Origin of the sequence: Microtetraspora sp. NBRC 13810 (assembly GCF_030268685.1) — a bacterium.
Taxonomy (GTDB): Bacteria; Actinomycetota; Actinomycetes; order Streptosporangiales; family Streptosporangiaceae; genus BSRQ01.
Window position 1 is genome coordinate 55932 of sequence record NZ_BSRQ01000027.1, and the last position, 57671, is coordinate 113602.

Annotated in this window: 46 protein-coding genes and 2 pseudogenes (2 of these 48 cut by a window edge); 18 read left to right on the forward strand and 30 right to left on the reverse strand. The window is 72.3% G+C overall.

Annotation, left to right across the window (positions count from 1 at the left end; all coding sequences use genetic code 11):
• Positions 1 to 285, reverse strand: the start of a protein-coding gene (locus tag QSK26_RS36840) for a GNAT family N-acetyltransferase (protein ID WP_285779979.1). It extends 801 nt beyond the left edge of the window; 285 of the gene's 1086 nt are visible here — the first part of the coding sequence; its start codon is at positions 283 to 285; the stop codon falls past the left edge of the window.
• Between the two features lie 289 nt (positions 286 to 574).
• Between QSK26_RS36840 and QSK26_RS36845 the strand changes: the two genes are divergently transcribed.
• Together QSK26_RS36845 and QSK26_RS36850 are read left to right on the forward strand one after the other, a co-directional pair.
• Entirely contained in the window at positions 575 to 1603 is a 1029-nt protein-coding gene (locus tag QSK26_RS36845) for a phosphotransferase family protein (RefSeq protein WP_285779980.1), read from the forward strand.
• 210 nt (positions 1604 to 1813) lie between these two features.
• Positions 1814 to 3145, forward strand: a complete 1332-nt coding sequence (locus QSK26_RS36850; RefSeq protein WP_285779981.1) for a GH39 family glycosyl hydrolase — start codon at positions 1814 to 1816, stop codon at positions 3143 to 3145.
• On the opposite strand, the gene QSK26_RS36855 is transcribed toward QSK26_RS36850, so the two are convergent.
• From QSK26_RS36855 to QSK26_RS36905, 11 genes are all read right to left on the reverse strand, one after another.
• Complete coding sequence (locus tag QSK26_RS36855; protein WP_285779982.1) at positions 3120 to 3599, reverse strand: SRPBCC family protein; 480 nt, start codon at positions 3597 to 3599, stop codon at positions 3120 to 3122. The genes QSK26_RS36850 and QSK26_RS36855 overlap by 26 nt on opposite strands.
• A gap of 52 nt (positions 3600 to 3651) precedes the next feature.
• Positions 3652 to 4389 (reverse strand): GNAT family N-acetyltransferase, encoded by a 738-nt coding sequence (locus QSK26_RS36860; protein WP_285779983.1) that lies wholly within the window; start codon positions 4387 to 4389, stop codon positions 3652 to 3654.
• A 136-nt stretch (positions 4390 to 4525) separates the two neighbouring features.
• Positions 4526 to 7183 carry a hypothetical protein gene (locus QSK26_RS36865; RefSeq protein WP_285779984.1) on the reverse strand — a complete coding sequence of 886 codons (2658 nt, stop codon included), beginning with the start codon at positions 7181 to 7183 and terminating at the stop codon, positions 4526 to 4528.
• A 4-nt stretch (positions 7184 to 7187) separates the two neighbouring features.
• Positions 7188 to 8567: a lipopolysaccharide biosynthesis protein gene (locus QSK26_RS36870; RefSeq protein ID WP_285779985.1), complete on the reverse strand. Its 1380-nt coding sequence runs from the start codon at positions 8565 to 8567 to the stop codon at positions 7188 to 7190.
• A 55-nt stretch (positions 8568 to 8622) separates the two neighbouring features.
• Complete coding sequence (locus QSK26_RS36875) at positions 8623 to 9426, reverse strand: polysaccharide deacetylase family protein (RefSeq protein WP_285779986.1); 804 nt, start codon at positions 9424 to 9426, stop codon at positions 8623 to 8625.
• Positions 9423 to 10364 carry a glycosyltransferase family 2 protein gene (locus QSK26_RS36880; protein ID WP_285779987.1) on the reverse strand — a complete coding sequence of 314 codons (942 nt, stop codon included), beginning with the start codon at positions 10362 to 10364 and terminating at the stop codon, positions 9423 to 9425. Before QSK26_RS36880 ends, QSK26_RS36875 begins: the two co-directional genes overlap by 4 nt.
• Before the next feature lie 36 nt (positions 10365 to 10400).
• Complete coding sequence (locus QSK26_RS36885) at positions 10401 to 11234, reverse strand: glycosyltransferase family 2 protein (RefSeq protein ID WP_285779988.1); 834 nt, start codon at positions 11232 to 11234, stop codon at positions 10401 to 10403.
• A 142-nt stretch (positions 11235 to 11376) separates the two neighbouring features.
• Positions 11377 to 12492: a GNAT family N-acetyltransferase gene (locus tag QSK26_RS36890; protein ID WP_285779989.1), complete on the reverse strand. Its 1116-nt coding sequence runs from the start codon at positions 12490 to 12492 to the stop codon at positions 11377 to 11379.
• Between the two features lie 640 nt (positions 12493 to 13132).
• Positions 13133 to 15718: a sigma-70 family RNA polymerase sigma factor gene (locus QSK26_RS36895; RefSeq protein ID WP_285779990.1), complete on the reverse strand. Its 2586-nt coding sequence runs from the start codon at positions 15716 to 15718 to the stop codon at positions 13133 to 13135.
• Positions 15719 to 16752: 1034 nt separating this feature from the next.
• Entirely contained in the window at positions 16753 to 18537 is a 1785-nt protein-coding gene (locus QSK26_RS36900) for a substrate-binding and VWA domain-containing protein (protein ID WP_285779991.1), read from the reverse strand.
• Positions 18538 to 19184: 647 nt separating this feature from the next.
• Entirely contained in the window at positions 19185 to 19817 is a 633-nt protein-coding gene (locus tag QSK26_RS36905; RefSeq protein ID WP_285779992.1) for a cation efflux transmembrane domain-containing protein, read from the reverse strand.
• Between the two features lie 201 nt (positions 19818 to 20018).
• Between QSK26_RS36905 and QSK26_RS36910 the strand changes: the two genes are divergently transcribed.
• Complete coding sequence (locus QSK26_RS36910) at positions 20019 to 20831, forward strand: TrmH family RNA methyltransferase (protein ID WP_285779993.1); 813 nt, start codon at positions 20019 to 20021, stop codon at positions 20829 to 20831.
• Between the two features lie 3 nt (positions 20832 to 20834).
• Here QSK26_RS36910 and QSK26_RS36915 read toward each other — a convergent pair whose 3' ends face one another.
• From QSK26_RS36915 to QSK26_RS36935, 6 genes and pseudogenes are all read right to left on the reverse strand, one after another.
• Complete coding sequence (locus QSK26_RS36915) at positions 20835 to 21839, reverse strand: NADP-dependent oxidoreductase (RefSeq protein ID WP_285779994.1); 1005 nt, start codon at positions 21837 to 21839, stop codon at positions 20835 to 20837.
• 141 nt (positions 21840 to 21980) lie between these two features.
• A complete protein-coding gene (locus tag QSK26_RS36920; protein WP_285779995.1) occupies positions 21981 to 24221 on the reverse strand; it encodes a terpene synthase family protein in 2241 nt (746 codons plus the stop codon).
• 373 nt (positions 24222 to 24594) lie between these two features.
• The gene (locus QSK26_RS36925) at positions 24595 to 24804 is read right to left on the reverse strand and encodes a DUF2306 domain-containing protein (RefSeq protein ID WP_285780040.1); all 210 of its coding nucleotides are present in this window, start codon (positions 24802 to 24804) and stop codon (positions 24595 to 24597) included.
• Positions 24805 to 24832: 28 nt separating this feature from the next.
• Positions 24833 to 25012 (reverse strand): annotated as a pseudogene (locus QSK26_RS42015) (DUF2306 domain-containing protein); the annotation flags it as partial.
• 236 nt (positions 25013 to 25248) lie between these two features.
• Positions 25249 to 26124, reverse strand: a complete 876-nt coding sequence (locus tag QSK26_RS36930; protein ID WP_285779996.1) for a D-alanyl-D-alanine carboxypeptidase family protein — start codon at positions 26122 to 26124, stop codon at positions 25249 to 25251.
• 173 nt (positions 26125 to 26297) lie between these two features.
• Complete coding sequence (locus tag QSK26_RS36935; protein WP_285779997.1) at positions 26298 to 26831, reverse strand: DedA family protein; 534 nt, start codon at positions 26829 to 26831, stop codon at positions 26298 to 26300.
• A gap of 164 nt (positions 26832 to 26995) precedes the next feature.
• Between QSK26_RS36935 and QSK26_RS36940 the strand changes: the two genes are divergently transcribed.
• The gene (locus QSK26_RS36940; protein WP_285779998.1) at positions 26996 to 27502 is read left to right on the forward strand and encodes a hypothetical protein; all 507 of its coding nucleotides are present in this window, start codon (positions 26996 to 26998) and stop codon (positions 27500 to 27502) included.
• On the opposite strand, the gene QSK26_RS36945 is transcribed toward QSK26_RS36940, so the two are convergent.
• The 3 genes from QSK26_RS36945 to QSK26_RS36955 all read right to left on the reverse strand — a co-directional run bounded on the left by QSK26_RS36945 (position 27499) and on the right by QSK26_RS36955 (position 32978).
• The gene (locus tag QSK26_RS36945; RefSeq protein ID WP_285779999.1) at positions 27499 to 30918 is read right to left on the reverse strand and encodes an ATP-binding protein; all 3420 of its coding nucleotides are present in this window, start codon (positions 30916 to 30918) and stop codon (positions 27499 to 27501) included. The two genes, QSK26_RS36940 and QSK26_RS36945, sit on opposite strands and share 4 nt — an antisense overlap.
• A gap of 63 nt (positions 30919 to 30981) precedes the next feature.
• Positions 30982 to 32058, reverse strand: coding sequence for a lysylphosphatidylglycerol synthase transmembrane domain-containing protein (locus QSK26_RS36950; RefSeq protein ID WP_285780000.1), 1077 nt, complete (start codon positions 32056 to 32058; stop codon positions 30982 to 30984).
• Between the two features lie 77 nt (positions 32059 to 32135).
• On the reverse strand, positions 32136 to 32978 hold the full coding sequence (locus tag QSK26_RS36955; RefSeq protein ID WP_285780001.1) for a PIG-L deacetylase family protein: 843 nt from the start codon (positions 32976 to 32978) through the stop codon (positions 32136 to 32138).
• A 74-nt stretch (positions 32979 to 33052) separates the two neighbouring features.
• Here QSK26_RS36955 and QSK26_RS36960 point away from each other — a divergent pair, with 74 nt between their 5' ends.
• Complete coding sequence (locus QSK26_RS36960) at positions 33053 to 34192, forward strand: glycosyltransferase family 4 protein (protein WP_285780002.1); 1140 nt, start codon at positions 33053 to 33055, stop codon at positions 34190 to 34192.
• On the opposite strand, the gene QSK26_RS36965 is transcribed toward QSK26_RS36960, so the two are convergent.
• Entirely contained in the window at positions 34168 to 35709 is a 1542-nt protein-coding gene (locus tag QSK26_RS36965) for a DUF2079 domain-containing protein (protein ID WP_285780003.1), read from the reverse strand. The two genes, QSK26_RS36960 and QSK26_RS36965, sit on opposite strands and share 25 nt — an antisense overlap.
• 548 nt (positions 35710 to 36257) lie before the next feature.
• A complete protein-coding gene (locus tag QSK26_RS36970) occupies positions 36258 to 36728 on the reverse strand; it encodes a DUF8711 family protein (protein WP_285780004.1) in 471 nt (156 codons plus the stop codon).
• Positions 36729 to 36923: 195 nt separating this feature from the next.
• On the opposite strand from QSK26_RS36970, the gene QSK26_RS36975 reads away from it, so the two are divergent.
• Complete coding sequence (locus QSK26_RS36975) at positions 36924 to 38264, forward strand: APC family permease (RefSeq protein WP_285780005.1); 1341 nt, start codon at positions 36924 to 36926, stop codon at positions 38262 to 38264.
• Between the two features lie 79 nt (positions 38265 to 38343).
• Positions 38344 to 40746 (forward strand): GH1 family beta-glucosidase, encoded by a 2403-nt coding sequence (locus QSK26_RS42020; RefSeq protein WP_352244470.1) that lies wholly within the window; start codon positions 38344 to 38346, stop codon positions 40744 to 40746.
• Between the two features lie 284 nt (positions 40747 to 41030).
• Here the strand turns inward: QSK26_RS42020 and QSK26_RS36990 are convergent, their stop codons facing one another.
• On the reverse strand, positions 41031 to 41324 hold the full coding sequence (locus QSK26_RS36990; protein ID WP_285780006.1) for a hypothetical protein: 294 nt from the start codon (positions 41322 to 41324) through the stop codon (positions 41031 to 41033).
• Positions 41325 to 41567: 243 nt separating this feature from the next.
• Here QSK26_RS36990 and QSK26_RS36995 point away from each other — a divergent pair, with 243 nt between their 5' ends.
• The 9 genes and pseudogenes from QSK26_RS36995 to QSK26_RS42025 all read left to right on the forward strand — a co-directional run.
• Positions 41568 to 43100: an NsdA family TPR-like regulatory protein gene (locus QSK26_RS36995; RefSeq protein WP_285780007.1), complete on the forward strand. Its 1533-nt coding sequence runs from the start codon at positions 41568 to 41570 to the stop codon at positions 43098 to 43100.
• On the forward strand, positions 43097 to 43993 hold the full coding sequence (locus QSK26_RS37000; protein ID WP_285780008.1) for an aminoglycoside phosphotransferase family protein: 897 nt from the start codon (positions 43097 to 43099) through the stop codon (positions 43991 to 43993). The genes QSK26_RS36995 and QSK26_RS37000 overlap by 4 nt, the downstream gene beginning before the upstream one ends.
• 33 nt (positions 43994 to 44026) lie before the next feature.
• Complete coding sequence (locus QSK26_RS37005) at positions 44027 to 44794, forward strand: IclR family transcriptional regulator (RefSeq protein ID WP_285780009.1); 768 nt, start codon at positions 44027 to 44029, stop codon at positions 44792 to 44794.
• 120 nt (positions 44795 to 44914) lie between these two features.
• On the forward strand, positions 44915 to 46072 hold the full coding sequence (locus tag QSK26_RS37010) for a 4-hydroxybenzoate 3-monooxygenase (RefSeq protein ID WP_285780010.1): 1158 nt from the start codon (positions 44915 to 44917) through the stop codon (positions 46070 to 46072).
• Entirely contained in the window at positions 46069 to 46818 is a 750-nt protein-coding gene (locus QSK26_RS37015) for a CoA transferase subunit A (protein ID WP_285780011.1), read from the forward strand. Before QSK26_RS37010 ends, QSK26_RS37015 begins: the two co-directional genes overlap by 4 nt.
• Complete coding sequence (locus tag QSK26_RS37020) at positions 46802 to 47437, forward strand: 3-oxoacid CoA-transferase subunit B (RefSeq protein ID WP_285780012.1); 636 nt, start codon at positions 46802 to 46804, stop codon at positions 47435 to 47437. Before QSK26_RS37015 ends, QSK26_RS37020 begins: the two co-directional genes overlap by 17 nt.
• Entirely contained in the window at positions 47427 to 48095 is a 669-nt protein-coding gene (gene pcaH, locus QSK26_RS37025; RefSeq protein WP_285780013.1) for a protocatechuate 3,4-dioxygenase subunit beta, read from the forward strand. The genes QSK26_RS37020 and pcaH overlap by 11 nt, the downstream gene beginning before the upstream one ends.
• Positions 48095 to 48544, forward strand: a complete 450-nt coding sequence (locus tag QSK26_RS37030) for a peptidase associated/transthyretin-like domain-containing protein (protein WP_285780014.1) — start codon at positions 48095 to 48097, stop codon at positions 48542 to 48544. The genes pcaH and QSK26_RS37030 overlap by 1 nt, the downstream gene beginning before the upstream one ends.
• Positions 48545 to 48813: 269 nt before the next feature.
• A pseudogene (locus QSK26_RS42025) lies at positions 48814 to 49266 on the forward strand (DUF998 domain-containing protein); the annotation flags it as partial.
• Between the two features lie 84 nt (positions 49267 to 49350).
• Here QSK26_RS42025 and QSK26_RS37040 read toward each other — a convergent pair.
• Entirely contained in the window at positions 49351 to 50280 is a 930-nt protein-coding gene (locus QSK26_RS37040) for a nucleoside hydrolase (RefSeq protein ID WP_285780016.1), read from the reverse strand.
• Positions 50281 to 50382: 102 nt separating this feature from the next.
• Here QSK26_RS37040 and QSK26_RS37045 point away from each other — a divergent pair, with 102 nt between their 5' ends.
• On the forward strand, positions 50383 to 51357 hold the full coding sequence (locus QSK26_RS37045) for a phosphotriesterase family protein (protein WP_285780017.1): 975 nt from the start codon (positions 50383 to 50385) through the stop codon (positions 51355 to 51357).
• 60 nt (positions 51358 to 51417) lie between these two features.
• On the opposite strand, the gene QSK26_RS37050 is transcribed toward QSK26_RS37045, so the two are convergent.
• On the reverse strand, positions 51418 to 52077 hold the full coding sequence (locus QSK26_RS37050; RefSeq protein WP_285780018.1) for an alpha/beta hydrolase: 660 nt from the start codon (positions 52075 to 52077) through the stop codon (positions 51418 to 51420).
• Between the two features lie 348 nt (positions 52078 to 52425).
• On the opposite strand from QSK26_RS37050, the gene QSK26_RS37055 reads away from it, so the two are divergent.
• Positions 52426 to 52806: a hypothetical protein gene (locus tag QSK26_RS37055; RefSeq protein WP_285780019.1), complete on the forward strand. Its 381-nt coding sequence runs from the start codon at positions 52426 to 52428 to the stop codon at positions 52804 to 52806.
• A 101-nt stretch (positions 52807 to 52907) separates the two neighbouring features.
• On the opposite strand, the gene QSK26_RS37060 is transcribed toward QSK26_RS37055, so the two are convergent.
• The 4 genes from QSK26_RS37060 to QSK26_RS37075 all read right to left on the reverse strand — a co-directional run.
• Positions 52908 to 53720, reverse strand: coding sequence for an SWIM zinc finger family protein (locus QSK26_RS37060; protein ID WP_285780020.1), 813 nt, complete (start codon positions 53718 to 53720; stop codon positions 52908 to 52910).
• Entirely contained in the window at positions 53720 to 56725 is a 3006-nt protein-coding gene (locus QSK26_RS37065) for a DEAD/DEAH box helicase (protein WP_285780021.1), read from the reverse strand. The genes QSK26_RS37060 and QSK26_RS37065 overlap by 1 nt, the downstream gene beginning before the upstream one ends.
• Before the next feature lie 75 nt (positions 56726 to 56800).
• Positions 56801 to 57403 (reverse strand): GTP-binding protein, encoded by a 603-nt coding sequence (locus QSK26_RS37070; protein ID WP_285780022.1) that lies wholly within the window; start codon positions 57401 to 57403, stop codon positions 56801 to 56803.
• On the reverse strand, positions 57384 to 57671 hold the 3' portion of the coding sequence (locus QSK26_RS37075) for a DUF742 domain-containing protein (protein WP_285780023.1). Its footprint extends 120 nt past the window's final position; only the last 288 of its 408 coding nucleotides appear in the window; the start codon falls outside the window, past its right edge; it ends in the stop codon at positions 57384 to 57386. The genes QSK26_RS37070 and QSK26_RS37075 overlap by 20 nt, the downstream gene beginning before the upstream one ends.

Here is a 57671-nt window from a genome sequence, read left to right on the forward strand (position 1 = left end):
AAGCTCGATGTCCTTGGCGTGGACGAGCCCCTGGGCGTCGGTGAGGCCGGCGGCCACCGGCTTGCCGATGCCCAGCGGGTGCCGCTCGAACGGGAAGAATCCCACCACGTCCGGCCCGTCGCTCAGCACCGCCACGCGCACCTGCGGGCGGAGCTCCCCCACCACCATCGTGAACTCGGGTGACAGGAACGGATTGTCGAATGCGGGATCGGCATCCTGGAGGGCCCGCCACCGGGACACCTCCTGCACCCCGAGGTCGCGGGGAGGAACGACTGAAATGCGCATTGGCTCCTACTGGGGTGTGCAGTGTCCCCAAGGTCCGGCGTAAGGTGAGTGGGACCCGATCGTTAGGGACCATCGTCAATCATGACCAGTCTGATGTAACGCTGGAGTAAGGCGAACAGTTCATCGCCTCCTCCCGGTTGTGCGAAAAGCCAGCAATACCCGTGCATCGACCGCTCACACGACGATGTACTGAGGGGACGCGCGGTGTGGCCTGCTCGTTTACCTGTGTGACGGAAACCTCGCCCTCCGGGTGGCGGCCGTGACCCGAATCACGTTCTAATAAGGCTTTATGAACACGCCTGGGATCGACTGGCCACGGCTGGTCCGCTGGATGTCCGCGCACGTTCCGGACGCGGGAGAGCCCACCGGGATCTCCGTGATCTCCGGGGGCCGGTCCAACCTGACCTACCTGGTCCAGGCCGAGGCGCGCCGGGTGGTCCTGCGCCGGCCGCCGCTCGGCCACGTGCTGCCCACCGCGCACGACATGAGCAGGGAGTTCCGGGTGATCTCGGCCCTCGCGGCCACCCCGGTGCCGGTGCCGGAGCCGCTGGCCTTCTGCTCCGACGAAGACGTGATCGGCGCGCCCTTCTACCTCATGGGGCACGTGGCGGGCGACGCGATCCGCACCGCGGAGGAGCTCACCGGGCTCGGCGTCGGCGCGGACGGGGCCAGGCGGCTGTCCGAACGGCTGGCCGAGATCCTCGCCGCCGTCCACGCGGTCGACTACGAGGAGGCCGGGCTCGGCGACTTCGGCCGGCCCGAGGGGTACATGGCCCGCCAGCTCAGGCGCTGGAACCAGCAGTGGGAGCGGTCGAAGACCAGGGAACTGCCCGAGTACGACCGGTTGGTCACCCGGCTCGGCGAGCGGCTGCCCGGCCGGTCGGGGGCGACCCTGGTGCACGGCGACTACCGGCTGGACAACACGCTCGTCGGTCTCGGGCCGGACGGCGGCGCGGAGATCAGGGCCGTGGTGGACTGGGAGATGTCCACGCTCGGTGACCCCCTGGCCGACCTGGGCCTCACCCTGACCTACTGGCACGACGCCGACGACGCCGTCCCGGTCGCGGGCAGCGCGACGACCGTCCCCGGGTTCCTCGGCCCGCGCGAGTTCGCCGCCCACTACGCCAAGACGGCCGGGACCGACCTCGGTGACCTGGACTTCTACCTGGCGTTCGGCCGGTTCAAGCTCGCGGTCATCCTGGAGGGCATCCACGCCCGCTACCAGCAGGGCAAGACCGTCGGGGAGGGGTTCGGCACGGTGGGCGCCGGCGTCCCGCACCTCGTCGCCAGGGCGCACCGGATCCTGGACGGTGCCTGAGAGTCACCGCGGGTTTCAAGCACGATGCAAGTCTCACTCGGTACGGTAACCGGGTAAGACTGACCCGCCATGTGTGGAAAAGTCGGCACTTGGCGAGCGAGCCATGGGCCGGGTCGCCATGTCGGCAAGCGCTTGATTCGAAAATGGGTGAGCGGACCGGTGATTCCTAACGGACGCCATGCGCGTCGACTTTCGACCTGGCCGGTCGCCGTGGGAGCGGGCGTCCTGGCCTGCGCGCTCGTCGTCGGCATCCTCGCCTACGCTGCGCGCACCGACGAGAAGAGGGGACGCGGCCAGGCGATGACGATGGCGCCCAGCGAACCCGCCCCCAGCCTGCGCCAGCCGCCGGCCGTCGACGACTGGCCGCGCTGGGGGATGACCCACACGCAGTTCAGCGTGGACAACGAGCCCGAGGATCTGCGGGAACCCGCCACGCATCTCCTGGAACGGGTGCCGCTGATCCAGAACCAGCACATCATGGGCTGGGGCGCGGGCAACCCCGAACCGGCCCCCGGCAAGAACGACTTCCGCGACCTCGACCGGCGGGTCAAGCTCATGGCCCGCTCGAACGCGCTCCCGGTGCTGACCCTGTGCTGCGCCCCCGACTGGATGAAGGGCGGCGCCGAGGGCCGCACCGTCTGGGAGCAGATCGAGGTCGCTCCCGAACGCGACCACTTCGACGACTACGCCCGGCTCGCCGCCACCGTGGCCAAGCGGTATCCCACGGTCAAGCACTTCATGGTGTGGAACGAGTTCAAGGGCTTCTGGAGCAACGGCCGCAACGCCTGGGACGCCGAGGCGTACACCGAGCTGTACAACAAGGTCTACGACGCCCTCAAGGCCGTGGACGAGGACATCAAGGTCGGCGGGCCGTACGTGCCGATCGACACCGACGTGTCCGAGACCAACAAGTCGGAGCTGTCCGGCGCCTGGGGCAACGTGGACCAGCGCTCCCTGGACGCCATCGAGTACTGGCTCCAGCACAAGAAGGGCGCCGACTTCGTGATCATCGACGGCTCCTCCGCGACCAACGACCGGGGCATCGTGCCGGACGAGTTCACGGCGCTCGGCAAGTTCGGCGCGGTGACCAACTGGCTCCGCAGGGAGAGCGGCGACCTGCCGGTCTGGTGGGCCGAGTGGTACGTCGAGAGCGAGGGCTCGGGCTGGACCGAGGAACGGCGTACGGCGGTGCAGACCGCGGCCATGATGGAGTTCGCGCTCAGCGGCGTCACCACGGCGCTCTACTGGAGCCCGCAGCCGAAGAACTCCGAGGGGTCGCAGGACTGCCCCGGCTGCCTGTGGAGCCCCGTCGACGGCGATGAGATGCCGATGGCGGGCGTCCTGAGCGGCTTCAGCAAATGGTTCCCCGCGCACGTCGCCCTGACCCCGGTGGACAGCTCGGACGCCCGGGTCCGCGTGCTGGCCCAGGAACGGCAGATGGTCATGGTGAACACCACCGGCGCCGCCCTGACCGTCACGGTGGACGGGCAGTCCTTCACCCTCCAGCCCTACGAGGTCAGGTGGAGCGACCGGGGCGCCTGACCCCGGACCGGCCGCGGAGCAGCCCGGACACGGCGCGGCCGAACAGGAACCGGCCGGTCGGCGCGGTCAGACCGGCCAGCCTCCTGGGCAGCCCGCGCACCTCGATCTCCTCGACCCACAGGACCTGGGAGGCGGCCCCCGGACCGGGATGCGGGCGGACCTCGATCTCGGCCCAGCCGGTGAGGAGGGAGCCCCGTTTCTCCAGCCGGCACCGGCCGGCCGGGTCGGCGGCGTCGGGCGGGTCCCAGCGGACGACCTCCATGGGGTCGTCGAAGGCGAGCGGCCCGACGCCGGTGCGGGCCACGAACGACGTGCCCACGTGCGTCGGAGGCGTCGTCGTGACGATGACCGTGGTCAGCGGGACGTGCCTGGCGTGGCTCGGCCAGTCGGTCACCCGCCGCCACGCCTCGTCCACCGGCAACGGTGAAACGCGCTCGATCCGGAAGAGGGCCACCAGGAGAGCGTAGGCGAGCGGGCCGCCGTTTCCGCCGACCCCGGACCCGCCGTCAGACGTGTCGCATCCACACGTTCGGCTCCGCGTACTCGCCGGTGTCGGCCTCCCGGTCGATGAGCACCGGCGCGAGGGCCCCCGGCACCACGTAGGCGCCGGAGTCGGGGAAGGCCATGTCCGTCCACTGCTCCCACTCGGCGACGGTGCCGCGTACCACCATGGAGCGCTCGGCCGGGCACAGGATCCGCGCCCCCATCCGGTGGTGGATGCGCAGCCAAGGGTCCAGCGGGGTGCCGTCGGAACGGGTCCACCCGGCGAAGCGCGCCATCTCGGTCAGCGGATAGCGGGCCTTCAACGTGGGCCGCACCGGGGCGATCACCCGGGTCAGGCCCTCGGTCAGGGCCCGGTCGCGCAGCCGGTCGAGCAGCTCGGCGGCCAGCCCCCGGCCTTGCAGCCCCTCCCGGACCTGCGCCGCCATCAGCACGAACGTGTCGGGACGGGTGCCCCGCTCGTGCTGCTCGACCGACCGGACCAGGGCGTCGGTGTACCCGGCGGGCAGTCCGGCGACCGTGCCGTCCCAGGTCAGCGGCACCCCCCAGCCGCCGGCCGCGATGTGGTCGTTCTCGTCCAGGAGGAGCAGGTTGAACGCGGAGAAGAAGTCACCGGCCCGGTCCATATACTGCTTGACGGTGGCCTCGTGGAAGATGAACTCCGGCCAGCCCACGGAGAAGACCTCCTCCACCTGGCGGCCGAGATCGGGCCGGGACGCACTGACCACCGTCGTCAATTCCATGATCGAATCCTAGGGCCGTCCGGAGACCACCGAGGCGAAACGGTTCGCCACCGCCTGCCGGACCGGGAGAGACCGGCTCGTCGGCCGCCGGGCGTACGGCCCGTCGATAGGTGAGTGTGCCTATCCGGCCGCTCCGCTAGAGGAACCCGATGACCAGGAACCGCTCCACGATGACCGCCACCGCGACCACGAACATGAGCAGGCCGAGGACGAGCACCCGCCGCCGTGCCCGCCGGGCCTGGTCCACGCCGTTCTGCCGCATGATCTCGTAGCCGAGCAGCGCGATCCAGGTGGCCGCCAGCGCCGCGATGCCCACCGGGGTCCACGGCGTACCCGGGTCGCCGGGCAGCCGGTAGTTGCCGCCGGTCTTCGCGACCGGCCCCTTCGGGTAGTTCCGCAGCGAGTAGAGCGCGGCGTCGTCGTTGGAGAAGACCCGTTTGATCTCCTTGTTCGCGTCCAGCGCCGCGCGGAAGCGCTCGCCCCATCCGGCCGGGAAGCCGTGGTTGAGCTCCAGATAGTGCGCCTGGGCCACGCTCGCGATGAGATAGGTGCCCGGGCCGTCCAGCCTCAGCCTGGTCAGGATGTCGGCGAGGTTCGCCGGGTCCGGGTGCACGAGGACCTCGTTGTAGTCCACCTTCTCGATGTCCTGCTCACGCCACGGGATGGTCGGGGTGATCTCCTCGCCGGCGATCGGCACCAGGTAGAGCAGCCGGGCGTTCGGCTTGGCGTGGTCGTACACGTAGTGCATCGCCGCGACCTCGCCCTCGGTGACCTGCTCGAACTTCTCGTTGCCGTAGCGGGCCACCAGGAAGGCCATGGACAGCGTCAGCGCGGTGACCGCGGCCAGCGCGAGCGACACCTTCCGCGTGAGCTGGGGGTTGAACCGGATGTTCCGCCGCCGGATCGGCACGGTCTCCTCACCGGTGTCCGCGCTGCCCGCCGGGAGGTTCGGGAAGAACGCGTACGCCGCCAGGATGCACGCCCCGGGCAGGGCGAACATGTAGATCCGCAGCCCGATCTCGCCGCCGTAGCTCTGCAGCCCGAGCGCCAGCGTCGGGATGCACAGCAGGATGAGCGCCGCCCGGTCGGCCACCCCGCGCCGGAGCCGGCGCAGCAGCCCGACCGCGGCCAGCGCCAGGATCACCGCGCAGATGCCCAGCCGCACCTGGAGCACCATCGCGTGCGACGGGTCGGTGCCCGAGAGCCGGTCGCCGGTGTTCTCCTGCAGGTTGTCGAAGATCCGCCCGATGCCGCCGAAGATGTGGTCGAGGTTCCCCGACCAGTACGGCGTCGCCTGGTAGCTGATCCACGCCAGCACGATCAGGCCCAGGAAGAACGGCAGCGCCAGCGACAACGAGGTACGGCGGAGCAGGATGAGACCGGTCAGCGCGCCGAGCATCATGAACGGTGTGATCTGGTGGGCCGCGGTGGCCGCCGCGAACAGGGCGATCAGCAGGACCAGCATGATCACCCGGTCGCCGCGGCGCGCGGGGGCGTACGAGAGCTCGCCGGGGACGAGCCCGTCGAGCCGGGCCAGCGTCCTGCGGATCAGGCCCCTGTCCGGGATCGGCGCGGTGCGCGGCTCGACCCGGCCGAACCAGCGCAGCACGATCGCGACGAACGCGATGTAGAGCGCGAAGGTGAAGCCCTGCGGGGAGAAGTAGTCCTGGCCGATCCACTGCACCAGGATGAACAGCAGCGCCGCGAACCACCGCGCCCTCGTGGTGGCCACCACCAGGCGCAGCACCAGCACGAACGGCACCAGGTAGAGCAGGTTGGACAGCAGCGGCGTCCACTGCAGCACCGGCGCCATGTCGTGCAGGCCCGCCGCCCGGGTCAGGAAGGCGAACAGCGCGAAGAACCCCGGCCAGGAGAACCGGGCGTCCAGACCGGGCAGCGCCTCGCCGCTGCGGGCGATGTACTCCACGAACCCGGCGTGCACCCACGCCGTGTGGAACCGCGGCTCGGGCTCCACCAGCGCCGCGGCGCCGTGCAGCGCGAAGGTGATCGCGGCGAGCTGGAAGAGCAGCAGGCCCTTGCGGTCGGTGTTCTGCGCGATCGTGATGAAGAACGCGCCGATCAGCAGCAGGATCGCCGCGAACGCCGCACCGGGGAGGACGGAGATCAGGCCGAGCCCGTCGATCTGGGTGAGGTCCACCCCGCGCAGCGGCCCCGGCGACACCCGCATCGCCAGCACGTACATGACCAGACCCTCAAGGGTCAGCACCGGCGGCGCCCACAACGGCGCACTCGCCGCCAGCGCCGCCACCCGCCCCCGCAGCCCACCCGGCTCCGGCTGGGCGGCCACCGCCCGCACGGCGGGGCGCTCGGGCGCGGTCGTGGGGGTGCCGGAGGCAGGGGGTTTCGGCGGGGTGGCGGGGCGTGCGGGCGGAGGGCCGGTCAGGACGATCTTGGGGAAGACGGCGGTCGAGGTGACGTCTTCCTCTTCGTCGAACTCAGCCTTGGACTCGCCCTCGGACTCAGCCTTCGGCTTGCCCTCGGACTCAGGCTTCGGCCCGGCCTTGGTCTCGGCCCTGGTCTCAGCCTTGGATTCGGCCTCGGCCTCCGACTCGGCCGCGGGCTCGGGCTCGGCCTCCGACGCGGGCTCGGACTCGTCCTCGGCCTCAGCCGCGGATGCAGGGCCGGATCCGGACCCCGGTTCTGGCTCCGGTTCGGACTCCGGTTCTGGCTCCGGCGCGGGCTTCGTGGGGGGCTTCGCCTCGGCCTCCGGGGGCACAGGGTGGCTCGCCTCGGTCTCCTCGACATCCGGGCTGTCGGTCGTCCCCGTGGTCATGTCCTTACCTGTCCGTTGCCTCACGCTGAACATCATGGGGCTTCCGGTGAGCGCCCGCGACGCCGCGCGACGGTGTTGCGCCGAAATCAAGGATCTTGCGCAGACCGCTGAAGATCAGGGCGGCGACCAGTAGCTCGCTGAACAGTAGCCCGTATCCCACCGCGACGACCCCGAAGAACGGGAACATCGCGACCGAACTGCCGAGCACGCACGCCGCCAGGCCGATCTGGACGAGCGCCAGCCTGCGCGCCTGGCTGCCGGAACGCAGCGCGCTCAGGTAGATCTCGATCAGCACCCGGGGCAGTACGGCCAGCGCCATCAGGCGCAGCAGCAGGGTGCCCTCGTCGGCGAAACCGGCGCCGAAGATGCTCAGGATGAACGGCGCCAGGATCACCGTGAGGGCGACCACCGGTGCGATGATCATAAACGCTCGGCGCAGCGCGTTACGCGCGTTGGCGGCGAGCCGGGACCGGTCGAAGGAGCCTTCCACGGTCAGCGAGGTGGCCATGTTCATCGCGAGCAGCTCGATCATCGAGCCCAGCGTGTGCGCCATCGCGAAATAGCCGAACGTCGCCTCGTCCACCTGTGACGCCACGAGTACCGGCACCAGGTAGACGATCGCCAGGATCGACAGGGTGCCCGGGTAGTCGCCGGCCAGGAACCTGCCGATCTCCCTGGTCCGCGGCGGCGGCAGCGTGACGGGGCTCTCCCGGGTGTGCCGGGGGATGAGGAAACCGAAGATCAGGATGTTGACCGGGATGAGCGCGATGGCCGTTGGCACGATCCACGAGACGAAGATCCCGTCCTCCGGCAGCGCGCCGGCCAGCGCGATCAGCATGACCATCTTGACCAGGCCGAAGCAGATGCTGTTGACCGGTACCCAGGTGGCCTTGCGCAGCCCGGCGAGCGTCACGTCCTGCAACGTGAAGACCGACCAGACCAGTACCGAGGCCAGGAAGAACAGGCCGGGGCCGAGTCCGCCGAGCCCCGAGTAGGTCTCGCCCCACAACGGCAGCGTCAGCAGGAAGCCGAGCGCCGCCGTCATCCCGGTCGCGCCGGCGACGAGGTAGGCCCGCCGTACGATGCTCCCGGTGCGCCGCCCGCCGATCGGGATGAACCTCGCCAGCGCCCCGACGAAGCCGAGGGCGGTCAGCGAGGCGAACAGCCGCATGGCCGTGATCAGCGCCTGGCCCCGGCCGAAGTCCTCCGGCGTGTAGAGGCGGGCGGCGAGCAGCCAGTAACCCATGCCGAGCACGGCGGTGATGCCGGTGTTGGCCATCAGCGCGTAGCCGTTGCGGAACAGCGGGTTGCGCAGGTCGCGCATCACCTTCTTGCCCAGTCCCGACAGCCTGCCTTCGGGCAGCCCGGTGACCCCGGCGCTCATCGCTGTGACTCCCCCTTCGCCCGCCGCGCCGGTCTCCCTCTGGCGCGGCGGCGTCCTAGACATGTCCGCGCACCCGGCGCAGGCCGTACCTCGTTCTGCGGACCACGGCGAAGCCCTTGGTCAGCAGGCGTTCCTTGAGATAGATCAGGGGGATGGCGCGGTCGTGCACCGCGCGGCCGAAGGTGCTCAGCGTGGTGCCCTTGGCGATGGTGAGCCTCGGGATCGTGAACACGTCGTCGCGGCCGGAGGCGACATCGTTGGCGACCGCGCAGGCCGCCGTGTAACCGGCCCGCGCCACCTCCCGGCGCACCCGCGCGCTGGAATAGCCGTACGGGTAGGCCATGGTGGGCACGGGTAAGCCCAGCCGGTCTTCGATGAGGGCCTTGTTGCGGCGCAGCTCTTCACGCAGGTCGGCGTCGGAGAGCTGGTCGAGCTGGGGGTGGCTGTGGCTGTGGCCGCCGAGTTCGACGCCGCAGGAGGCGGCCTCGGCGGCCTGCGACCAGGTCAGCATGGTGTCGAGCGGGCGGCCCGCGGCGTCCTGCCCGGCGTCGGCGAGCCAGCCGGTGGTCAGGAAGACGGTGGCGGGCGCGCCCGCCTTCTCCAGCAGCGGAAGCGCTTCCGTGTGGAAGTCGGCGTAGCCGTCGTCGAAGGTCAGCACGACCGGCCGGGCGGGCAGGTCGCGCCCGTCGTCCTCGTGCAGCGCGGTGACCAGCGCGCCGAACGTGATCGGGGTGAACCCGTGGTCGCGCAGGTAGCCGAGCTGGTCGGCGAAGTCGGACGGGCGCACCGCGAGGGGCCGCGTCTCGTCGTTGGGCCGCTCGCTCACCGAGTGGTACATCAGGATCGGCACCCGGGTCATGACTTCCCCAGCTTCAGTCGCGCGGTGCCGACCACGTAGCCCCAGGTGGTCCAGGCGAGCCCGACCACGATGGCGCCCGCGCGGCCCAGGCCGGACCCGTCCCCCCTGAGGGCCTCGCCGACGCCGCGCAGCGCGCCGAGCGGCAGCGCCTTCAGCGCGTGCGCCCGCTCGCTGGCGAGCCCGTCACCGGCCCCCACGCTGGCGGTCACCAGCGCCTTGGACAGCCCTTCCGCGTAGCACCTGCTGCGGAAGTAGGCGAAGGTCGAGCGGGCGGCGGGCACCTTGTGGCCGATCTCCGCGCCGGGCTCGAAGAGCATGACCGATCCCGGTCTGGACTGCGCCAGCCGGATGCAGAACTCCGTCTCCTCACACCCCAGCGGCCGGCTCTTCTTGCCCTGCACGCTGCGGCCGATGCCGGTGCGGAACCCGCCGACGTCACCGATCACCCCGCGCAGGAAGGCGGCGTTGCCCCCCATCACGTTGCGGATCGGCGCCCGCCGTACCGGCATGCCCCGGTAGGAGCAGCCGACGGTCCAGTCGAACTCGTACGGGAACCACCGCGGCCGGCGGCCGGACGCCCACAACGGGTGCGTCCGCCCGCCGACGCCGACCACCGCCGGATCCTGGAAGCCCTCCTCCAGTGCCTCCAGCCAACCGGGGTCGGCGACGGCGTCGTCGTCGAGGTACGCCACGATGTCACCGGTCGCCGTGGCGGCGCCGGTGTTCTTGCCACCGGAGAGTCCCTTTTCGTGGGAGTTCTCCACCACGATCGCGTGCGGGTACTCCCGCTTCAGCCGCAGGTGCAGGTCCGGGTTGTAGTCGACGACGAGAATGAGCTCATGCGCCGGCCGCCGCTGGCGGTCGACCGACTCGACCGCCGCCCGGATGTCGTCCCAGCGCTCTTCGGTGTAGACGCAGATGACAACGCTGCACTTCATGCCTGCTCGCTAACGGTTCGTCGCTGAAGGTGGGGGTTACGCCACGCCCCGGTCAGCGGCGCGGGTCTCGGAGGGCTCCTCAAGCTGCTGCTCCGGGTGGCGCCGCCACTCGCGCAGGATGGTCTTCAGCACGCGGATGCCGTCGCGCACGACGTGCAGGTTGCTCTCGCCGTGGATCCGGCAGCGCTCGTGGCTGGGCACCTCCTGGATGCGCAGACCGGCCCTGGCCGCCCGGATGTTCATCAGCGTCTCGACCTCGAAGCCCGCGCAGTCGAGGTCCAGCGCGTTCAGGTGCCGGGCCCAGAACGCGTTGTAGCCGTAGCACAGGTCGGTGTACCGGGTGCCGTAGATGGTGTTCACCAGCGAGGTGAGGACCTTGTTGCCGAAACGGCGGTTGAAGGTCAGGTCGTCGCTGCCGCCGCCGGCGGCGTAGCGCGAGCCCTTGACGAAGTCGGCCCCGGTGACCAGGGCGCCGACGAACTGGATGATCTCGCGGCCGTCGGTCGAGCCGTCGGCGTCGATCATGACGATGATGTCGCCGGTGCAGGCGGCGAAGCCCGCCGAGAGGGCGTCGCCCTTGCCCTTGCCGGTCTGGGTCACGATGCGCACGTTCGGCCGCAGCCGGCGGGCGACCTCGACGGTGTCGTCCGTGGAGTTGCCGTCCACCAGGACGATCTCGTCGATCCACTGGGGGAGGGTGGCGAAGACGTGGGGGAGGTTCTCCGCCTCGTTCATGGCGGGGACCACCACGCTGACGCTGGGGGAGATGGCCACGTGGGGGGTGAGAGGGGTGAACCGCTCCAACGGCGGCATGGACCTCAGGGCGGCCACCTGAGGCTTGCCGTTGTGCGTGCTGATCTCGGGACTCATGTGAGGACTGTCCTTCCGGGCGATCGGTCGTCGGCGCTGACTGCCAGACGGACCCGGCTCGCGGAGGCGGCGGCCACGGGAGATGGCGGATCCGCGAGGGGTGCTGAGGGTCCTGGCGGTGGTGAGGGTGAGGACTGGGTGGCTATCGCGCTCCCGTAGGTTCGGTTGGCGGGTCCGACTGGACGGAGGTGCGCACCCGGCCGAAGCCTTTGAGCACGCGGTCCGCCATCCGGTAGAGCGTCGGCCGGTCCGTGACGATGGTCTTGGCCTTGTTGACCGGGGTCCTGCCGACCCAGTGGACGGCCGCCGCGGCGGAGGGCCGGGCGATCCTCCCCTCGGCGACGTACAGGTCACCGGTCCGCAACCAGGCTTTGTACTCCCTGTCGCCCTTGCCCATGTCGATCTGGACGAGACCGGCGTTGGCGGCGTGCTCCGCCATGAGCAGGTGGTGCACGATGCCGGGCGAGTAACGGGCGAAGTCGGTGTCGTAGGCGGGGAACCAGCCGACGAGGGTGGTCGCGGTACGCAGGCCGAAGTGGCCCGCGACCGGGACGTCACCCGCGTAGAGCATGGTCAGGACGCCGGAGAAGTCTTCGGAGGCGACGGCGTGGCAGGCGTCCAGCAGGTCGACGATCCACGGCTGGGCGAAGCGGTCCACCCGGCCGGTCCTGCGGTACTGGTCGGACTTCCAGCCCATCAGCGTGCGCAGCGCGGACGCGTCGGGCGACGCCCAGTCGAACCGGACCTCGCCCTGCTCCCGCCCGAGCTTGCGCTCCTTGTAGCGGACGGTCTTGAGGTTCTTCGGGGAGTTGGCCCTGACCTGCTCGATGTAGGAGAGGAAGCCCGCCTTGAGGTCCATGATCGGCGCGGGGCGGACATCCGTCTCGAACGGCGCGAAGGTCGGCTGGCCGGCGACCAGGTGGTCGAAGTCGAAGACACTGAGCCGGCACGCGCGCAGCAGCACGCGGGCGTCGAGCTTCAGCTCGGGGTCGGAGATCAGCCCGTGGCACGTCGTGAGGAAGCCCCCGAGCGGCTTGCCGATCCCGAAGCTGTGGTGCTCGAAGGGGAAGAACCCGACGATCTTCCCTCCGTCCTCGATCACCGCGACCCGGACGTAGTCGCGCAGCCGGCTCATGGCCAGCGCGAACTCCGCCGACAGGAAAGGGTTGTCCAGGGAGCGACATGACTTCTGCAGCTCACGCCAGCGAACGACCTCGGCCTCGCCGAGCTCCCATGGGCGAACAACCGTGATGTTCACCTTGCCCCTGCCCCCTGTTCGGACCGTGCGTCCCCGCTCCCCCGGTACAAAACGCGCAGCACGGTGAGAAACCCCCCGAGCACGGCAATCGTCGCAACGCCCGCCCTGGGGGACCATGCGCCAAAAAGCAGCATGGCTTCGGCCAGGAGAACATTTATAACGAGACTTGCCGCCGCGCCCACTGATAGGGCGGCAAGTGGGTCACGATCACGCAACAGTCCCACGACTGCGGCACCCGGAACCACCAAAAGGAACATAGGGGTTAAAACCAGGCGCAGCGGAGTGTCGATGTCGGCGAGGGCGATGACCGCTCCCGCGACACACGCGAGCGTCATTGCCCACGTGAGTACCCTCCGGTTCGTACGCATTGTGGCTCCTGGCTGGGTGAAGGCGCGTTGATCGCCCGGTATTCATGGGACCAATCACGCCGCATTGCCGTCAATGGCGACGCCTTGCGCCAGGACATGGTTTACCGGATCGCAAAGCCCGGCCGTGGTGTTATCCCTCACATAGCGGGAAACGATCTTACACTATGTGCCTTTGGTCACACGGTACAGGGCATGCAAATCGGATAAACCGCCACAAACTTCGCGTAGAGCCATATAGCTCTTTGTTGTGTGGAATGGGGGGTTTTCCCAGGTCAGGCGGTTGTGTCGGGTTCGTTGGACGGGGAGCCGCCCGTCCCGGGCGGGGTGCCCGCCGGGCCGGGCTCGTGGGAGGTCGGCGGGTCCGCCGGAGGCTCGGACTGGTCGTCCGGGTCGAAGCCCTGACCGCTCCAGGAGATCGCGCAGCGCGGGCCGCCGCCCGCCGAGCTGAACGCGACCGCGCCACTGCCCGCCTCGCCCGGATCCGGGACGGTGACCCATATCCTGGCCGTCGCCCCCGCCTTGATCCGCCCCTGTCGTGGCTGCAGGCTCAGCCCGCCGGTCGTCGACGCCGTCCACGACAGGGTCCTGCCGTGCGCGGTCAGCGTGATCTGCCCGGCGCCCGCGTCGCCCAGGGCTCCCGGGCAGGACGCGGCCAGCCGTACCACGGGCGCGGTCGCCGACGGCCTCCGGGGGGCCGGGCGCGACCCGGTCGGCCTGGCCGGCGCGCGGGGAGCCGCCACCGGAGTGCGGGGCGGGGCCGACGTGGCGGAGCCCGGTGTGCGGATGGCGGACGGCTCCTCCTGCGGGGCGTCCTCGCCGGGGGTCTCCTCCTCGGCGACGCCCTCGGGGATCACTTCCTCGTCCGGGGTCGGGGTGGGCTTCTCAAGGAAGACCTCCGGCGCCGCCTGCGCGTTGTCCGCCCTGCCCGGCTGGCCGCCGTTCAGCAGGACCACCGCCCCGGTCGCGGCGAGCAGCCCCACAGCCGCCATCACCACCGGCGCCATCCGCCGCGACCGCCGCCGCCCCCTCCTGTCCCCACCCCTCCGACTCCGCCGAGCCGTTTCCCCGTCATCCCGCCCGGCCGTTTCGCCTTCATCCCAGCCAACTCGCCCGGCCGCTTCCCCGTCGTCCCAGCCATCCCGCCCGGCCGTTCCCCTTTCATCCCAGCCGTTTCGCCCGGTGCGTCCAGCCGTTTCCCGTTCATCCCAGCCAACTCGCCCGGCTGTCTGCCCCTCGTTCCAGGCACCTCGGCCCGCTCCTTCCCGCGGCCCGCGCCCCGCGTCCCCCCACGCGGACACCTCCACAGGGCCGTCGTCCTGTGCCGCGTGATCCGTCGCGTCACGCCACACCGCGGTCTGCCCCACACCCCCGTCCCGGCCTCCGGTCTGGAGCACTTCCGCCTCGCCCCACACCGCCTCCGCGCCGGAGTCCCCGTGCCGATGCGCCGCCGCGTCGTCCCACGCCGCCACCTCCGGGGTGTCCGCGTGACCCCATGCCGTTCCCTCCCGGCTCTCCGCGACCTCCCACCCGGCGTGCGTTCCACGCTCGGGCGTACCGGTGCCACCCCATGACGTCTCCGCGACGCCGCTCTCCGCGGCCTCCCATCCGGCGTGCGTTCCACGCCCCGGCGTACCCGTGCCGCCCCATGACGTCTCCTCGACGCCGTAGGTCCCGTGGCCGGGCGTATCCGTGTCGTCCCATGGCGGGCCGGGGTCGGGATCGAGGGCGGGATGGGGGTCGGGGTGGGGGGCGGGGGCCGGGGTGGCGCGGCGGGGGGCGGGGTCGGCGGCGCGGCGGCTCCGGCGGGCGGATCGCATGCCGCGCTTCTGCCGCCTGCCCTTCGCGCGCGGGAAGCCCTCCTTGTCCATGTGGCCGGCGAGCTCCGCGAGCAGGGCACGGGTGTCCTCGCGCTCCGGGGCGGCGCAGGCGTCGATCGTACGGCGGCGCATCGACAGCGGCGGGAACTCCATCGGCACCAGGTCCAGCAGCCGCTCGGCCGTGACCCGCCGGTGCTTGCCCTCCGTGCACACCTCACAGCCGCTGATGTGCCCGGCCAGCCGCCGCCGCAGCATCGGCGTGAGCGGCCCCTCCCACGAGTCGACCATCGCCGACAGGTCGGGGCAGTGCGCCCGGCCCGTCCTCGCCAGCAGTACGGCGGCGCCCGCGTTCTCCAACTGGTCGCGTACCCGCTTGAGCCGCGCCACCGCCTGCCGCGAACTGATGCCTAGAACGGCGCCCACCTCCGCGAAGGCCAGCTCGTGCCGCAACGACAGCTCCAGGACCTCCCGTTCGTCCTGGTTCAGCTCGGCGAGGACGTCCCCCACCATTCCCACCAGCTCGGGATCACCGCCATCCTCCGTCGCCGGCTCGGCCGCCCAGGCCCCCACCGGAGCCCCCAGCACATCCCCCTGCCACCCGGCCACCCACCTGTCACCCTGCTGCCCGGCACCCCGCCGGTCCTCCGGCACGGCCCCATGCCGTCCCACACTCGGCGTGTCGTCCTCCCATTCGGGAGCTTGTACGGCGTCGTGCCGGGCCCGGCGCCCGCCGTCGTGCCGGGTCGCGCCCCGCGCGCCGTCACGTCCCCCGGCCGAACACTGGAACCGGGTCAATGCGTAGAGCCACGGACGCAGCCGGCCGGTGTCGGCGAGCCGGTGCACGCTGCCGTGCGCCCCGACGAGGGCGTCGTGTACGGCCTCGGCCGCCGTCTCCCGTTCCCGGAGCAGCGAGCAGGCGTAGTCGTAAAGTCGTTCGGCATAGGAGTCGTAGAGGCTCGCGGACGCGTGTACGTCCGCTCGTAGCAGCGCCTCGACCAGCTCATGGTCGTCGACGCGGCCGGCGGTCGGCCATTCGGGCACAGATCTTCCTCCCCGCAGGACGGGCACGTTCGCGGGAGCGGCATCACCTGCCCGCGCCAGGCCCCACACGCGTATGACGCGACCTGTCCGGCAAAGGTTGACTTATCGGGAAAGCTCTCTTGCCTCCCATAACCACTGGGCATGACCTGCGCAAACAGTGATCTCAGAGATCATTGTGACGCAAGAAACTCCTGCGCCTGATGCACACTTCTGACAGGCGCATGTGCCCCTTTTGGATCTTGGTCGCGGCACCGGCAGCCGCTGCCGCACCGGCACCACGCACCGCACGTCGCGCACCGCGCACCTTCGCACCGCGTACCGCCGTACCGCGTGCCATCGCGCACCTTCGTACCGCGCGCCGCCGTACCGCGCACTGCGCACCATCGCACCGCGCGTTGCCGCGCTGGGCGCCGTCTGGAGCGCCGGGTGCCGCCGTACCTCCTGCCGCCGCGGCGGCGCTTCGGGGGGCGGTGGAGGTGGGGTCACTGGAGGGTCGGTGTGGAAGTCGGCGGTGAGTGGGTGTCGGGCGGCGTCTTAATCTTTGTCTGCCTGTCGACGGCTGTCGTACCGTGCACCGCGCACAGCGCCGTGCGCCGTCGTACGGTGGCCGCCGCGTTGAGTGTCGTGTTGTGCTGTCACGTCGTGCGCCGTCGTACGGTGGCCGCCGCGTTGAGTGTCGTGTTGTGCTGTCACGTCGTGCGCCGTCGTACGGTGGCCGCCGCGTTGAGTGTCGTGTTGTGCTGTCACGTCGTGCGCCGTCGTACGGCGACCGCGCGTTGGGCGTCGTGTTGTGCTGTCCGTCGTGCACTGTCGTGTGGTGGCTGCCGTGTTGGGCGTCGCCTGCCGCTGTCCGTCGTGCTGCCTGTGAGTTGTGTCGGTTTTTTCCGGGGCGCCGCGGCGGTGGTGGGAGGTGCGGTGGTGGGCGGCGTTGTGGGCGGCGCTCAGGGGTGCGGTGGGGGGACGGCGGTGGGGGTTGTCTTGGCTGGGGGTGGCCCGCCGGGTGACGGGTGTTGCGGGCGGGCCGAGGAATGGGGTCAGCCGTCGCAGTGGGGGGCGCAGAGGCGGCGTTTCATGCCTTCCAGGAAGAACTTGCGGACTTCCAGGACGTCCTTGGCGATGAAGAGTTCGCCGCCGGTGGCCTTGGCGAGGGCTTCCATGCTGCGCTTGCCCTTGGGGGCGTCGGGGCCGAAGGCGATGATGAGGATGCTGACCGGCTTGGCGGGGTCGTACTGCGTCTTGAGGCGGCGCAGGATCTCGCTGTTGGAGATGCCGCCGTCGGGGTCGTCGTTCCCGGCGCCGTCGGTGAGGACGAGGATGGTGTTGATCTTGTCGGGCTGGTATTCCTCGCTCATCCGCTCGTAGGCGGCGGCGAGTGTGTCGTTGAGGCCGGTGTCGCCGGTGGGCTTGGCCTTGATGGTGGCCAGCCGGTTGGTGAGGAGGTCCTTGCGCAGGGTGCCGTCGACGTTCTCGGTGATGGGGCCGACCGGGACCATCTCCCGGTAGTCCACGCCGCGCCCGTCGAGATGCGTGGAGAACTCCCAGGCGCCGATCTCGCTGTCGGCGGGGAAGAGCCGGAAGCCTTCAAGCGCGATCTTGGAGATGGCCTGCATGCGGCTCATGCCGGCGCCGGGCACCGGGAGGGCCATGGTGCCGGAGACGTCGAACAGGGCGAGCAGCCGGGTGCCCAGGTTGAGCCGCGACCACGACTGGGCCATCGACGCGACGGCCTCGGCGCCGGGCACGGGGAGCGCCCGCGGGGCGGCGGCGGAGAAGCCGCCGTCGGTGTTGAGGACGTCGCCGCCCTTGCCGTCCGGGGTCCGGAACCCCTGCGCCCGGATGGCCGACTGGGCCGTCTCCCCGGACAGCTCCTTGACGAACGCCTGGGCGGCCTCGCTCACCGCGGGGTCCTTCGTGGTGACCACCACGGGGTAGTCCAGGCTGATCGTGCCCTCGGCGGGGTACAGCGGTACGGCGGGACCGCCGGACTTGCCCGCGTTGAACGACCACACGGCCTGCTCGGAGGCGACCCCGATCGGCGCCCGCCCCGACTTCACGGCCAGGCTGGACAGCAGGGCCTCGGGCGTGCGGGCGACCGACTGGGAGAGCTGCTTGAGCGCCCCGACGAGCTGGTCCTCCTGGCCCTGCGCGCTGAGCACGCCGGAGGCGGCGAGCATCGCGCCGAGCCCGGCGGCGTTCTGCACCGGGTCGAGCGCGAGGACGCGCACCTTCTTGGCCAGGCCGTCCGGGTCGGCGACGTTCGCGGCGGACACCAGGCTGCTCCAGCTCACCTTGCCGAGCGACGCCTGGAGGTCGGGCGCGACCGCGCTGGAGGTGACCAGCACGATGGGCGACCGGGCGGCCGACGCGCTCGCCGCCGGGAGTTCGGCCCCCTTCGACTTCAGCTCGCCGAGCCAGAGGCTGGAGTCGGGCACCCACACGTCGGTCGTCTCCACGGCGGACGTGGAGGTGGCGGAGCCGAGCGCGGCGGCCATGGTGGCCGACGGCCGCTGCTTCACCGTCACCGTCACGCACCGCCCGTCAACCGTGCGGCCGGCCTTGTTGTAGTCGTCGGCGATCGTGGACAGCACCGGCTGGATGTCGGGTGACGCGGTCACCCGCACCGCCAGTTCCTCACCCGTGCAGCCGTGGTCGCGGTTGACGATCACAAAGGCCGCGACGCCCAGCAGCACGGCCAGCGCCACCGCTCCGGCGAGCGGGGCGAGCACCGTGCCGCGCCCCGCGCGCCTGCGGCGCGTACGCGGCGGAGGGTACTGGCCATAGCCGTCCTCGGGTTCGTCTGTCCGGTGGCGTCCGCCCACGTTGTCCTCTTTGATGCTCGGTCCGGTGACGCGGGGTTGGTCACCCTATCGGGAGACAGGCCGCAATGTTTACGGAACGATACAGGGGTTACTTCTGCGACAAAACATACCTTATGGTGCAGCGATTACTCGCTGCGAGTGCAGGGTCATGCCTCAGGTACCGATATTTCGCGATACATCTTGACAGTCCGCATCGGCCGGATAGGGTGTTGAAACAACGCGATATGTCGCGTAACGGGGACGAGGTTGTCGAGGGGCATGACCATGCCGGCGGTCATCGATGTTGAGACGGCGCCCGCCACGGCGGAGCCACCGGTGTTGTCCAGACGGGTCACGGGGCGGGACCTGGCGCTGATCGATCTGGCGGGCCTCGCCCGGTGCGAGGCGGAGATCAGGGCGGTGCTGAGGGAGTCCGGCAGCGTGCACGAGGTGGCGGTGGCCCGTCGTGCGTACCGGGTGCTGATCACGCCCGGCTCGGGCGGAGGGCTGGTGCGCGCCCTGTCGGCGCGCGGGCTGCCCGTCGCCCTGCTCACCCTGGCCGCCGGCCACCCGTACGGCGGGCGGGCGCGCCCCGGCCTGGAACCCCGGCGACCGGGCCCGCCACCTCAGCCGCCGGGTTCGCCACCTCGGTGGCCGGGTGCGGAGTCTCAGTGGCAGCAGGTGTGTCCGTGCCAGGCGCGCACGCCTTCGCGGGCCGCCACGGCCGCCAGCGCGAGCGCGACCAGCGGGTCCGTCCACCACCAGCCGAGCGCGTTGAGTCCGAGGCCGAGCAGCACGGCCCCGGCGACCGCCGCGCACAGCAGGTTCTGGGTGCCCTCGCCCGAGGTGGACGGGGAGCCCAGCCGGGCGCCGAGCCGGCGTTTCGCCAGGCCGAGCGCCGGCATGCTGATCAAGCTGATCGTCGTCACCACCATGCCGAGGACGGTGGGGTCGGCCCGGTGGCCGGCGTCCAGCTCGTGCCCCACGTGCAGCACGAGATAGGGCGCCAGCAGCCAGAAGCTCACCGCCACCGCCCGCGACGCCGTACGCTCCGCGTGCGCGGAGAACGTGCGCGCACCGGTGAACCGCCACACCACGATCAGGCTGGCCAGCGCCTCCACCAGGGACGACAGTCCCCAGCCGATCAGCGCCACCGAGTCGGCCTCCAGCCCGGCGACGAGCGCGAGCCCGCTTTCGGCGCCGAGCCAGCCGAGGGTGAGCACCGAGAGACGCCTTGCCCGGCGCGCGTCGCGCAACCAGTCGGCCACCGGCACGAACGCCGTCTCCGGCGCGGCCGGCACGGTGTGACACCTGCCTGCTGACGCGGCCGGGCGCGGTTGAACACGCTGGTCAGGCACCTTGACCTCCGCCCCCCGCCCCGGCCGTCGACAGCGCTATGTACCTTACCCAGCACCTAGCGTTACTTCCGCCCTTATCGCGCAAAGCTCGGGCAACTCCTCAGCCATTCCCTCACCCGGCCGCCGACATGGGATTATGCGGAGATGCCCAACCTTGTGGAGGTCACCGACGCCGCCGATCCCCGACTCGCCGACTACACCCGGTTGCGAGACGTGGAGCTGCGCAAAAGCCTGGAGGCGGAGCGGGGGCTGTTCATCGCCGAGGGGGAGAAGGTGATCCGCCGCGCGATCGGCGTCGGGCACCCGGTCCGCTCCGTGCTGACCACGGCCAAGTGGCTCGATGCCCTCGGCGACCTGCTCGACGGGGTCACCGTCTACGTCGTGACCGACGAGGTGATGCAGGGGGTGGCGGGCTTCCAGGTGCACAGGGGCGCCCTCGCCTCGCTGGAACGGCTGCCCCTCCCGGCCGTCCCCGGCCTGCTGGCCGCCGGCGCCCGCCGGCGCGTCCTCGTCCTGGAGGATCTGGTCGACCACGGCAACGTGGGCGCGATCTTCCGCTGCGCCGCCGCGCTCGGCGTGGACGCGGTCATCCTGTCCCCGCGCTGCGCCGACCCGCTCTACCGGCGGTCGGTCAAGGTCTCGATGGGCGCGGTCTTCGCGGTCCCCTACGCCCGGATGACCGACTGGCACGACGGGCTCGCCGACCTGCGCGCCGCCGGCTACCAGACCCTCGCCCTCACCCCGGCCCAGTCGGCCGTCCCGATGGACAAGGTCGCCCTGCGCGACCGTGCCGCCCTGCTGCTCGGCTCCGAGGGCGACGGCCTGTCCTCCCGCTGGCTGCACGAGGCCGACGAGCAGGTGTGCATCCCCATGAGCGGCACGGCGATGGACCTCGGCGTCGACTCCCTCAACGTCGTGGCCGCCGCCGCCATCGCCTGCCACACCCTCCTGCGCTGACCCTCAGGTGAGGCGGACGATCATTTTTCCGGTGTTCCGGCCGTTGAGCATGCCGATGAAGGCGGAGACGGCGTTGTCGAGGCCGTCCACGGAGGTCTCCGTGACCTTGATCTCGCCGGAGCGCACCCAGGCGCCGACCTCGCGGGCGAACTCCGGGCGGAGGTTCTCGTGGTCGCTGACCAGGAAACCGGTGAGCGACAGCCGCCGGCCGACCGCCAGGCCGAGGTTGGTCACGCCGTACGGCCGGCCGGTCGCGTTGTAGCCGGAGATCGAGCCGCACAGCGCGATCCTGCCGTGCACGTTCATCGTGGCGATGGCCGCCTCCAGGTGCTCGCCGCCCACGTTGTCGAAGTAGACGTCGATGCCCTCGGGGGCCGCGGCCTTCAGCAGCTCCGCGATCGGGCCGTCGTGGTAGTCGAAGGCGGCGTCGAAGCCGAGCGTCTCGGTCACGAACCGGACCTTCTCCGCCGATCCCGCGCTGCCGATCACCCGCTTGGCGCCGCGCAGCCGGGCGAGCTGCCCCACGATGCCGCCGACGGCGCCCGCCGCGCCGGACACGAAGACCGTGTCGCCCGGCTGGAGCCGCGCGATGTGGAAGAGCCCCGCGTAGGCGGTCAGACCGGGCATGCCGAGCGCGCCGAGATAGTACGACGCCGGCACGCCGGCCACCGGCTCCACCTGCCGCACCTCGCCGACGCGGAGCAGCGCGTGCTCCCGCCAGCCGGCGTCGTGCAGCACCAGCGTGCCGGCCGGTAGCCCGTCGCCGGCCAGCACCTCGCCGACCGCGCCGCCGCGCGCCGGCTCGCCGACCTGCCACGGCGGAGCGTAGGACGGCCGATCGTTCATCCGGCCCCGCATGTACGGATCGACGGACATGACCAGGTTGCGCACCAGGACCTCGCCCGGCCCGGGGTCGGGCAGCTCCGTGGTGACCATGCGGAAGTCGGACTCGGTGGGCTCGCCGTGCGGCCGGGCGGCCAAGTGGATCTCACGGGTGCGGGTCGGCATGCTGATCACCTTCCTGACCAGGCATGACCGGATGACCCAGGGACGGGACCGCCCGGGCGATGCCTCCTGCGTCCGAATCTATCGGCAGGCGCGACCGGCGGCCCTCCGAGATCCCCCGGAGGGCGCGCCGGCCGTACGCGGTCAGCGGTGCTGCGTCCTGGTCGCCGGCACCGCGAGCCGGGCGGCGGAGGTGCCGAGACCGGCGGGCCGGAGGAACACGGTCGGCGGCGCGGCCACCCCGCTGACCCGGTGGAGCTCCGCCTCGGTGTACCGCGCGCACTTGCGGTGCCACTCCAGGATGCCGGCCATCCACTCCTTGAGGCTGTCGGCGTGGCGGGTGAGGATGGCGCGGGTCTCCTCGTCCAGCTCGCACTCCTCGAACATCGCCGGCATGTCCCGGGTGGCGATGTGCTCGAACTGCCGCATCCGGGCCTCCATCAGCCGGGCCACGACGTCTCTGGCCTGCCAGCGGTCCACGCCCAGGAACTTCTCCACCACCAGGACGATGTTGTGCAGCTCGCCCTCGAACTCGATCTCCTTCTGGTAGGAGAACAGGTCGTTGGTGAAGGTGGCGTAGTCCTGGGCGGCGGTGTCCAGCTCGTGCATGACCCGGTGCTGGTAGACCTCCGGCGGGACCAGGTCGGCGTGCGCGAGCCTGGCCAGGCTCTTCGTCATGTCGGAGCCGAAGGTCCTGCGGCGCATCTCGACGTAGTCGATCGGGTCGGGGATGCGCTGCTGCGCCTCGTTGGCCAGCTCCCACACCCAGGCGGAGGTCATGTCCTCCACCGCCGTGCGGAACTCCCGCCGGTAGGGCTCGGGCATCGGGCCGGCGGTGCGCCGCCACAGGTCGGCCAGCCCCCGCTCCAGGGGGTTGGCGGGCGGCGGGGTGGCGCCGGCGTCGAGCGGCATGAACAGGGAGAGCCGCTCGTTGCAGAGCTTGGCCGCCGCCAGGTTGCGGGTCCTGCCGAACACCAGCGGGAAATAGTCGTCGCCGTAGGTGCCCCAGCACAGCCAGTCGGAGGAGAGGTCGAGCTGCTCGGGGCCGGCGTCGGGATGGATGAGCGCCGCGCAGTAGGGGAAGTCGAATCCGGTGAAACGACGCTCGTCCCACACCCCTCCGGCCTCCACCCCGGGCACCGAGTCGAACATGCCCATCTCGCGCGCCCAGCCGACCGCGTGCCGCCGCGAGGCGTCCAGATGCGGGCTGATCCGCTTGATCGGGAAGGGCATGTAGAGGTCGGGCACCGCCAGGTGGCCCACCGGCCGGTGCGGCGTGTGGGAGTGCTGTGCGAGCCTGCGCCGCAGGCCCAGCCGGCCGGGGGTGATCGCCGAGACGCCGAGACCGGTCGGCCCGCCCAGTACGAAGGCGGAGTCGGTGACGAGGCCGTCGTTCATGTACCGGCTCGACCTGGCGTGCCACTCGTGGCCGCCCGCCTGCCAGTCCTGCAGGCCCTTGGCGTAGGCGGCGACCGCCAGCTGCTCCGCCGGGGTCGCGCCGCCCTCGGCCAGCATCGCGGGCACCTCGGTGAGCGCGGTGTTCTCGAACTGCTGCAACCGGGACGTCAGCAGGTCGTTGACGAGCTCGGCGGCCTCCTGGGTCGGGCAGTCGAGGAACCGCTCGAAGACCAGCACGGCGTTGGAGTTTTCGCCCTCCTGGCGCACCTCGCGCTCGTAGGAGAACAGGTCGTTGCGCAGGTGCACCGCGTCGGAGAAGGTGTCCGCGAGGACCCGCATCGGCCTGGCGTGCGCGAACCGGTCGGGGATCTCCGCGGCCGAGGCGTACTCCACGAGGTTGGCCGACCAGGGGGCGCCGCCGACCCGCCGCCGCATCTGCATGTATTCGATCGGGTTGGCGATCCTGCCGAGGTCGATGTTGTCCAGCTCCCACATCGACTCGACCATCAGGTTGTGGGTGCTGGTGATGAAGCGCCGCCGCCAGTCGTCCGACATCGCCGGCACGGTGCGCTCCCACAGGTCCTTCAAACCGGCCTCCGCGGCGTTCTGCGGCTCGGGGGGCGTCTCGCCGTCGAGGGTCATGAACCGCTCCAGGCGGTCGATGTACGCCTTTGCCCCGGTCAGATCGCGGGAATGCTTGAACAGCTCCAGGAACTGGTCGTCGAAGAAGAAGACCCACACGTACCAGTCGGTGATCAGATCCAGGGTGGGGCCGTCGCAGTCGGGATGGGTGTAGGCGCACATCAGCGCGTAGTCCATCCGGGCCAGCTCGGCGTCGTCCCAGATCAGGCCGCCGCCGGGCCGGGGCGCGTCGAGCATGCCCATCCGCCTGGCCCAGGCCGCGCTGTGCTCGCGGGTGGGCTCCAGATGGGGATTGAGCCTGGCGGGATAAGGCGTGTAAAAGTCGGGCAGTGTGAACGGCTGCATGCCGAAAAGATTACCCGTAGCCGCCCTTCAGTAAAGCATTCTCCAAGAGTGCGATAATCCCGTCCGAGATAAATGGATTTAACCGTCGGGAATTATATTTCGCATTAAATCGTGGGATGGGTGGATTCGTCGGACATGGGGTATCTCGTCGCTTCGTTCGCGAACACCTCGACCCCGTCGAGCAGCCTCTCCAGCCCGAACGCGAAGTCGGCGTTCACCCGCAGATCCGGCTCCTCGCCGCCCTCCGTGCCGCCCTCCGCGTCGGGGCCGGTCTCGGGATCGCCGGGGTGTGGAGCGGGGGCGCGGTGGGGGCGTTCGGCGAAGACGCCCGCTCGGACGACCTCGGCCAGGGCGGGGAAGCGGTCCGGCTTGATCAGCTCGGTGAGCAGCCGGCTGTCTGGGCGGCGGCCTCCAGCGACGGGCCGAGGGTGAGGACGACGATCATGCCCCAGATCCGGTTGGTGATGATGGAGAAGGTCAGGGCGAAGCTGCGCAGCATCCAGCGCCGGTGCTCGGCGAACCGCCGCCGCCTGGCCATCCGGTAGCCCGCCGCGGTGCTGCCGAGCCACAGCAGCGCCAGCATCACGTTTGCTCACCGCGATGATCGGTCCGAACGGCGTGAGCGCCCCGATGACCAGCCCGCTCAGCCCGGCGGGAAGCACGCCCGCGACGACGTAGACCCGGCCGGTGTACCGGTGGACGACGGGGTACCGCTGCCGGAACCACGGCCACACCTGCATGAAACACGTGATCATCGCGATGGCGGCGAAGACGACGTGCAGTCCAGCCACAGCTCGACGGCCAGCAGCGGCACCGTCCAGCCAGCCAGCCGCCGAGGCCTGCGATGGTCCAGGTCACCAGCTCGGGGTTGCCGGCGCGGCGACGCGGCCAGGCGGCGCGCCCGCGCCCGGGTGCGCGCGACGCCCCCCACCCCGGACACCCCCACGCGTCCGGCTTCGGGGACGGCCGCAGGGATGGCCGCAGGGATGGCCGCGGGGACGGCCGCGGCGGGCGGGTGACGACCGGGTCAGGGCGCGGTGGCGTCGGTCCACTCCAGCAGCCGCTCGGCGGTCTCGAAGCGCCGGTCGGCCTGGGTGTCGCCGAGGATGACGCCGATCAGCAGGTGCTCCTCCCGCTCGGCCGCATAGAGCAGGCAGTAGCCGGCGGCCCGGGTGTAACCGGTCTTGACGCCGATCGCCCCCGGGGCCGCGCCCAGCAGTTTGTTGGTGTTGTGCCAGGTGTGCGCGTGATGGACGGCTGTCCGCGGCACCGCGTGCCGCCCGGTGGTGGAGATCTGCCGCAGGGTCGGGTCGCCGAGGGCCGCGAACGCCAGCCGTACCTGGTCCTTGGCGGTGGAGTAGCCGCCGCTCGGCACGGACAGGCCGTCCGGGTTGGTGTAGCGGGTGTTCGCCAGGCCCAGGGAGCGGGCGGCGGTGTTCATCTTGGCGACGAAGCGGGTGGTGCCCGGCCCGTACCGGCGGGCCAGGGCGTGCGCGGCGTCGGCGCCCGAGGGGAGCATCAGGGCGTAGAGCAGGTCCCTGGTGGTCAGCCGCTCCCCGGCGCGCAGCGCGGCGTGCGTCGCGCCGTTCGCGGCGGCGTGCCGTACGTCTCCGGTCGTCACGGTGACGGTATCGCCGAGGTCGCCGGCCTCGGCGAGCACGACGTAGGCGGTCATGACCTTGGTGAGGCTGGCCACCGGCAGCCTGCGGGTGGCGCTCTTGGCGTGGTGCACGGTGCCCGTCGTCGCGTCGATCAGGTAGGCGGCCCGGCCGGGCACGGCGGGCGGGGCGCTCGCCGCCGGCTCCCTGACGGGCGCGGCGGCCGGTGCGGACGCGGCCTGGGCGGGCGAGGCGACGGCGACGGCGAGTACGGCGGCGCACCAAAGAGAGCCTTTGATCAGCATGGGAGCCATCGTGACACGGCCCCCGCCGCGGACCTCGGCATTTGCCGGCCGCGGCCGGGCAGCGTGGCGCGCGCGGAACCGGCCGGGGCAGGTGCCCTCACACGGGGGCGTAGGTGTCGGCCGGGGCCGGTGCCCTCACACGGGGGCGTAGGTGTCGGCCGGGGCCGGTGCCCTCAGACGGAGGCGTAGGTGTCGGAGGGCGCCTTCGCGCGCTCGCGGCGGCGCCGGCGGCGGATCACGGCGAAGGCGATCAGCGCGGCGACCGCGACGGCGACCGCGACCGCGGTGAGCGGGGAGGCGGCGGCCAGGCCCAGCCAGCCCCAGACGACCGCGTAGAGCCCGAGCATCGTCACCGGCACCCAGGTCGCGCAGCCGAGTGCGCTGGCCACCACGTACCACGGGTAGGACACCTTCAGCACCCCGGCCACCCACGGCAGGGTGTGCCGCAGCACGGGCACCCAGAAGCAGCCGTAGACGGCGAGCGCCCCCCACCTGCGCACGACGCCCTCCACCCTGAGGATGCGCTCGCGGCCGATCCGCCGGCCGGCGCGCGAGGCGTAGAGCCCGGCGCCCAGGCGGCGGCCCACCCAGTAGTAGACCTGGAAGGCGCCGAAGAGCAGGATCGCCCCTCCGGCGATGACGAGCCACAGGGGCAGGCCGAAGGGAGAGTCCGGCGCGCCGGCGAGGTCCAGCGTCTGGAGCCGCATGTCCGAACATCACCTGCTGTCATAGCGTTCATGCCCTGTGGGGCGATATTAGGCAAGCCTAACTTGCGACACGCGTCCCCGCGCCACGGACCTGCAAGCAGCCGTCAAGTCGAGGTCAAGCCGCCCGGCGTACACCTGAGGGTGAACGAGCAGGGGAGTGGGCGATGAGCAGGCGGAACGGCGTGGTCCCCGTGGTGGCGAGCGGTACGGCGACCGCGGTCAAACTGCTGGTGGCCACGCTGGCCTTCGCCGGCGCCTACGTGGGAGTCGGGGCGGCGAACGGCGGCGCGCCCGCGACCGGCGCCGGGACGCGGACGGTCACGCTGTCCGCGCGGGCCGTGCCGGTCACCACCGCCCTCGTCCCGCGGGCCGGCGTCGTCACCGTGAGCCAGCGCTCCCTCGCCCCCTGCGAGAAGCGGCTGAGGGCGCGCGGCGTCGTCCGCAACCCCGCCCCCGACCAGGTCGTCCTGTACGGCTGGCGGCTGCAACGCTGGAGCCACGTCAAGAAGACCTGGCGGACCTACCTGTCCTCCTCCTCCGGGTTCACCGGCCCGGCGATGACCACCGAGTGGCGGCCCGACGTGGTGGGCAACCCCGGCTGGTACCGCGTGGAGCTGACCGTGCGGGGCGGCAAGCCGGTGCGCAGCGAACGGTTCCGGATAAGTTGCTAGGACGGCAGGCCCATCGCCCGCCTGGCCGCCTCCACCCAGCGCGGCACGCCCACCCGCTCGGCGACGGCCAGCGCCTTCTCATAGTGCGCCTTCGAGGCGTCCGGCTGGCCGAGCCTGATGGCCAGGTCGCCGAGCGTCAGCGCGACCGGCCACAGGGCGACGACCCCGGTGCCCGCCCCGGCGATCCGGTCGGAGAACGGCGTCAGGGTGTCGTAGGACTCCTGCATCCGCATCCGGTCCTCCAGCAGCATCCCGGTCAGGGCCCGCCAGGTCATCGCCAGCTCGTAGAGGAAGTCCGGCCGGACGGGCGTGCGCACGGCGGCCACCGCCCGCGCGTCGCGCTCGTGCCCGGCCGAGGCCAGGGCCAGCGCGTAGGCGTCGAGCGTCCACTTGGCGCCGCGCTGGTGCGCCTCCGACAGCGGCTCGACCATCTCCGCGGCCCGGCCGTCCACCAGGTGCAGGCAGAACGACGTGATCAGCGGCAGGTCCTGGCGGCCTTCGAGCATGCCGGCCCTGGCGGTCAGCCGGGCGGCGTCACGGTAGGCCCGCTCGGCGCCCGCGTAGTCGCCGGCGATCATCCGCCGCTGTCCCGCGTACCACGCGCCGACGGCGGCCGGCGCGGGCAGGTCGTACTGCCTGGCCAGCCGTACGGCCACCTCCACCTCGGCGTCGGCGGCGGCGAAGTCGCCCCTGGCCGCCGCGCACTCCATCAGCACGAGGTGCGCGAGCACCTGCACGGCCACCTGCCCGGACGCCTCGCCGACGTCGAGCAGCTCCCGCCCGATCGCCTCCCGCTCACCGACCGCCGGGATCCCGTACGACTGGCGCAGCCGCCCGCTGAGCGCCACGGCGAGCAGGGTCGGGTCGCCGCTGAGCCGGGCCAGCTCCTCGGCTTCGAGCGACGCCTGCTGGCCCCGGCCGCGCCCGGTGTCCGAGCCCTCCAGTTCCAGCGCGAGCGTGGCCAGCAGGCTCGCCCGCAGCGCCTGCTCCTCGGCGGGCAGCTCGATGAGCGCCCGCTCGGTGACGTCCACGATCTCCCAGGCGGTCCGGGTGAAGTCGCGGGCCAGGCCCTTGTGCGGCACGGCGAGCGAGGCGGCCACCCGGGCGGTCAGCTCCATGTCGCCCAGCGGCAGGGCGGCGTCCATCGCCGCGCGCCGCTGCTTGCGGGCGGCGGCCATGTCGCCGCACAGCCCGAGGGCGGTGATCAGCCGCAGCATCAGCTGCAACCGCTCGCGGGTCTGCTCCTGGGCCGACAGCCGCCCCTGGGCCGAGGCGGACCGGTCGAAGGCGGCGATGGCCCGCTCCCACAGCGCCGCCGCCTCGCGGTGGGCGAACCGGCGCTCGGCCTGCTCGGCGGCGAGCCCGGCGTAGTGCACGGCCTTGGCGGCGGTCTCCGCGGTGCCCGCCGCGTCGTAATGGTGGGCGAGCGCGGCCACGTCCGACGGGTTGCGCCGCTCGATCGCCGCGGCGACGGCGGCGTGCAGCCTGGCCCGGCGCAGCCGCGAGGCGTCGGAGTAGAGCGTGTCCCTGACCAGGTCGTGGTCGAAGCGGAGCCGTCCGGGCCCCGGCTCGGTGACCAGCCCGGCGAGCAGCGCCGCCTCCACCGCCTCCACCACGGCGTCCTCGTCCCCCGCGACGTCGACCAGCACGTCCACGTCCACGTCGCGGCCGATCACGGCGGCCTGCAGGAGGATCTGCTGGGCGGGGCCGGGCAGCCTGGCGATGCGGCGGCGCAGCACGTCGCGCACCCCGGACGGCACGCCGGAGAGCACCTCGGCGGCGGACGCGCGGTCCGCGGCGGCCTCGGCGTCGATCAGGCGCACGGTCTCCCGGACGAAGAACGGGTTGCCGCCGGTGCGTTCGACGATGGCGTTGACCGCCTCCTCGTCCACCTCACGCACACACGTGACCCGGACCAGCTCGGCCACCGCCTCGGGCTCCAGCCCGGACAGTCCCACCCGGACCGGGCCGAACCGCGCCAGCGCCGCCAGCACGTCGGCCTGCTCGTCGCCCAGCTCGCTGTCCCGCGCGGTGACCACGAGCAGCACCCGGCTGGTCGCCAGCAGGCTGGGCAGTGCCCGCAGCAGGGCGAGGGTCTGCCCGTCGGCCCAGTGCAGGTCCTCCAGCGTCAGCAGGACCGGGGTCTCCTTGGCCACCGCCGAGAGGTAGCCGCCGACCGCGCGGTGCAGCCGGAAGCCGCCGGAGGCGAGATCGTCGTCGGGGTCCGGCGCGGTGTCGTCGAGCAGCGGCGCGAGCAGCTGGCCGTACTCGCCGGGGCCGGCGACCGACACCAGCGTGCGCAGGATCTCCACCCAGGCCCACCCGGGCGGGGTGGCGCTGCTGTCCGGGCAGGCGCCCGCCGCGGTGGTCCAGCCCTCCCCGGCGAGCCGGCGGAACAGCCGGCGCACCAGCGTCGTCTTGCCCGCCCCCGCGTCGCCGCTCACCAGCGCGACCGCGAACCTGCCGGTACGGCCGGCCGCCGTGAGCAGCCGGTCCAGCTCGGCGTCCCTGCCGATGAACGGCTCCTCCTCCAGCGGCGGCGGCGCGGCCGGGTGGCGACCGCCCGAGCCGGTCGGCCGCGGCGGCCAGGTGTCGGCCATCGGCGCCGGCCGGGCCTGCCGCTGGGGCGCGCCGGTCAGCTCCAGCCCGGGAGCCTGGGCCAGGATGTCGGACTCCAGCTTGCGCAGCGCGGGGCCGGGATCGATGCCCAGCTCGTCGGCGAGGATCGTGCGGGCGCGGCGCAGCGCGGCGAGCGCGTCGCCCTGCCGCCCGGCGCGGTAGAGGCCGAGGGCCAGCAGCCGCCAGCCCTCCTCGCGCAGCGGGTGCTCCGAGGTCAGCGCCTCCAGGTCGGGCACCGTCTCCCCGGGCAGCCCCAGCCGCAGGCCGGTGTCGGCGTGCCGCTCCCTGGCCACCAGGCGCAGCTCGGCGAGCCGGTTGACCTCGGCCTCCGCCCACGGCTGGTCGGCGAAGTCTGCGTAGGGGGTGCCGCGCCACAGGTCGAGCGCCTTGGCCAGCCGGGTGCGCGCGGAGGCGGGATCGTCGCCTTCGAGGTGCTCGCCGGCGGCGCGGACCAGGGACTCGAAGCGCAGCGCGTCCACCTGGTCGGGAGTGACCCGCAGGGCATAACCGGAGGCGACGGTCACCAGCAGCCGGTTGGGGCCGCCCCGCGGCCTGCCCGGCTCCAGCACCCTGCGCAGCCGGGAGATGTACACCTGGAGGCCCGACTGGGCGCCCTTGGCGTTGTCGTCGTCCCACAGGTCGTAGAGCAGCGAGTCGACCGGCACCACCTGGCCGCGTGCGACGAGTAGCCGGGCGAGCACGGCGCGTTGCCGTAAGCCGCCGAGATCGACCCCGTCGTCACCAGCATGAGCCTCGACCGGCCCGAGCACCCGGAACGCCACCATGTCAGCCGCCATGTCAGCCGCCACGTTATGCGTGCCTTCGAATCGCGCACAAGGTCTTCGGCCACCCTCAGATTGTCACCAACGGGCGATCTTTTGTGTCTCCGGCGTCGGATCGGCAGGCGACTCGCCCTTACGCCTGCGAAGCAGTGCCCACGCGCCCAGCGCCAGGCCCCCGAAGGGGATTTCGACAGTGTAGGTCCAGAAGCCGAAAAGTAGCGCGGCGGCCGTCGCTTCCGGTACCGGGGAGCCGAGCGCGATGAGGAATCCCGCGGTGCCCGCCTCCATGATCCCCACGCCGCTCGGCGTGACGACGGCCGTGGTCAGCACCCTGGACAGGGCGAAGGCGGCGACCGACTCGGCGAGCCCGACGTGGACGCCGGTGGCGCGCATGCAGCACAGCAGGATCAGCCACTGGAAGGCCATGAAGGCGAGGAGGCCGAGCGACAGGCCGGCCCACCGCCCGCGCACGACCTCCGAGGTGTCCGCGCGCAGCCGGTGCAGGGCTTCGGAGGCGGCGTGCTCGCGCGGGCGCACCCGCGTGGGCAGCAGTCGCGTGAGCCTGTCGAGGAGGCCGCCGAGCGCGTCGGCGGCCCGCTGCCAGCCGAGCGCGGCGGCGGCCACCGCGACCAGGACGAGGATGGACCCCGCGCCGGCCCAGCCCGCCTTGGCGATCGTCGGGTCGGCCGACTTGCCGGCGAGGAGCAGCGCCAGGATGCCCACGGCGGGCAGCAGGAACCGGAAGAGCGTGTTCCACACCCCGGTCACCACGGTGGAGACGACGACCGGCCGGGCCCGGAAGCCCCAGCTCCTGGTCATCGCGAAGGTCATGGCCACGCCGACCGCGCCGCCGAAGGGCAGCAGGTTGCTCACCGCGCTGCCGCTCGCGTTGAGGGTCAGCGCCTGGAGGTGGGTGAGGCCGGGGAGCGAGGCGGTGAGCACGAACGTGTAGGCGATCAGGCTGGCCAGCCACACCGCGGTCATCAGCCCGGCCATCGGCAGGCCGATCCCGCCGAACGCGTGCCCGATCTGCTCCCAGGAGACGCTCTTGCCGGTGAGCGCGTGCACGAGGTCGGGGAGGAACACCACCAACGTGGCGGCGAGCGTCAGAGACGCCGCCGACAACCCGATCCGCACCCATGTCGATCCCCGCATGCGCAACAGTCTGCCCGCCGTGGGGCGGCGCTCTCTCCTCCTCAGGGAGGAGACCGCCCCTACGGGAGGCTCCCTGGTCATCGCTGATCTGGTCCGGGGTCCGTGCCGGGAGGGGGCGCGGGGTCGAAGGGGTGCTTGAGGCGGGTGCCGAGGGGGAGGTCGCGCCGGACGTACCACTCGGTGCCGAAGACCAGCCGGTAGAGCGGGGCCGGGATCTTCAGGAAGACGCCCAGGGTGCGCACGTCGGCGCCGGTGGCCTGGGTGGCGTGGGCGGCCATGCTGGCGCGTTTCTGCCGGATGTGACGGCGCACGTTCACCCGGTGGGTGATGAGCTCGTCGGGGGAGTAGGCGCGCTCGAAGGTGCGCGGGTCGAACTCCGGCGGGAACCGGTAGAACCGGCCGGCCAGCCGCAAAGCCTTGAGCAGCGGATCCCGGTTGACCGTCGCCTCCAGCACGATGCCGGTCCCGGCGATCTCCGCCGCCCGCCTGCCGACCCTGTGCACCTGGACGTGGTCGGGATGTCCGTAGCCGCCCGCCGGATCGTAGATCGTCAGCAGGTCGGCGCTCTCCTCCTTCAGCAGCCCGGCGAGCCGCTGGGCGGCCTCCTCGGTGTCGCAGTCGATGAACGCGTTGGCCGGCCGGTCGTCGGCGATTCCGCCGGCGGAGCTCAGCCCGGAGTCGGCGTAGCCCAGCCGCACCACCCGCGCGCACCCGAGCAGCGCCGCCGATTTGTACACCTCCGTCATCCGGGCCTCGCCGAGCTCCTCGCCGGGGGCGAGGTCGGCCTGCCCCCGCTCGCCCGCCGTCGCGACCACGAGCACGACCCGATGGCCCTGGGCCGCGAGCATCGCCATCGTCCCCGCCGTGAGCAGGGCTTCGTCGTCCGGATGGGCGTGGAAGAAAACCGCTGTCCTCGACACGGTGTCCATTGTCTCAGGGTCGCCGTTCAGGATGCGTGCCGGAGCGGGCGCGGCGAACCCCATAAGCTGGATCGGTGAGAATCCTCCACATCAGCGACTGCTATTTGCCACGCCTGGGGGGTATCGAGGTACAGGTCGCCGACCTGGTGGCGATGCAGACACGGGCGGGGCACGAGGTGGAGGTCGCCACCGCGACGCCGGGCGAGGCGATCGCCGGGGTGCACAGGATCGTGGCGCGGATGCCGTTCGACCTGCCGGTGCACCCGTTCGGCGTGGGGCACCTGCTGCGGCTCATGGCGGAGCGGCGGCCCGACGTGGTGCACGTGCACGCGGGCGCGGTCTCGCCGTTCGCCTGGATGGGGGCGCGGGCCGCGGCCAGGCTGGGGCTGCCGCTGGTGGTGACCGTGCACAGCATGTGGGATCCGGTCACCCGGGCCGTGTACCGCGCGCTGCGCGAGGGCTACGGGTGGCGGAGCTGGGGGCTGGTGGGCACCGCGGTCAGCGAGGCGGCCGCGCGCCCGATCCGCCGCATCGCCGGTCGCGGCGTCCCGGTGCGGGTGGTGTCCAACGGCCTGGACATCTCGGGCTGGCGGCCCTCGGGCGACCCGCGGCGGGCGCCTGCGGACGAGCCGGTGCACGTGGTGGCGGTGGGCAGGCTGGCCCCGCGCAAGCAGCCGGTGCGGCTGCTGAGGATGCTCAGGGCGGCGGGCGGGCGGGCGCGGCTGCGCGTCACGATCGTCGGCGACGGCCCGGCGCGCGCGTCCATGGAGCGTTATCTGGGCAGGCACGGCATGACCGGCTGGGTGTCGATGCCCGGCAGGTACGACCGGGAGCGGATCCGCGCGCTGCTCGGCGAGGCGGACGTCTTCGTCGCCCCCGCGCCGCGCGAGTCGTTCGGGCTCGCCGCGCTGGAGGCCCGTTCGGCCGGGGTGCCGGTGGTGGCCAGGTCGCAGAGCGGCGTCGCCGACTTCGTCCGGCCGGGCAAGGAGGGCCTGCTCGGCCGCAGCTTCGGCGAGCTGGTGGCGGCCCTGGTACGGCTGGCCCGCGACCGCGAACTGCGGGAGCGGATCGCCCTGCACAACCGGGACACCGAGCCGGTGAGCTGCACCTGGCCCGCCGTGCTCGAAGGCTTCGACGCCTGCTACGACCTGGCCCGCAGCCGTGCCGCCGGCCGTGCCGGGCGGCGCCGTCAGGGCCGCCGCAGCACCACGTAGCCCTCGCGGTCGAAGACCACCCGGTAGCCCGAGGAGATCAGCTCGGCCACCCGCCTCCGCTGCTCGTCCACCGTGCCGAAGGGGAACTGCCAGCCGGTGACGTCGGCCACCACCCACGGCGCGCTGCGCGTCTTCAGATCCCAGAGCAGCACGGTGGTGCGCCCGGACAGGTTCGGCCCGAGCGAGTTGGCCGCCTCCACGACGACTCCGGAGGGCACCTTCGCGACGGCCAGCGCGGCGGCGGTGGCGCGGGCGTCGCGCTGGTAGAAGGTGGGATGCAGGAGCTGGTCGAGGGCGAACCGCGGGACCAGCGTGATCGCCACGACGCAGACGGCCACCGCCCAGGTGAGGACGAGTCCCCGGTCGCCGCCGCGGCCGAGCCGGGTGAGGAGCCGGTTCAGCCCGTCCACCCCGGCGAGCAGCAGGATGACGACGGTGAAGGCGCTGTGGTGGAAGTCGGTGACCCACCAGTGCTGCCGGTCCGACAGCATGCGTTCCAGCAGGTGCGGCACCGCCATCAGGGTGAGCGGGGAGCGCAGGCACAGCAGCAGCGTCGGCCACACCATGACCGCCATGGTGTCGATCTTGTCTTCCGGCGTGAGCAGGGTGCGGATCACCAGCAGGGGATCGGTGACCATCGTCCTGGCGACCCCGCCGAAGTCGGCGCCGAGCTGGTTGTAGGCCCAGTACATGTCCGGGTCGCCGCCGACGGCCGGGATCAGGAAGCCGCGTACGAGCATGGTGTAGCCGAGTCCGAGGAGCGCGAAGCTGACGCCTTCCAGCCGCCGCCCGATGAGGAACGCGTAGGCGCCGAAGCCCGCCACCAGCAGGCCCATGTCCTCCTTCACCAGGAGCAGCAGCAGGGCTGCCGCCGCGCAGGTGCGCAGCCTGCCCGCCTGGTAGCGTTCGATCATGATCGCGATGAGCGGGGGCGCGAAGGCGACCTCGTGGAAGTCGAAGTTCGCCGCCTGCGCGAGCGGCCAGGACAGCGCGTAGGCGATCGCGACCAGATAGGCGGGACGGGTGCCCAGGACCCGCCGGGTGAACGTCCACACGAACGGGATCGCCAGCGCGAAGAGCACCGCCTGCGCCACGATCAGGGTCCCCGGCCCGTCGTGGATCCAGTAGAACGGCGCGAGCAGCGCGAGGATCGGCGAGAAGTGCTCGCCGAGCTGCACGAACTGCATGCCCTGGTCGAGGCTGACCCCGCGCGCGGCACTCGTCGGCGCCCCGAAGCGGGCGAAGCCGCGCACCGCCTGGTCGAAGATCACCAGGTCGAAGGAGGTGGCCCGGAAGGTGTGCAGCCGGACCAGGCCGAGCGTGGCCAGCACCCCCGCGGTCACGCCCGTGAGCGCGGCGAGCCGGTACCCGTCCTTCGGCACCCGCTCCGCCGTGGCTCTCAGCCGGGTCCAGGCGGTCCGTTCCGTGGTGTCGTCGCCCGGCTCGGGGGCGGCGGGGTCGTCGCCGGACGCGCCGTCCGGAAGGTCGGCGTCGCTGGCGATCTGCTGGCCGGTCACGGCGCACAGATTAGGCGATGATCAGTAGATGTCGCAGTATGCCGGTGGATGGGGGTTCGTGCGCGCTTCGCGACGCCGGTCACACGGCGTGACCGCGGCGGGGGTTTCGGGGGTCACCTCGGCGGGTGCGCCCCCGGCGGAACGGGGGTGGCCCGGGTGTCGAGGCCGGGGGCGGGCCGGACGGGGGAGAGCACGGAGAAGCCGTGCGCGGCCGTCCCCACGACGGCCGCGCACGGCTGCTTCCTCGCCCGTTCCCCGGTAGGGCGGGCGCCCCCACGCGTCCCTCACCGCCCTACCGGAAACCCGCTGTACGGCGACCCGCGCCCCGTCCGCACGACGACGCTCCGGCACCCCGGATCGGTCGGCGGCGCGGGCGTTCGTACGACGACGGTCCGGCACTCCGGATCGGTCGGCGGCGCGGGCGTTCGTACGACGACGGTCCGGCACTCCGGATCGGTCGGCGGCGCGGGCGTTCGTACGACGACGGTCCGGCACTCCAGATCGGCCGGCGGCGCGGGCGTTCGTACGGCGGTGGTGTGGCGCGTCGATCAGCCGGCGGCGCAGGCGTTGCCGAGCTTCGTGGTGGCGCTCTGCGAGGCGGTGGCCAGCTCGCCCAGCTTCGCGGCGAGCGCCGCCGGGTCGGACGCGTCGATCTTCAACCCGCCGAACGTGGTGGACAGCTCGGTGAGGGCGGAGCCCACGTCACCCTCCGCCTTGCCGGCCAGGTCGTTGAGCTTGCCGGTCAGGTCGTCGATGGACTTGTTGTAGCTGTCCGGGTCCCCCGCGGAGGCGGTGACCTGGGAGCTCCAGTCCGTGATGATCTTCGTGGCCTCCTGGCAGGCGGCGGCGCCGCCCACGGCCGCGGCGCCGCCCGCGTCGGAGGTCCCGCTGGTGGCGCTGGTGGCGGCGGTCCCGCCGGTGGCGCCGGTCTCGGTCCCGCCGCAGGCCGCGGTCATGACGATGAGGGCGGCGGAGGCCAGGGTGACCCCGAAGGTACGGCGGGAGAGGACGCTGAACATGGATATGCCTTCCGAAATGGACAATTGACCAGCCTCAGCCAGAAAACCATTGTTCATGGCACTTGAGGCTTGGGTGATCTTTGCGACGAATGACACTGTAGTGATTCGCGCTTGCGGATCGCTTACATTGCGCCAACACGTGATGTGAACGTCGCTCAGGGTGATCGTGCGTGTGCGACGGGTTAAGGTCTCGGTATGGCTGACACGGTGGCGCGGGCGCACGAGGAGCGGCAGACCTCGCTCAAGCGGGTGATCGGGCGGCGGGTGCTGCTGCTGTTCGTGATCGGGGACATCCTCGGCGCGGGCATATACGCCCTGGTCGGCAGGGTCGCCGGGCACGTGGGCGGCGCGCTTTGGCTGCCCTTTCTGGTGGCGTTCGTGCTCGCGGCGCTGACCGCGACGGCCTATGCGGAGCTGGTGGGCAAATATCCGCAGGCGGCGGGCGCGGCGCTTTACGCCAACAAGGCGTTCGCCATTCCGTTCGTCACTTTCATCGTGGCATTCGCCGTGATGATGAGCGGTATCACCTCGGCGAGCGCCTCGGCCCGCGCCTTCGGCGGCGACTATCTCGCCGAGTTCGTCTCGATACCCACGGTCGCCGGCGCGCTGATCTTCCTGGCCCTGGTGACGCTGGTCAACTTCGCCGGCATCTCCGAGTCGGTCCGGATCAACGTGGTGCTCACGCTGGTCGAGGCGTTCGGGCTGGTCGTCGTCATCGCGATCGGCGTCTACGCGCTGGTGACCGGCGACGGCGAGCCGGGCAGGGCGCTGGAGTTCCACCCGGCCAACGGGGCCCTGCTGGGCGTGCTCGGCGGCACCGCGCTGGCCTTCTACGCGCTGCTCGGCTTCGAGGACTCGGTCAACCTCGCCGAGGAGGCCAAGAACCCGGAGCGCGACTTCCCGCGGGCGCTGTTCGGCGGCCTGCTCGTCGCCGCGGTCATCTACATGTCGGTGGCCTTCACCGCCACGACGCTGGTGGACGCCACGACGCTGGCGACCTCCGACGGGCCGCTGCTCGAAGTGGTCAAGGTGGCCGGGCTGGCGTTCCCGCCCAAGGCGTTCGCCCTGATCGCGCTGCTCGCGGTGGGCAACACCGCCCTGATCAACATGCTGATGGCCTCCCGCCTCGTGTACGGCATGGCGCGCGAGCGCATCGTCCCCGCGGTCTTCGCCAAGGTGCACCCGACCCGGCGGACCCCCTGGGCGGCGATCCTGTTCACCGTGGGCGTCGCCGTCGTGCTGGTGGTCACCGGCGACGTCGGCGTCCTGGCGGACACCACCGTGCTCCTGCTGCTGTGCGTCTTCACCCTGGTCAACGTCGCGGTCCTGGTCCTGCGCAGGGACCCGGTGGAGCACCCGCACTACCGGGCGCCCACCTGGGCCCCGGCGCTCGGCGCGGTGGCCTGCCTGCTGCTCGCGCTGCCGATCACCGGCCGCGACGGCCTGGTCTACCTGCGGGCCGGGATCCTGCTGGCGATCGGGGTGCTGCTCTGGTTCGTCAACCGGCTGGCGACCGGCGGCGGGCAGGGCCGCTGACGGCGGTCCACGCCCCCGGCCGTCCGGCTTGATCGGGTTATGCTCGGGACCTGATCGCCTACGGGGAGTGGCTGACGGCATGACCACAGCGGCCTTGGGAGGGCGGGGCGGAGCCCTGGTCTTCCCTGAAACTTTCGTGTGGGGCTCCGGCACGTCCGCCTACCAGATCGAGGGGGCGGTGGCGGAGGACGGCCGGGGGCCGTCCATCTGGGACACGTTCGCGCACACGCCGGGGCGGATCGCCGACGGGAGCAACGGCGACACGGCGTGCGACCACTACCACCGGCGCACCGAGGACGTCCGGCTGATGCGCGACCTCGGCCTCCAGGCATACCGGCTGTCGGTGGCGTGGCCCCGGGTGCAGCCCGACGGCGCCGGCGCCCCCAACGTCAAGGGCCTGGACTTCTACGAGCGGCTGGTCGACGAGCTGCTCCAGGCGGGGATCGCCCCTTACGTCACCCTCTACCACTGGGATCTGCCCCAGGCGCTGGAGGACCGGGGCGGCTGGACGAGCAGGGACACCGCCCACCGGTTCGCCGACTTCGCGCGGATCGTGCACGGGCGGCTGGGCGACCGCGTGCACACCTGGCTGACGATCAACGAGCCGTGGGTGGCGGCGTTCCTCGGCTACGGGATCGGCCTGCACGCGCCGGGCCGGAGCTCGGCGGCGGACGCGTTCCGGGCCGCCCACCACCTGCTGCTCGCGCACGGGCTCGGCGCCCAGGCGCTGCGCGCGGGCGGCGCGGGGAAGGTCGGCCTCGCGCTCAACCTGGCCCCGGTCGTCACCCCCGCCCAGGTGGGCGACCCGGGCGCGGCGCTCTCCGCGGCGGACGCCGAGGCGGTGGACCGGATCGACTGCCTGCTGAACCGGCAGTTCCTCGACCCGGTGCTGCGCGGCGGCTACCCGGACCGGGTGCTGTCGATCGTGGAGCGGACCTGCGGGCTCGGCCACGTGCGCGACGGCGACGCGGGCGTCGTCCACCAGCCGATCGACGTGCTCGGCATCAACTACTACATGCCCACCGTCGTACGCGCCCAGCCGGGCGAGCCGGCCGACGTCGCCTTCCCCGGCAGCGACGGCGTCCTGTTCAGCGGCGCCAACGCGGCGACGACCGCCTCCGGCTGGCCGATCATGCCGAACGGCCTGTCCCTGCTGCTGCGCCGGCTGTCCGCCGACCATCCCCGCGTCGAGCTGATCGTGACGGAGAACGGCGCGGCCTTCGCCGACGTCGTGACCGGCGACGGCATCCACGACGCCGACCGGATCGCCTTCCTCGGCGAGCACCTGCGCACGGTGCACGACGCCATCGAGCACGGCGTCCGGGTCGGCGGCTACTTCGTCTGGTCGCTGCTGGACAGCTTCGAGTGGTCCGAGGGCTACCGGCACACGTTCGGCATCGTGCACGTCGACCCGGTCTCCGGGCACCGCCGGATCAAGGACAGCGGGCTGTGGTACCGCGACGTCATCCGGCGCGGCGGCCTCTACCGCGACACCCCCCGGCGGCCCACCCTGGAGACCGTCGCCATGCGGGCGGGCACGTCCAGGGCCACGGTGTCCCGCGTGATCAACGGGGAGTCCTCGGTCAGCCGGGAGTTGCGAGCCGCCGTGCTCCAGGCGGTGGACGAGCTGGGATACGTGCCGAACTCGGCGGCCCGCAGCCTGGCCACCCGGCGTTCCGACACCGTCGCGCTGGTCCTCGCCGAGGCCGGTCGGCCGGGTGACGAGCTCCTGTCGGTGGTGGTCCGCCAGGTGGGCGAGGTGTTGCAGGCGGCGGGCGTACGGCTCACGCTCATGCTGGCCGACTCGGCGGCGAGCCACCGGCACATCGCGACCGAGGCCGAGGCGCGGCACGTCGACGGGATCCTCCTCGTGCCGGGCCGGCACACCGACCCGCTGATGGAGCGCCTGGCCCGCACCGGGGTCCCGATCGCCACCCTGGGCCGGCACGCCATGCCCTCCCTCACCCCCTACGTCGGCGTGGACAACGCGGCGGGCGCCGCGCTCGCCACCCGGCACCTCCTCGACCGGGGCCGCCGCCGCGTCGCCATGATCTGCGGCCCGATGGACCTGCTCGCCGTGCGGGACCGGCTCGCCGGCTACCGCGACACGCTGGCCGCCGCCGGGCATCGGCCGCTGCTCGCCGCCGGCGACTTCAGCCGCCGCTCGGGCGAGGAGGCCGCCGCCCGGCTGCTGACCGACGACCCCGGCGTGGACGCGGTCTTCGCGGCCGGTGACCAGATGGCCATCGGCGCCCTGCGCGGCCTGCGCGCGGCCGGCCGCCGGGTCCCCGACGACGTGGCGCTCGCCGGGTTCGACGACATCGAGGCCGCCTCCTGGACCACCCCGGCCCTGACCACCGTGCACAACCCGGTCGCCGAGCAGGCCGCCGCCCTGGCCCGCCTGCTCGTCTCCCGGCTGGAGGGCCGGCACACCACGTCCGTCCTCCTGCCGCCCCGCCTGGTGGTCCGCGAGTCCTCCTAGCGGCCGCGCGGTCCCCGTCGGCTCCCAGGGGTCGCCGCGCGGCGAACAGCCCCGGTAGGAGAGTGGGAGCCCTATACGGCCTGGACGCCGCTCAGAAGGGCAGCAGGCGACCCGACGGGGTGCGCAGGTCGAGCGGCGGTTTCGGCGTGGAGCGGGGTGGCCGGGTGGTGATCCGGATCCGTTTCACAGTCCCAATCCTCCTCACCGGGGGGATACTTCTTCGCTACCCAGGGTGATGCTTCTCATGTGTACGGCCCGGCCCACGGGACGCCGGGCCGTACCGGCTAGCGGCGGATCACGTGCAGGACGCTCGCGATCCGCTCGGCGGCGGTGGCGATGTCCTCGGCCTGGCCGATGCGGCCGGCCCAGGACAGCCAGAACCACCATTCGCCGTCGTCCTCGTGCGCGGCGAACACATCCTCCGTACGGGCCGGAGCCATCGGGTTGATCACGTGCAGCCTCGGGAACAGGCCGGTGCGGGATTTGAGCTCCACCTGGAAGGCGTGCGCCTCCAGCTGGAAGGCCAGCCGCTGCAGATGGTCTACCGCCTCCGTCACTGCGTGGCTGTCTGCCCTCATGCTGATCACTCCTGCCGGGCACGAGCGGTTGGGTCCATTGCAGGGTGCGGTCTGGGCGGGCGGACCGGCAATCGTCGTCGAGACGCGGGTTACGAGAACTTGATGGGAAATCGGTTTGGATTCCGTGGATTTTGCGCGATTCTGGGGATGATTGGGCACAGGACCGTTTATCGCAAAGTGCATGGCGGTTAACCTGTGCGAAACATGAGGACGTGGGGGCCCTAGACGCGGAGGGGCGGGCGGATGGCCCGAGGCGAGCACTCACCGGCCTGCGCACGACGCTGGCGACAGCAGGCCGAGGCGCGGCAATGGAGTCTGTGGCAGACAATCCAGGCGATTCACGGCTGCTGCGGTGTCAGTCTACTCAAAGCGCATCGACTTGGTAGGGGGTGGTCGGCTCGGCAGGCGATCCAGGAGCTGGAGGATCTGTGCGCCCGTGAAGGGCTCGGCGAGCCGCGGGCGAGCATCGACCTGATCAACGCGTGGGAGAACAACCGGGCCAGGCCCCGGCCGCAGACGATCGACCTGCTCGCCAGGTTGTACCGTGCCAACGCCGTCCGGCTCGGGCTGGCCGCCGACTACTGCGACGAGTCCGAGGACGTCAAGGTGGTCGTCGTCCCGGCGCACGCGGACGGCCCGCCGCCGGTGCAGTCCCGGGCCTACCTGCAGACGCTGACGTTCCCGCCGGAGCCGCCCAGGCCGGTGCCGGCGTCCGTTTCGGCGTCCGCCCCCGTGGTGGACGACGACGCGGACCGGCGCGCGCTGTTCCACCAGGCGCTGCTCGGTCCCGGGCCGAGCATGAACGGCCGCATGCTCGCCGAGATCGAGCGCACCCGGCAGGACATGGACCGCACCCTCGCCGCCTCCACGGTCACGGAGGACCAGCTCGACCGGCTCGACGAGCAGGTCGTGCACTACCGCAGGGAGTACATCCACAGCGCCCCCGTGCCGATGCTCTACCGGCTCATGCTGGAGATCGCCGAGGTGCGCCGGCTCACCGCGGTCCGCCAGCCGGCCGCCTCCCAGCGCCGCCTGCTCAACGCCACGACCATGCTGGCCCTGCTGTCCGCCGACGCGCTGATGAAGCTCGGCGACACCCGCCAGGCGCACGCCTGGTACGGCACCGCCCGCGCGGCCTCCGACGACATGGGCGACGTGCGGCTGCGCGCCCTGGTCCGGGCCCAGCAGGCGATGCTGCCCTACTACTACGGCGACCTGGCGGAGACGGTCCGGCTGGCCCGGGAGGCGCGGATGCTGGCGGGGACGGCGCCGAGCTCCCCGGCGGCGCTGGGCGCGGCGGCCGAGGCGCGGGCGCTGGCCAGGCTGGGCGAGCACCAGGCGGCCAGGGCCGCGCTCGCCGAGGCCGAGCGGATCTTCTCACGCATGCCCAGGGAGGGCGCCGACCATCTGGCTTTCCGCTTCTCTGAGCGCCGCCTGCGTTTCTACCGCACGTGCACGCTGCTGGAGCTGGGCGAGACCGAGGAGGTGGAGTCTTGGGTGTCTGGGCCACAGGGGCCGTACACGATAGACCCGGCGCTGGTCATGCTGGACCAGGCGAGCCGGCTGGCCAGGGAAGGCGAGATCGAGGAGGCGTGCCGGCTGGCGGAGCAGGCGCTGCTCAACGTGCCGCCGGAGCATCGCACCTCGATCGTCATGATCAGGGCGAAGGCGCTGCTCGCGGCGGTGCCGCCCACGCAGCGCCGGCTCGCCCCGGTGCGGCACCTGAACTCCATGCTGGCGGAGGCCATGCCGCAGCTGGCGCTGGAGCGGCCGTGAAAGGCGGCCTCGCCGCCGAGGCCACCGGCATCCTGCTCGCCGTGTGCGACGAGCTCGGGCTGGACACCAGGGGGGCACACCTGCTGCGGGTGCGCAGCAACGCGGTCTTCAAGTTGCGCGGCGAGATCGTGGTGCGGATCGCCACCGCCCCGGACGCGCTGACCCGGCTGCCGGTGGTGCTCGCGGTGGCGCGCTGGCTGGCCGAGCGGGGGTTCCCCACGGTACGGCCGGCCGACGAGCTGTGCGACCACCCGGTGGTGCATTCGGGGCGGGTGGTCACCTTCTGGCGTTACGTCCCCGCCAGCGGCCGGCCCACCACGACGCAGCTCGGGCACATCCTGCGCGACCTGCACACGCTCCCGGTGCCGCCGTTCTCGCTCAAGCGCCTCGCCGACCCGCTCGCCGAGGTGCGCAGGGCGGTGGACCGGCCGTCCAGCGTGCTCACCCCCTGCCAGCGGGAGTGGCTACGCGAGCGCATCGACGAGCTGACCGAACGCTGGGAGGACCTGGAGGACGCCGGGCCGCCGGTGCTGCTGCACGGCGACGCCTGGATCGACAACCTGCTGCGCTGCACCGACGGGCACGTGGTGCTGTGCGACTGGGACGGCGTCGCGGTCGGCCCGCGCGAGTGGGACCTCGTGCACACCTACCACGGCCAGCGCCGGTTCGGCCTGTCCAAGGCCGACGTCGACGCCTTCGCCGCCGCCTACGGCCGCGACCTGAGGGCCTGGCCCGGCTACTCCACCCTGATGGAGATCAGGGACATGTACGCCGTGGGCATCCACATCCGCAACGCCTCGGGCGACCCCTTCTCCCGGCGGGAGCTGCCGCGCAGGCTCGACTCGCTGGCGAAGGGCGACGGTTCGGCGAGGTGGTACCTGGCGCCGGCGTAGCCGCCCGGGGGCGGTCGCGTAGGGTGAGGCGTCGTGAGCAAGAGCGTCGCGGCGAAGGTCGCCGAGGTCCTCAACGCCTTCCTGCCGGGCGACACCCGGCTGACGCTGACGGAGATCTGCCGTCGCGCCGGGCTGCCGCTCACCACCGGGCACCGCCTGGTCGGGCAGCTGACCTCGACCGGCATGCTGGAGCGGCTGCCCGAGGGCTCCTACCGGATCGGCGCCCGGCTGTGGCGGATCGGTGTCCAGGCGGCCGAGCCGCGTGAGCTGCGCGAGCTCGCCCTGCCCTACCTGGCCGAGCTCTACACGGCGACCAGGGACAACGTGCAGCTCGCGGTGCTGCGCGCCGACCGGGTGCTGTGCGTGGAGCGGCTGCGCGGGCCCACGTCGGTGCCCGTCGTGTCACGGGTCGGGGGCGAGCTGCCGCTGCACGCCACCGGGGTGGGCAAGGTGCTGCTCGCCTTCGCCGATCCCGAGACGGCCGAGCGGGTGCTCGCCGGGCCGCTGGCCGCGCACACCCCGCACACCGTCACCGATCCGGACCGGCTGCGGGCCGAGCTGACCGAGATCCGGCGCACCGGGCTGGCCCACACCCAGGAGGAGATGACGCTGGGCGCCTGCTCGTCGGCCGCGCCGGTGCGCGGGCGGGACGACCGGGTGGTCGCCGCGCTGTCGGTCACCGCCTGGCGGCACGGCGCCGACCTGAGGCGGCTCGATCCCGCCGTCCTGGAGGCGTCCAGGGACCTGTCCCGCGATCTCGCCGCCGCCTGGGAAGGTCTCGTCCAGGCGGCCTTCCACTGACTCGTCCTGGCGGCCTTCCACTGACTCGACCGGGAGCCTTCCACTGACTCGTCCAGGCGGTCTTCCGCTGAGCGGAAGGCTCCCTGTCGCACGGGTGATCCCACCCAGCATGCTCGTCTCATGCGAACACAGGTCGGGATCGTCGGCGCCGGCCCCGCCGGGCTCCTGCTGTCCCATCTGCTCCACCTGCGCGGCATCGACTCCGTGGTGCTGGAGTCGCGCAGCCGGGAGTACTGCGAGAGCAGGGTCCGGGCCGGGGTGCTGGAGCAGGGGACCGTCGACGTCCTCAACGACTCCGGCGTGGGGGAGCGGATGCGCCGCGAGGGCCTGCCGCACCACGGCATCGAGCTGAGGTACGGCGGAGCCGGGCACCGGATCGCCTTCGAGAAGCTGGTGCCCGGCCGGGCCATCACGGTCTACGGGCAGCAGGAGGTGGTCAAAGATCTGATCGCGGCGAGGCTGGCGGCCGGCGGTAAGATCATTTTCGACGTTCCCGACGTCGGGCTGCACGATCTCACCGGCTCGCCGTACCTCACCTTCCAGGACCAGACGCTCGAGTGCGACGTGATCGCCGGCTGCGACGGCTTCCACGGCGTGTCCCGGCCATCGATACCCGAGGGAGTGCTCTCCATATTCGAACGTGACTATCCCTTCGCCTGGCTGGGCGTCCTGGCCAGGGTCCGGCCCTCCGCGGAGGAGCTGATCTACGCGCGCGGCGACCGCGGGTTCGCGCTGCACAGCATGCGGTCGCCCGAGATCAGCCGGTTCTACCTCCAGGTGCCGCCGGACGAGCCGCTGGAGAACTGGCCGGACGAGCGCATCTGGGCCGAGCTCAAGGCCCGTCTGGAGACCGTGCCCGGCTTCACCCTGGCCACCGGGCCCATCCTGGAGAAGGGCGTCACGCCCATGCGCTCCTTCGTCGCCGAGCCGATGCAGTACGGCAGGCTGTACCTCGCCGGGGACGCCGCGCACATCGTGCCGCCCACCGGCGCCAAGGGCCTCAACCTCGCCGTGGCCGACGTGCGCGCGCTGACCGCCGCGCTCGGCCACTGGTACTCCACCGGCGAGACCGGGCCGCTCGACGACTACTCGCGGACCTGCCTGCGGCGGGTCTGGCGGGCGCAGCACTTCTCCTGGTGGATGACCACCCTGCTGCACCCCTTCGAGTCCGACGACGCCTACGGCGGGCGGCTCCAGACGTCCTACCTCGATTACGTGACCTCGTCCGAAGCGGCGGCGACCACGCTCGCCGAGAACTATGTGGGGATGCCGTGGTGAGCAAGGTGGCCGCGTCCGCGGCCGAGGCGGTGGCCGACGTCTTCGAGGGCGCCTCGATGGCGGTCGGCGGGTTCGGGCTGGTAGGAGTGCCGACGGTGCTCATCGACGCGCTGCACGCCCTCGGCGTCGGCGGGCTGAAGGTGGTGTCCAACAACTGCGGCGTGGACGGCGCGGGACTCGGCGTGCTCCTGGCGGCCGGCCGGATCGCCCGCGCCACCGGCTCCTTCATCGGCGAGAACAAGGAACTCGCCCGGCGCTACCTCGCCGGTGAGATCGAGGTGGAGCTGATCCCGCAGGGCACGCTCGCCGAACGGCTGCGCGCCGGCGGCTGCGGCATCCCGGCCTTCTACAGCCCGGCCGGCGTCGGCACCATGGTCGCCGAAGGCGGCCTGCCCTGGCGCTACAACGCCGACGGCAGCGTCGCCGTGGCCTCCCCGCCCCGGGAGACCCGCACCTTCGGCGGGCGCGAGTACGTCCTGGAGGAGAGCATCACCACCGACTTCGCGCTGGTCCGCGCCGCCAGGGGCGACCGGTACGGCAACCTCGTCTTCGCCAAGTCGGCCCGCAACTTCAACCCGCTCGCCGCCATGGCGGGCAAGGTCACCATCGCCGAGGTGGAGGAGCTCACCGAGCTGGACCCCGGCGAGGTGCACCTGCCCGGCATCTTCGTGCAGCGCGTGGTGCACGTCGGCCACGTGGACAAGCCCATCGAGAAGCGGAGGACGCGCGGTGCCCTGGACGCGTGAGGAGATCGCCGCCCGAGCGGCCGAGGAGCTGAGCCCCGGCGACTACGTCAACCTGGGCATCGGGCTGCCGACCCTGGTCGCCGGGCACGCCCCCGACGGGGTCTGGCTGCACTCGGAGAACGGCGTGCTCGGCGTCGGCCCCTATCCGGCCGAGGACGAGGTGGACCCGGACCTGGTCAACGCGGGCAAGGAGACCGTGACCGTGCTGCCGGGCGCCTCCTACTTCGACTCGTCGCTGTCCTTCGGCATGATCCGCGGCGGCCACGTCGACGTCGCGATCCTCGGCGCCATGCAGGTCTCCGCCCGCGGCGACCTGGCCAACTGGTCGGTCCCCGGCAAGCTCATCAAGGGCATGGGCGGGGCGATGGACCTGGTGCACGGCGCCCGCCGGGTGCTCGTGCTGATGGAGCACACCGCCAGGGACGGCAGCCCGAAGATCGTCAAGGAGTGCTCCCTCCCGCTCACCGGCGCCGCCTGCGTGCACCGCGTCATCACCGACCTCGGCGTGCTGGACGTGACGCCGAACGGCCTGGTCCTCGTCGAGACCGCGCCGGGCGTGACCGCAGACGAGCTCCGCGACGCCACCGAACCACCGATCGGAGGACCCGATGCCCGTTGACGACCCGCATCCGCCCTACCTGCACCCGGCCTACGGCAGCACGGTGCTGCGCGCGCCGTCCGAGCCGCTGCTGGCGCCCAAGCTCGACCCGGAGGCGGTCGAGCTGGTGGACCCGGTGTACGGCCACCAGCCGGTCGCCGAGCTGGACCACGACCTCACCCGGCAGCACGCCGGGGAGCCCCTCGGCGAGCGCATCATCGTGACCGGCCGGGTGCTGGACACCGGTGGCAGGCCGGTGCGCGGCGCGCTGGTCGAGGCGTGGCAGGCGAACGCCGCCGGCCGCTACGCGCACGACCTGGACCAGCACCCGGCGCCGCTCGACCCCAACTTCAGCGGCGCCGGCCGCTGCCTCACCGACGACGACGGCCGCTACCGCTTCGTCACGATCAAGCCGGGCGCCTACCCGTGGCGCAACCACCCCAACGCCTGGCGGCCCGCGCACATCCACTTCTCGGTCTTCGGCACGCAGTTCACCCAGCGCCTGATCACCCAGATGTACTTCCCCGGCGACCCGCTCTTCCCGTTCGACCCGATCATGCAGTCGGTGCGGGACCCGGAGGCGCGCGCCGCGCTGGTCGCCCGCTTCGACATCGACACCACCGTGCCCGAGTGGGCGCTCGGCTACCAGTGGGACATCGTGATCAGAGGGGAGGCGTGATGGCCCTCACGGTGACGCCGTCACAGACCATCGGCCCGTTCTTCGCGCACGCCCTGCCGTACGCGGAGGGGCCCTACGCGGTGCCGGCCGGCCACCCGGGCGCGATCGAGCTGCGCGGCACGGTGTACGACGGGGCCGGTGCGCCGGTGCCGGACGCGTTGCTGGAGATCTGCCTGCCGGGCGTGTTCGGCCGCTGCGCCACCGACGCGGCCGGCGGGTACCACTTCCGCACGGCCCGGCCGGACAGCTACATCCCGCTGCTCGTCTTCGCCCGCGGCCTGCTCAAGCCGCTGTGGACCCGCGTCTACCTGGACGACACCGATCCCTTCCTCGCCACGGTGCGGGAGGACCGCCGGGGCACCCTGGTCGCCGCGGCGCAGGACGACGGCTCCTACCGGTTCGACGTCCGGTTCCAGGGCGAGGGGGAGACGGTCTTCCTGGCCGTGTGAGCCTGCCGGTTCCCAGGGTGCCGACCCTGAGGGGGGCGGCCCTACCTCCGGGGTGATCCGGGCAGCTCACGGCCGGTGCCGGCGGCGCGTCCCCGGTGAGGTGCGCCCCACCTCACCGGGGTGCCGGTCAGGGGGCGGTCAGGGCGGCTTCCGGCCGATCTCCGATATCCCGGCGGGCCGCGTTCCTCCAGCTTGGAGGCATGGCAAGGCATGCACCTCAAGGGTTGGTCATCGGCGGGCTCGGAGCCGTGGCCACCGGCGCCGCGGCGATGGCCTGGTTGCACCTCCGGTCCGGTCTGGACCCGGTGCACGGGTTGATCAGCGAGTACGCGTTCACGCCGGAGGGCTGGCTGCTGCCGGCCTCGCTGACCCTCTTCGCGGCGGGCGCGGCGGCGTTCGCCGTCGCCCTGGCGCGGGCCGGCGCCGACCGGCGCATGGTGACGCTGATCGCCGTGTGGGGGTGCAGCATGCTGATGATCGGCGCGTTCCCGACCGACCGGCCGGGCGTCGCGCTGTCGATGTCCGGCGGCATCCACCGCTACGCCGCCTTCGTGGCCTTCCTCAGCATGCCGCCCGTCGGGCTCATGCTCGCCGCCAGGTCGGGCGGCCGGTGCGCCACGGCGCTGCGCGCGCTGAGTCTCACCGCGCTGGCCGCGCTGGCCGTGGTCGTCGTGCCCTACGCGCTGGATCTGCTCGGCACGCCGGGCGGCGTGGGCATCCCGCCGGGGCTGACCCAGCGCGTCGTGGTGGTCACCGAGGTCGGGGTGCTCGCCCTGCTGGGCCACACCCTGCTCGCCCCGGTACGGCTAGCCCAGGCGGTCCGCGAGGTCACGGTAGACGGCCAGCACGAGATCCCAGAAGCGGGGCACGTCCAGCTCCGTGGCCACCAGGGCGTTGGCGGCGCCCTTCGGGGCGAAGTCGGTGACGGTCATCCCGGCGGTGAAACGGCCGGCCGTCTCCACGTCCACCCGGGCGGGCACCAGGGTGTGCAGCGTCGGGTCGATCACGTGGGCGATCGCGCAGGCGTCGTAGATCGCCGGGCCGTCGGCGGCGGTCGCCAGCCCGTAGAACTCGACGGACGGCACCAGCAGGTCGCGGCCGAGCCTGCCCATCGCCCGCATCTCGTCCACGATCGCGGCCCTGGCCTGGGCGTGCCGGGCGGAGTCAAGGCCGATCATGGTCACCGTCCAGCCCGCGTCGAAGACGATCGAGGCGGCCTCCGGGTCCGCGCCGATGTTGAACTCGGCGGCAGGGGTGAGGTTTCCCCGGGTGTAGGCGCCGCCGAGGATGACCACGTCCTTGGCCCAGTGCACGATCCGGGGCTCCTTGCGCACCGCGAGCGCCACGTTGGTCAGCGGGCCGATCGCCACCAGGGTGATCTCACCGGGCTCGGCGGCGAGCGTGTCGACGAGGAAGTCCACCGCGTGCCCGCCGGCCACCGGTAGCACCGGGTCGGGCAGCCTGGCCGCGCCGAGCCCGGACTCGCCGTGCACCTCGGCGGCGTCCACCCGGGGGCGCAGCAGGGCGCCCGCGCTGCCCGCCGTGACCGGCACCCCGGTCATCCCGAGGAACTCGCGCAGCCGCAGGGCGTTGCCCGTGGTGCGCTCCAGCGCGACGTTGCCCCCGACGGTGGTGATCCCGGCGATCTCCACCTCGGGGCTGCCGTGCGCCAGCGCGATCGCCAGCGCGTCGTCGATGCCGGGGTCACAGTCGAGCACGATCTTCGTGGGGGTCACCTGGCCAGAATAGTTCCGGCCGGAAGTTACTCGGTCGTATCATGGGCAACCCGTCATGTCGTCATAGAACCGACCAGTCGGTATGAACGAGGAGGCCGCCGCATGCCGGTCGTGAGCACCGTCCGCGGACCCGTCGACGTCGAGGATCTCGGCCGGACACTCATGCACGAACACGTCTTCGTGCTGTCCACCGAGCACCTGCAGAACTACGGCGTCGACCGCTGGTGGGACGAGGAGGAGCGGGTCGCCGACGCGGTGACCAAGCTGCGCTCGCTGGCGGCCAAGGGCTTCGGGACGATCGTCGACCCGACCGTGTGGGGCCTCGGCCGGTACATCCCGCGCATCCAGCGCATCGCCGAGCAGGTGCCCGAGCTCAACATCATCGTCGCCACCGGCCTCTACACCTACGACGAGCTCCCGCACCAGTATGCGACCCGGGGCCCCGGCGCCCTGCTGGAGCTGCCCGAGCCCATGATCACCGACTTCGGCCGGGACATCGCCGACGGCATCGCCGACACCGGCGTCCACGCCGCCTTCCTCAAGTGCGTGGTCGAGACCAGGGGGCTCACCCCCGGCGTGGAGCGCGTCTGCCGTGCCGTGGCCCGCACGCACGCGGCCACCGGCGCCCCGATCACCGTGCACACCCACGCGCCCAGCCGGAGCGGCCTGCTCGCCCTCGACTTCTTCGCCAAGGAGGGCGTGGACCTCACCAAGGTCGTCATCGGGCACGCGGGCGACAGCAACGACCTCGACTATCTGATGCGGCTCGCCGACAGCGGCGCCGTCCTCGGCATGGACCGCTTCGGCCTGGACCTCTACAACCCCACCGCCCAGCGGGTCGAGACCGTCGCCGCGCTGTGCGCCAGGGGATACGCCGACCGGATGGTCCTCAGTCAGGACGCGTCGTGCTTCATCGACTGGTTCGGCGACTCCCACGAGCTCGTCGCGCAGCTCATGCCCAACTGGCGCCACGACCACATCGCGGACGACGTCCTCCCGGAGCTCCTGCGCCAGGGCGTCACCCAGGAGCAGATCGACCAGATGCTGGTCGGCAACCCCCGCCGCTACTTCTCCTGACCGCCCCGGCGGCGACGACCGGATGCGCCACGTGGCCGGGACCGCCCTGCCGCGCGACCGCTACCCGCGCGGATAGCGGGCCGGGAAGGTCACGGAGAGGAAGGCCCGCACGATCGCGGCGATGTCGTCCCTGCGCAGGTCGAGCCCGTGCCCGCCGTGCGTGATCAGCGTGTGCACCGGATGCCCGGTGGCGAGCAGGGCGGAGGACATCGCGGTGGTCTGGGTGACCGGCACCCGGTCGTCCTGCGCCCCGTGCACCAGCAGCACCGGCACGCCGCTGCCCACATGGGTGAGCGGCGTGGAGTCCACGGTGGCCGCGTCACCGGGCGCCGGAGGGTGGCCGATCAGGGACTCCCAGATGTCGTCATCCTTGCGTGCCTGCAACCAGTCGTCCGCCAGCGGGTCCACCGGCGGCCAGAACGCCATCACCGCGTCCACGTCGCCCGGCTCGTCGATGCCGCGCAGGCCCACGTGCAGCGCCAGGTGGGCGCCCGCCGAGTCGCCGGCGACGATCAGCGGGCGGCCGTGCGCCCGGGTCCGCGCCCGGCGGGTCGCCTCTCTGGCGTCCTCGAGCTGCGCGGGCCAGTGGGCCTCGTCCGTCAGCCGGTAGCTCCCTTCGAGGACGATCAGCCCGTGTTCCGCCAGCGCCCCGCCGTTCTCCGCCGAACGCCCCCGCCAGCCGCCGCCGTGCAACCACAAGACGAATGCGATGTCCTCCATGGGGCCCATCTTGCCCGGTCGGCCCCGTCCGCACGGCCACGACCCCCGAGGCCGGCTCCCTGGCAGACCGACCGGTAGCCGGTTCGGCGCTGAGCGGCGGTCGATCGGCACCGGCCGGCGAAGGTTCGTCCACGCCTCGGTAGATCCTGCGCAGGACGCCCGGCAGCCACCAAGACCGGCCCCTATAACGTGATAAAAGGGATGAAAGTTCAATATTTCGGACAGTCGTGAGGATCGTCACATCATGGGATGATTGGGAGTAAGCGGGACATAACGCTCGTTCACTCCTTACGTACCACACAGCACGCGAAAGCACTGAGAGAGCGTGCGTCAAGGGGGATACGAGCTATGAGCAAGATCACGCGAAGCCTGGCGACGGCGGCTGCGACCCTGGCGGTCGCGGGCGGACTCATCCTCTCGACGGGGGGCGCCGCCTCGGCGGCCACGAGCGGGGATTCCGCGAGGACCGGCACCGTGGCGGTGAGCACCACGACGGCGGCGCGTTACGGCACCGCGACCCTGCGCTGGGACGGGCAGCGGTGGTGGACCCGCGCCGACGTCCACAGCGCCTGGTACGGCGGCGACCACGGCGACCGCTACCGCTACGACGGCCACCACTTCTCCCGCTGGGACGGCGGCAGGTGGCGGGTCGTCTCGGCCGACTACGCCCGCCACCACCGCTTCGACCACCGGCACTTCGACCGGTACGACCACGGCTACCGGTACTGACCGGCCGGACCACGGCCACCAGGCGCCGGTCGGCACGAACCGGGCCGGCCCGGGACACCACCCGGGCCGGCCCGCGGCGTTCCGGGCGCGGAACCGGGGCGTCAGCCCGGAGGCTCGGCCAGCCGCCGGTAGGCCGGGCGGAGGATGTCGGCCAGCGGGATGTGCCGCACCTTGACCTTGGGCGGCTCCAGCACGCGGAGCAGCAGGTCCGGCGGCGGGGCGGCGCCGGTGGCGCGCACGCGCAGCCGGCTGAGCGGGATCGCCGTGGAGTAGAAGTCGCCCAGCCGGTCGCCGAACGGCTCCTCGGCCACCCGCAGCGGGTCCGGCTCCTCCTCGTCCCCGCCCAGGCCGCGCAGCGAGTCCAGCAGCGCCTCCTTGCTCCGCCCCCGCCAGGCCAGCACCAGGAAGGGGTCGTCGTCGAACGCCTCCCCGAGCAGGTAGAGCGCGGCCGACAGGTGCTTGCACGGGTGGCCGGAGTCGGGGCAGGAGCACTCCATGTCCAGCTCGGCGGGGAAGAGCGGCAGCCGCAGCGCGTCGAAGACGTCGAGGATCTCCGGCGGCATCTCGCCGGCCAGCAGCTTCGCCCGGTAGAGCGCCTGCCCGGCGAGCGCCTCCTCGATCCTGGTCCAGTCGGCCGCGCCGTACGCGTCGATCCCGATCCGCGCGTCGTACGGCTCCGGGCGGGAGCCCTGGATCGTGGCGGTCACCTCGCCGGGGGCGAGGTCGAGGGTGAGCACCTGGCCCCTGCGCGCGTAGGAGCGGCCCCGGGTGAGGCGGCCGGGGTCGCAGACGGCCTCCAGGATGTCCACGAACCGGCGCGACCACCACTCCTGGCCGATGCTGCCACGGGTGCTGCGTGCCCTGATGCCGCCCTCCACCCGGATCGGCGGGGCGTGCTCGAACCAGCCGGCCATCAGCTCACCGCCTCGGGGCCGAGCCGGAACAGGTCGCGGAGCTGGTCGGTGGACAGCGCGCTGATCCAGTCCTCGCCGGTGCCGATCACGCTCTCGGCCAGCGCCTGCTTGCGCTCGATCATCTCGTCGATCCGCTCCTCCAGGGTGCCGGTGCAGATGAACTTCCTGACCTGCACGTTCTTCGTCTGGCCGATGCGGAACGCGCGGTCGGTGGCCTGGTTCTCGACGGCCGGGTTCCACCATCGGTCCACGTGGATCACGTGGTTGGCGGCGGTGAGGTTCAGGCCGGTGCCCGCCGCCTTGAGGGACAGCAGGAACAGCATGGGCTCGTCGTCGTGCTGGAAGCGGTCCACCAGCTCGTCGCGCCGCGCCTTGGGCAGCCCGCCGTGCAGCCACAGCACCGGGCGGTCGAGATGCACGGCGAGGTAGGGCTGGAGCAGCGAGCCGAACTCCGCGTACTGCGTGAAGACCAGCGCCTTGTCGCCCTCCTGGACGATCTCCTCGGCGAGCTCCTCCAGCCGGGCCAGCTTCCCGGACCGCCCGGCCAGCCGGGAGCCGTCCTTGAGCAGGTGGGCGGGATGGTTGCAGACCTGTTTGAGTCGGGTCATGGTGGCCAGCACGTTGCCGTGCCGCTCGATGCCCTCACTGTCGGCGATCTTGGTCATCATGTCCTCGACCACCGCCTTGTAGAGGCTGGCCTGCTCGGGGGTGAGCGTGCACCAGACCTTCATCTCCTGCTTCTCCGGCAGGTCGGAGATGATCGACCTGTCGGTCTTGAGCCGCCGCAGCACGAAGGGACCGGTGGCCCGTCTCAACGCCTTCGCCGCGTCCTCGTCGTTGCGCGCCTCGATCGGCTCCTGGTAACGCTGCCGGAACCGTTTCGCCGATCCGAGCAGGCCGGGGTTGCAGAACTCCATGATCGCCCACAGCTCGGCGAGGTGGTTCTCCACCGGGGTGCCGGTCAGGGCCAGCCGGGTGCGGGCGGGCAGGGAGCGTACGGCCTGGGCCTGCCTGGCCGCGCTGTTCTTGATCGCCTGGGCCTCGTCGCAGACGACCCGTCCCCAGGTGAGGCCGCGCAGCGCGCCGAGGTCCCGCAGCGCCGTGCCGTACGTGGTGATGACCAGGTCGGCCGCCCCGACCGCGGCGGCCAGGCCGTCGCCGCGCTCCCGGGTGCCGCCGTGGTGGACGTAGACCCGCAGCGAGGGGGCGAACCGCGCCGCCTCCTTCTGCCAGTTGCCGACCAGCGACATCGGGCAGATCAGCAGGGTCGGCTCGGCCTCCCGCCCGTCGCGCTCCTCCAGCAGCAGGGACAGCGTCTGCGCGGTCTTGCCCAGGCCCATGTCGTCGGCGAGGATGCCGCCGAGGCCGGCCCGGCTGAGGAACGTCAGCCAGGACAGACCGCGCTCCTGGTAGGGGCGCAGCACGCCGTTGAAGTCCGCAGGGGGCGGCACGGGGGTCAGGCGCCGGTCGGCCTCGCCGGACAGCAGGTCGCCGAGCAGGCCGTCGGCGTCCACGTCGAGCAGCGGCAGGCCGTCCTCGCCGCCCTCGACGACCTCGGCGATCACCTCGCCGACCGTCATCTCCCCGGACCGGCGCCGCTCCACCACCGCGAGGGCGGCCTTGAGCTGCCGGTCGTCCAGCTCCACCCACTGGCCGCGCACCCGGACCAGCGGGATCTTGAGCTGGGCCAGCTCGGCCAGCTCCTCCTCGCCGATCGTGTCGTCGCCGATGGCGAGGTCCACCCGGAAGTCCACGAGCTGCCCCAGGCCGAACCCCTGGCCGGCCACCGCTCCCGGCCCGGTGCGCGAACGGGTGGTCAGCTTCAGGCCGAGGCCCTTGCGCCCGGCCCAGGAGGGCAGCCGCACGCCGAACCCCGCCGCCGTCAGCAGCGGCGCCGCGTGCCGCAGGAAGGTGAACGCCCACGCGGTGTCCACCACCATGCCCGCCGGCCGCGGGTCGCGCAGCGCCCGGTAGAGCTCGGGGCACAGCCGTACGGCCCGGCCGAGACCGGCGAGGAGCGTCTCGTCCGGCCGCCTGGGCAGCCCGGGGACGGGTTCGCCGGACCAGACGACCTCGGCGGGCACGTAGAGGCTCGGGTCCTCGGTGGACTGCAGGGCGAAGTCGATCCGCCAGGAGTCGTCGTCGCCTTCGGGCTCCATGAGCTGGAAGCAGACCCGGACCGCCCCTTCCAGCCGCCCGGCCGCGTCCATCCAGTCCCGCAGCGCGGATCCCAGCTCCTCGGCGGCGGCCGGTTTCACGCCGGGCAGGGCGGCGTCCTGCCCGGTGAGCGCGTGCAGCCAGCGGTCGGTCAGCGCGCTGCCCCGGCCGGGACGCGGCCCGGCGAGCAGCCGGTCCGGCAGCGCCCGCCGTACCGAGGCGTCCACCAGGCCGGAGAGCGCCTCGCGGGTCGTCAGGGCGGCGGGCCGCTCCGCGGGGGCGGCCCGGCAGACCGGTGGCATCGCCGCCGCCAGCTCCCTGAACCGGGTGGCGTCGGCGCCGGTGAGCACCGGCAGCCAGCGGGCCGCGTGGTCGCCGTCCTCGGTGACGAGCTGGGGCAGCACCCGGCCGCGCCGGAGCAGGTCGCGGGCGTGACCGGCGAGCACCTCGAAGTAGCGCAGCGAGGTCCCCGGCCCCCATTCGGGCTGGTCGCCGTCCTCCGGGAGGCCGGGCCCGGCCAGCGCGTCGAGCAGGGTGAGGGCGCCGGGCGGCCGGTGGAGCAGGGCGGGCACCCGCCACTCGGTCAGCCGAGGGCCGCGCGCCCGCACGGTCAGGCCGGACTCGGGGGAGGGCAGCGGGCCGCGCGCCGTGCCGGGCAGCAGGAGCGTCAGCTCGCCGTGCGCCGCTCCGGCCGCGAGGTCGCCGAGCGCCGCGCCGAGCACGGAGACGGCCGCGCCGAACGGGTGCGGGCGTACCCTCGCCCGCGACGCCGTGTCCACGGGCAGCGAGGTGTCCTCAGCCCACAGGCCGAACAGCCCGTCGGCCCAGACACCGTGCACGACCAGCACGCCACCACCCGCCCCTACGTCTCGCCGGCCACCGGAACGCCCAAAGGGTAAGCGCCCCGGCCCCGGCCGTGCCAATCAGGCGTCGGCGGGTGTGCGGCTGTTCAGCTCCATCGCATGCCTGACCAGGGTGATCAGGACCTCCTTGCCGGACTGGCGGCGGCGCGCGTCGCACAGCAGCAGCGGGATCTCCGGCTTGAGGCCGAGCGCGAGGCGCACCTCGTCGAGTTCGTACGTGCGGGCGCCCTCGAAGCAGTTGACCGCCACGATGAACGGCGTGTCGCGCCGCTCGAAGTAGTCCACCGAAGGGAAGCAGTCGGCCAGCCGGCGGGTGTCGGCCAGGATGACGGCGCCGAGCGCCCCGGCGGCGAGTTCGTCCCACATGAACCAGAACCGCTCCTGGCCGGGCGTGCCGAACAGGTAGAGCACGTAGTCCTCGCCGAAGCTGATCCGGCCGAAGTCCATCGCGACGGTGGTGGTGTTCTTCTCCTCGACGCCCTCCAGGTCGTCGACGCCCACGCTCCGGTCGGTGAGGAACTCCTCCGTGCGCAGCGGCCGGATCTCCGACACCGCGCTGACCAGTGTGGTCTTGCCGACGCCGAAACCGCCCGCGACCAGCAGCTTGATGGCGGTCGGCAGTTTCCGGCCCGCGGGGGTGCGCTCAGAGCGCTCGTAGTCCATTGAGCACCGCCTCGTACATCCTTCTGTCTCTGAAGTCCGTCTCCGGTTGCGGGTTCTGGACGGACACGTATCCCTTGTCGAGCAGGTCGCCGAGGAGGACGCGTATCGTGCCCGCGGGCAGGTCCAGGTAGGCGGCGATCTCGGCCACCGACTGCGGGTCCTGGCACAGCCTGACGATGGTGCGGTGCTCGGGGTCGAGACCGGGTTCGGTCCCGGTGGCCGTGCGGCCGGCCACCACGAGCGAGATCAGGCTGAAGTCGCCGCGCAC

Bases quoted from the DNA above. Each gene is read 5' to 3' on its own strand.
- QSK26_RS36845 (WP_285779980.1), top strand. From the start codon at position 575: ATGAACACGCCTGGGATCGACTGGCCACGGCTGGTCCGCTGGATGTCC.
- QSK26_RS36860 (WP_285779983.1), bottom strand. From the start codon at position 4,389: ATGGAATTGACGACGGTGGTCAGTGCGTCCCGGCCCGATCTCGGCCGC.
- QSK26_RS36865 (WP_285779984.1), bottom strand. From the start codon at position 7,183: ATGACCACGGGGACGACCGACAGCCCGGATGTCGAGGAGACCGAGGCG.
- QSK26_RS36870 (WP_285779985.1), bottom strand. From the start codon at position 8,567: ATGAGCGCCGGGGTCACCGGGCTGCCCGAAGGCAGGCTGTCGGGACTG.
- QSK26_RS36875 (WP_285779986.1), bottom strand. From the start codon at position 9,426: ATGACCCGGGTGCCGATCCTGATGTACCACTCGGTGAGCGAGCGGCCC.
- QSK26_RS36880 (WP_285779987.1), bottom strand. From the start codon at position 10,364: ATGAAGTGCAGCGTTGTCATCTGCGTCTACACCGAAGAGCGCTGGGAC.
- QSK26_RS36885 (WP_285779988.1), bottom strand. From the start codon at position 11,234: ATGAGTCCCGAGATCAGCACGCACAACGGCAAGCCTCAGGTGGCCGCC.
- QSK26_RS36910 (WP_285779993.1), top strand. From the start codon at position 20,019: ATGCCCAACCTTGTGGAGGTCACCGACGCCGCCGATCCCCGACTCGCC.
- QSK26_RS36915 (WP_285779994.1), bottom strand. From the start codon at position 21,839: ATGCCGACCCGCACCCGTGAGATCCACTTGGCCGCCCGGCCGCACGGC.
- QSK26_RS36920 (WP_285779995.1), bottom strand. From the start codon at position 24,221: ATGCAGCCGTTCACACTGCCCGACTTTTACACGCCTTATCCCGCCAGG.
- QSK26_RS36925 (WP_285780040.1), bottom strand. From the start codon at position 24,804: ATGCTGGCGCTGCTGTGGCTCGGCAGCACCGCGGCGGGCTACCGGATG.
- QSK26_RS36930 (WP_285779996.1), bottom strand. From the start codon at position 26,124: ATGCTGATCAAAGGCTCTCTTTGGTGCGCCGCCGTACTCGCCGTCGCC.
- QSK26_RS36935 (WP_285779997.1), bottom strand. From the start codon at position 26,831: ATGCGGCTCCAGACGCTGGACCTCGCCGGCGCGCCGGACTCTCCCTTC.
- QSK26_RS36940 (WP_285779998.1), top strand. From the start codon at position 26,996: ATGAGCAGGCGGAACGGCGTGGTCCCCGTGGTGGCGAGCGGTACGGCG.
- QSK26_RS36945 (WP_285779999.1), bottom strand. From the start codon at position 30,918: ATGGCGGCTGACATGGTGGCGTTCCGGGTGCTCGGGCCGGTCGAGGCT.
- QSK26_RS36950 (WP_285780000.1), bottom strand. From the start codon at position 32,058: ATGCGGGGATCGACATGGGTGCGGATCGGGTTGTCGGCGGCGTCTCTG.
- QSK26_RS36970 (WP_285780004.1), bottom strand. From the start codon at position 36,728: ATGTTCAGCGTCCTCTCCCGCCGTACCTTCGGGGTCACCCTGGCCTCC.
- QSK26_RS36975 (WP_285780005.1), top strand. From the start codon at position 36,924: ATGGCTGACACGGTGGCGCGGGCGCACGAGGAGCGGCAGACCTCGCTC.
- QSK26_RS42020 (WP_352244470.1), top strand. From the start codon at position 38,344: ATGACCACAGCGGCCTTGGGAGGGCGGGGCGGAGCCCTGGTCTTCCCT.
- QSK26_RS36990 (WP_285780006.1), bottom strand. From the start codon at position 41,324: ATGAGGGCAGACAGCCACGCAGTGACGGAGGCGGTAGACCATCTGCAG.
- QSK26_RS36995 (WP_285780007.1), top strand. From the start codon at position 41,568: ATGGCCCGAGGCGAGCACTCACCGGCCTGCGCACGACGCTGGCGACAG.
- QSK26_RS37010 (WP_285780010.1), top strand. From the start codon at position 44,915: ATGCGAACACAGGTCGGGATCGTCGGCGCCGGCCCCGCCGGGCTCCTG.
- pcaH (WP_285780013.1), top strand. From the start codon at position 47,427: ATGCCCGTTGACGACCCGCATCCGCCCTACCTGCACCCGGCCTACGGC.
- QSK26_RS37030 (WP_285780014.1), top strand. From the start codon at position 48,095: ATGGCCCTCACGGTGACGCCGTCACAGACCATCGGCCCGTTCTTCGCG.
- QSK26_RS37045 (WP_285780017.1), top strand. From the start codon at position 50,383: ATGCCGGTCGTGAGCACCGTCCGCGGACCCGTCGACGTCGAGGATCTC.
- QSK26_RS37050 (WP_285780018.1), bottom strand. From the start codon at position 52,077: ATGGAGGACATCGCATTCGTCTTGTGGTTGCACGGCGGCGGCTGGCGG.
- QSK26_RS37055 (WP_285780019.1), top strand. From the start codon at position 52,426: ATGAGCAAGATCACGCGAAGCCTGGCGACGGCGGCTGCGACCCTGGCG.
- QSK26_RS37060 (WP_285780020.1), bottom strand. From the start codon at position 53,720: ATGGCCGGCTGGTTCGAGCACGCCCCGCCGATCCGGGTGGAGGGCGGC.
- QSK26_RS37070 (WP_285780022.1), bottom strand. From the start codon at position 57,403: ATGGACTACGAGCGCTCTGAGCGCACCCCCGCGGGCCGGAAACTGCCG.